This window comes from Streptomyces sp. NPDC055632 (genome assembly GCF_053618675.1).
In genome coordinates this window covers 1-57671 of the sequence record NZ_JBSHHY010000002.1, presented here as the reverse complement: position 1 = coordinate 57671, position 57671 = coordinate 1, and the positions used below count along the sequence as shown (strand labels likewise).

Genomic DNA, 57671 nt, shown 5'->3' with positions numbered 1-57671 from the left:
GCGGAGCTGATCGCCAACGGCATGTCGGTCGACGAGATCGGCAAGTCGCTGGGCGCGGACTCCCTCTCGTACATCTCCCTGGAGGGGATGATCGAGGCGACCACGATCCAGAAGCCGAACCTCTGCCGCGCCTGCTTCGACGGCGAGTACCCGATGGAGCTTCCGGACCCCGAGCTGCTCGGCAAGCAGCTCCTGGAGACCGAGTTGGCCGCCGGCCCGGCCGCCACCGCGGCCTCCGACGCGCTCCGTCGTCCGTAAGACCCGCCGCAACCGCAGTACGACACGAAAGTTCCCAGCATGTCTGAGTCCCTCAGTGCCGAAGGCGGCGCGAGCTACGCGTCCGCGGGCGTCGACATCGAGGCGGGCGACCGCGCCGTCGAGCTGATGAAGGAGTGGGTGAAGAAGACGAAGCGCCCCGAGGTCCTCGGCGGCCTCGGCGGCTTCGCCGGCCTCTTCGACGCCTCCGCCCTCAAGCGCTACGAGCGTCCGCTGCTCGCCTCGGCGACCGACGGCGTCGGCACGAAGGTCGACATCGCCCGCCAGATGGGCGTCTACGACACCATCGGCCACGACCTGGTCGCGATGGTCATGGACGACATCGTCGTCTGCGGCGCCGAGCCGCTCTTCATGACCGACTACATCTGCGTGGGCAAGGTCCACCCGGAGCGGGTCGCGGCGATCGTCAAGGGCATCGCCGAGGGCTGCGTCCTGGCCGGCTGCGCCCTGGTCGGCGGCGAGACCGCGGAGCACCCGGGCCTCCTCGGCCCGGACGACTTCGACGTCGCCGGTGCGGGCACGGGCGTCGTGGAGCACGACCGGCTGCTCGGCGCGGACCGCATCCGTACGGGTGACGCGGTCATCGCCATGGCCTCCTCCGGCCTTCACTCCAACGGGTACTCGCTCGTGCGGCACGTGGTCTTCGACCGCGCCGGCATGACCCTCGGACAGCGGGTCGACGAGCTCGGCCGGACGCTGGGCGAGGAGCTCCTGGAGCCCACGAAGATCTACTCGCTCGACTGCCTGGCCCTCACCCGGACCACGGACGTCCACGCCTTCAGCCACATCACGGGCGGCGGCCTGGCGGCCAACCTGGCCCGGGTGATCCCGGACGGCCTGCACGCCACCGTCGACCGGTCGACCTGGGCCCCGGGCGCGATCTTCGACCTGGTCGGCAAGGCCGGACAGGTGGAGCGCCTGGAGCTGGAGAAGACCCTGAACATGGGCGTCGGCATGATGGCCGTCGTGCCGGCCGAGTCCGTGGACGTGGCCCTGGCCACCCTGGCGGACCGCGGGGTCGAGTCCTGGGTCGCGGGCGAGATCACCGAGCGCGGCGACCGCGCCACCGGCGCCGAGCTGGTCGGGGACTACGCGAACTGACCCGCAGGACGTACGCATCGGGGGTGCCCTCAGGGGCGCCCCCGATCGCCGTTCTCCGCCGCGCCCCGCACCCGTGAACGGGCGGCTCCGCGGACAGCACAGAAACCCGGCCGGGTGTACCGGACCGGGTTTCGGTGGTTCAGAAGGTCAAGCGCGACGCGAGGAGGACGAAGAGGGACCGGACTGGTCGTCCTCGTCCTCGTCGTCGTTGTAGAGATCCGCGTACTGGGCGTACGGGTCGTCTTCCTCGTCGTCGTCCTCGAACGGCTCGCCATTCGGCGGCTGGCTCGAAGTCGAAGCGCCCAGCTCATTGGCCAGACGCGTCAGGTCCGTTCCGCCGCTGCTGTACTTCAGCTGGCGGGCGACCTTGGTCTGCTTGGCCTTTGCCCGGCCGCGCCCCATGGCTCGACCCCCTCGGTGACGGGGCTCGATGGCCCCAGAGTCTTGACACGCGTTCATGATTCGGAGCGGGCTCTCGAAGGAGAGACCGGCCCGTAGGGCTTCAACGGTACCTGTTTCCGTGGGTCTACGGTACGCCGCGCGCATCACATACCCCGGTACAGAACCTTCGAGGCGCCCTTTCCTCGCTGGTCAGTCGCGATTTTAACCTCTTCCGGGGGCACGACCCGCCGATAAGGGTGAGGGAAGTCTCCCCGGCACCCTTCCGGAGGCGGGCCGCCCCCCCCCGGCCCGGCTCAGCCGCGCCGCGCCTCCGCCATGCGCTGCTCGGCGATCCGGTCGGCCGCCGCGGCCGGCGGAATCCCGTCTTCCTTCGCACGTGCGAAGATCGCGAGCGTGGTGTCGAAGATCTTCGTCGCCTTCGCCTTGCACCGGTCGAAGTCGAAGCCGTGCAGCTCGTCCGCGACCTGGATCACGCCGCCGGCGTTGACCACGTAGTCGGGCGCGTAGAGGATCCCGCGCTCCTCCAGGTCCTTCTCGACGCCGAGGTGGGCGAGCTGGTTGTTGGCCGCGCCGCAGACGATCTTCGCGGTGAGGACCGGCACGGTGTCGTCGTTCAAGGCGCCGCCGAGCGCGCAGGGCGCGTAGACGTCCAGGCCCTCGACGCGGATCAGCGCGTCGGTGTCGGCGACCACCTTCACCTGCGGGTGCCTGTCGGTGATCCGGCGCACCGACTCCTCGCGCACGTCGGTGACGTACACCTCGGCGCCGTCCTCCAGGAGGTGCTCGACGAGGTAGTGGCCGACCTTGCCGACGCCCGCGACGCCGACCTTGCGGCCGCGCAGCGTGGGGTCGCCCCACAGGGTCTGCGCGGAGGCGCGCATGCCCTGGAAGACGCCGAAGGCGGTGAGCACGGAGGAGTCGCCGGCGCCGCCGTTCTCGGGGGAGCGGCCGGTGGTCCACTCGTTCTCGCGGGCGACGACGTCCATGTCGGCGACGTAGGTGCCGACGTCGCAGGCCGTGACGTACCGGCCGCCGAGGGAGGCGACGAAGCGCCCGTAGGCGAGGAGGAGCTCCTCCGTCTTGATCTGCTCCGGGTCGCCGATGATGACGGCCTTGCCGCCGCCGTGGTCGAGACCGGCCAGGGCGTTCTTGTACGACATGCCGCGCGCCAGGTTGAGCGCGTCGGCGATCGCCTCGGCCTCGGTGGCGTACGGGTAGAAGCGGGTGCCGCCGAGGGCCGGGCCCAGGGCGGTGTTGTGGAGGGCGATGACGGCCTTGAGGCCGGTCGCGTGGTCCTGGCAGAGCACGACTTGCTCGTGGCCACCCTGTTCCGAACGGAAGAGGGTGTGCAGCACGTCTGCGGGATCGACAGGAACGCCGGTCACATCGGTCACGGTGGTGACTCCCAAGTACGAAGCGGCGGTTTTCGGCCCTCCCTGCGGGTGGGGGAGGGACCGGTTCGGCAAGAGGGTAAGCGCTACCTGGGCGTAGATCAGCCTCAGTGCGCAGGATCACCCCCTCGGGGAGTACCTCCGTGGAAGGATCGCGACATGTCGGTCGCCTCCTCGGTCCTCGTCCCCTACGCGTCCTACCTGCGGGTGTACGAGCCGCTGGCCGCGTTCCCCGAGCCGGAGCGGTCCCACTGGGCCCGATACGCGCGGCGGCCCCGCACCCCCGGGGCGCAGGAGGAGCTGCGCCGGTCGCTCGCGGACCTGCTGCCGACGCCCCCGGTGCCGGTGCCGGTCCACGAGAGCGGCGAGGCCTTCGTCGCCCGTCTGGACGGGGCGGTGGTGATCTGTCCGTGGCGGACCCGGCTGCGCGGCTGGCTGGCCCTGGAGGAGCTGGTGGCGGAGGGGTACCCGGGGCCGGTGCTCGACGCGATGCTGCCGCCGGTGGTGCGCGCCCAGGTGGCGGCGGACCACGAGCGCTGGCTGGCGCGGAACCCGGACGCGCGCCCGTGGATCCGTACGGCGGTGTGGCAGGTGCCGGTGCGCTGGTTCGCGCTCTTCGGCGACGAGGACCGGCAGTACGAGCCGGGCGTCCCGGAGGAGGGGGACGAGGCGGGCCGGGCGCCGGTGCTGCGGTACCGGACGACGATGGCCCAGGCGCGGCGCCGGCTCGCCCGGGCCCTGCGGGCGCTGCGGGAGTCGATCGACGACGGTCCCATGACGGAGGGTCTGATCGACCTTGGGCGCTGGCTGGAGGAGTTCCATCCGCGCGCCCTGGTGGAGCTGGACTTCGGCGGCCTGGTGCACGCGGTGCCGGAGGAGTGGCTGGCGGAGGAGCGGTCGGCGGCCCGGCTGGCGGAGGGGCTCGCCGCGCTGCGGGCGGGGGACGGCGAGGCGGCGAGCGAGGCCTACGGGCGGCTCGCGGAGCGGTGGCGGGCGATCAGGGACCTGCGGTTCGCGAACTGACGCGATCTTGGGGGTCGGAGGGAGCCCTCTTGTTGGGGGGGAGCCCTCTTGAGGGGAGCCGGCCGTCGGCAGGAGGGAGCCGGCTGTTGACGGAGGTGTCCCCGGCCGTCGACGGGCGTCCGGCCGTCGGTAATCGGCAACCGTGGCCGGTCCGGAGCGGTCCGGGCGTCGAGAACCGGTAACCGTGGCCGGAAGCCCCCGTGTGCGAACTGACATCAGTCGGGCATCTTCGTCAGGTCGGTATCGACAAGACATGTCCGACCGGTGTAAATGATCTTCGAGGCCTCTGGAGCCGACGGCTCCGGGGTTCCTCCGCGCCCCCCTCCCCGGTCCACGGGTCCTTCGGCTCCCGTCCGGCGGGGGACGTTGGTCCCGATCCGGGCCTTTGGCTCAAGCGTGACGGACAGCACTTAACGCACCCTTGCGCCGATCACCCATCCTCGTGCCAAAATAGGACAAGGAGTCCGGGGAGGGTTCCTTCCGCCCAACTTTGGGCGGAACGCTCAGCATTGCACTCTATGGGGGGTCTGAGGACTCCTGATCGCTCTGTGACTGATCGTCACAGACGCGTGACTGTCCGTTATGGCATGGTCCATCGACTTCCGCCGCTGATGAACACCTGCGAGGGCAATTCCATCGGTTTGGCCGACGTGGCTGGACGGATGGTGTAGTTGTAGTGCCGAGGACAAGCCGTTCGTCCTATAACCGACTCGGCCCGCTTCTGCCATTTCGGGCAACGCGGGTCAAGGTGCAGAATTTAGAGGAAAGAACCGAGATTGGTTCGGTTCTCCCGAGGAGGCCGCTCATGACCGCTCGCACCCCTGATGCCGAGCCGCTGCTGACCCCTGCCGAGGTCGCCACGATGTTCCGTGTGGACCCGAAGACGGTGACCCGTTGGGCCAAGGCGGGCAAGCTCACGTCCATCCGCACCCTGGGTGGGCACCGCCGGTACCGCGAGGCCGAGGTCCGCGCGCTGCTGGCGGGCATTCCGCAGCAGCGCAGCGAGGCCTGAGGTCGCGTGACACCCCGCAGTACCCCGTAACACCGGGCCCTGTCGGATCCCCCAATCCGTCGGCCCACCCCTAGCTCTGCCGGCGAACACCTGCCCCAACAGGTCTTCGTCACATGATCGCGCTGGACTCCGCCGGGTCCAGCGCGATTTTTTGTGTCCGGTCCCGGTCGGCGGACGGTCGTGCAATTGCACCGATTAAATCGGACCGGTGTAGGGAGGGTGTAAGTGAAGGGGTTTCTGAAACTCTTTCAGTGACACCCGTCACACGCGCCAACCCTTGCCAAGGTCAAGCCTGCCACTCCGGGGAGGATGTCCGACCCGCCGTCGGTCACGGGTCGGTGGGACCTTCGTCCTCCGTCGCCGATGCCCGTTCCTCGGCCTCGGAAGCCTCCGGGACCTCCATGGCGAGCCGCAGGAGGCGGTGGCAGACCACGCAGTGGCGCGTGAGGTGCCCGTACCGCGACGCGGCCGCCAGATGGGCGCGCAGCAGTGCTCGTGTGTCGTGCCGTGCTGCGGACGCCGCGGCCATGCGCGACCACCTCCAGTCGGGCCCCCGATTCCCTGAAGTCCGGAGTACCGGCGGGCACGGGCCCCCGTCAAGACACGGGAACACAACGAAGGCCCGCATCTCACGATGCGGGCCTTCGACTTGAGGCGATCCTGACGGGACTTGAACCCGCGACCTCCACCTTGACAGGGTGGCGAGCTAACCAACTGCTCCACAGGACCTTGCTCGCAGCCCTCGTTCAAGCGGCTGCGAGAGAGACTGTACAGCAGGTCAGCGGGTCCGGTCGAACTCACCGACCGCGAGGACCCGGCTACCGGTCCGCGCGGGTCCGGCGGCGGGTCACCGACCGGTCCGCGCGGGTCCGGCGGCGGGTCACCGACCGGTCCGCGCGGGTCCGGCTACGGGACCATCGCGTCGATCGCCTTCACGATCCGCTTGTCCGAGACCGGGTGCGCCGTCCCCAGGGCGTGCGCGAAGTAGCTCACCCGCAGCTCCTCGATCATCCAGCGGATGTCGGTGACCTCGGCCGGCACCGGCCGCCCCTTCGGGAGCTGTTCGAGCAGCCAGGCGTACTCGTCCTGCATCTCCTGGACCTTCTCCATCCGGGTGGTGTCCCGCTGGACCCCGGTGGGCATCTGCTGGAGCCGCCGGTCCACCGCCACCAGGTAGCGCATCAGGTCCGGGAGCCGCTTCAGACCCGTACGGGTGACGAAGCCGGCCGGCATCAGCCAGTTCAGCTGCGCCCGCACGTCCTGGAGGTTCGGAAGGAGCGCCGGACTGCTCGTGGACTTCAGGCGCCGCTCGCAGGCCTGCCAGGCCGCCAGGATCTGCTGGACCTGGCCCACCGTCCGCACCGTCGTGTCCACCAGGTCCGCGCGGACCTTGTCGTACAGCTTCCGGAAGGACTCCTCGTCCCAGGCCGGGCCGCCGTGGTCCGCGATCAGCTTGTCGGCGGCGGCGGTCGCGCAGTCGTCGAAGAGGGCCTGGATCGAACCGTGCGGGTTCGAGGACAGGGCCAGCTTCTGCTGGTTGGTCAGCTTGTCCGAGGCGAACTTCGCCGGGTTCACCGGGATGTTCAGCATGATCAGCTTCCGGGTGCCCCGCCACATCGCGAGGGCCTGCTCGGCCTCCGTGTCGAAGAGCCGCACGGCCACGCCGTCGCCCTCGTCCACGAGCGCCGGGTACGCCTTGACCGGCTGGCCCGCCCGTCTGGTCTCGAAGACCTTCGTGAGCGTGCCGATCGTCCAGTCCTTCAGACCCGAGCGCTCCAGGGAGGGGCCGGAGCCGTCCGGGCCGCCCGTGGCCGCCGCGGCGGCCTTGGAGAGGGCCTGTCGGGCCTTCGGGCGCAGCGTGAGCCGCAGCGTCTCCAGGTCCTTGGCCTCGGCCAGCTTCCGGCGCCGCTCGTCGACGATCCGGAAGGTCACCTTGAGGTGCTCGGGCACCTTCGCCCAGTCGAAGTCCTCGGCCGTCAGCGGCACTCCGACCATCCGCTGGAGCTCGCGCGCCAGCGCCGTCGTCAGCGGCTCCTGCACGGGCACGACCGCGTCGAGGAAGCGGGTCGCGAAGTTGGGCGCCGGGACGTAGTGGCGGCGGATCGGCTTCGGCAGGGAGCGGATCAGCTCCGTGACGACCTCCGCCCGCAGGCCCGGGATCTGCCACTCGAAGCCCTCGTCCGTCACCTGGTTGAGCACCTGGAGCGGTACGTGGACGGTCACGCCGTCCGCGTCCGCGCCCGGCTCGAACTGGTACGTCACCCGGAACTTGAGCGGGCCCTGCCGCCACGAGTCCGGGTAGTCGTCCTTGGTGACCGCCCCCGCCTTCTCGTTGATGAGCATCTCGCGCTCGAAGTCGAGGAACTCCGGCTCCTCGTGGCGTTTGTGCTTCCACCAGGAGTCGAAGTGCGCGCCGGAGACGACGTGCTCGGGGACCCGCTTGTCGTAGAAGTCGAAGAGCGTCTCGTCGTCGACGAGGATGTCCCGGCGCCGGGCCCGGTGCTCCAGCTCCTCGACCTCGGTGAGCAGCTTGCGGTTGTCGGCGAAGAACTTGTGGTGGGTGCGCCAGTCGCCCTCGACCAGCGCGTTCCGGATGAACAGGTCCCGGGAGACCTCCGGGTCGATCCGCCCGTAGTTCACCTTCCGGTCGGCGACGATCGGGACGCCGTACAGCGTCACCTTCTCGAACGCCATCACGGCCGCCTGGTCCTTCTCCCAGTGCGGCTCGCTGTACGTCTTCTTCACCAGGTGCTGGGCGAGCGGCTCGATCCACTCGGGCTCGATCCGGGCGTTCACCCGGGCCCAGAGGCGAGAGGTCTCCACCAGCTCGGCGGACATGACGAAGCGCGGGGGCTTCTTGAAGAGCGCGGAGCCGGGGAAGATCGCGAACTTGGCGCTGCGGGCGCCGAGGTAGTCGTTCTTCGCCCCGTCCTTGACGTCCTTCAGACCGATGTGGGACAGGAGTCCCGCCAGGAGGGACACGTGCACGGACTGCTCCGGCGCGTCCTCCTCGTTCAGGTGGATCCCCATCTGCTTGGCGACCGTCCGCAGCTGGGCGTAGATGTCCTGCCACTCGCGGATCCGCAGGAAGTTCAGGTACTCCTGCTTGCACATCCGGCGGAAGGAGCTGGAACCCCGCTCCTTCTGCTGCTCGCGCACGTACCGCCACAGGTTCAGGTAGGCGAGGAAGTCGCTCGTCTCGTCCTTGAACCGGGCGTGCTGCTGGTCGGCCTGCGCCTGCTTCTCCGCCGGCCGCTCGCGCGGGTCCTGGATGGAGAGCGCCGCCGCGATCACCATGACCTCGCGGACGCAGCCGTTCCGGTCCGCCTCCAGGACCATCCGGGCGAGCCGGGGGTCCACGGGGAGCTGGGACAGCTTCCGGCCCTGCGGGGTGAGCCGCTTCTTCGGGTCCTTCTCGGCCGGGTCGATCGCGCCCAGCTCCTGGAGGAGCTGCACGCCGTCCCGGATGTTGCGGTGGTCCGGCGGGTCGATGAAGGGGAACTTCTCGATGTCGCCGAGGCCGGCGGCGGTCATCTGGAGGATGACGGAGGCCAGGTTCGTCCGGAGGATCTCGGCGTCCGTGAACTCGGGACGGGACAGGAAGTCGTCCTCCGAGTACAGCCGGACGCAGATGCCGTCGGACGTACGGCCGCAGCGGCCCTTGCGCTGGTTGGCGCTGGCCTGGCTGACGGGCTCGATCGGCAGCCGCTGCACCTTGGTCCGGTGCGAGTAGCGCGAGATGCGGGCGGTGCCCGGGTCGATCACGTACTTGATGCCGGGGACGGTCAGGGACGTCTCGGCGACGTTGGTGGCGAGGACGATCCGGCGGCCGGGGTGGGCCTGGAAGACGCGGTGCTGTTCGGCGTGCGACAGGCGCGCGTAGAGGGGGAGGACCTCGGTGTTGCGCAGCTTCCGCTTGAGGAGGGCGTCCGCCGTGTCGCGGATCTCGCGCTCGCCGGAGAGGAAGACCAGGATGTCGCCGGGGCCCTCGCCCTGGAGCTCGTCGACGGCGTCGCAGATCGCGGTGATCTGGTCGCGGTCGGACTCCTCGGAGTCCTCTTCGAGGAGCGGCCGGTAACGGACCTCGACGGGGTACGTGCGCCCGCTGACCTCGACGATCGGGGCGTCGCCGAAGTGGCGGGAGAAGCGCTCCGGGTCGATGGTCGCGGAGGTGATCACGACCTTGAGGTCGGGGCGCTTCGGGAGCAGCTGGGCCAGGTAGCCGAGCAGGAAGTCGATGTTGAGGGACCGCTCGTGGGCCTCGTCGATGATGATCGTGTCGTACGCGCGCAGCTCGCGGTCCGTCTGGATCTCCGCGAGCAGGATGCCGTCCGTCATCAGCTTCACGAAGGTCGCCTCGGGGTTCACCTGGTCGGTGAAGCGGACCTTCCAGCCGACGGCCTCCCCGAGGGGGGTCTTCAGCTCCTCGGCGACCCGCTCGGCGACCGTGCGGGCGGCGATCCGGCGGGGCTGGGTGTGCCCGATCATGCCCCGGACGCCCCGGCCCAGCTCCATGCAGATCTTCGGGATCTGGGTGGTCTTTCCGGAGCCCGTCTCACCGGCGACGATCACGACCTGGTGGTCGCGTATCGCCTCCAGGATCTCGTCCTTCTTCTGCGAGACGGGGAGCTGTTCGGGATAGGTGACGGCGGGCACGCGCGCGGCGCGCGCGTCGACGCGTTCCTTGGCCTTGGCCGCCTCTGCGGCGATCTCGTCCAGGACGGCCGCGCGGGCCTCGGGCTTACGGATGCGGCGGGCGCCTTCGAGACGGCGGCCGAGCCGGTGGGAGTCCCGCAGCGAGACCCCGGCCAGGACGGACTGGAGGGCGGCGAAGGAAGTAGACATACGGAATCCAGGATCGCACCTGCGGACGAGAAGCGGCGAACCGATTTACGGAGGGGCGGGGCGCGGCCGCCGGCCGGGAGGGAGGAGGAGGGAGGTGCGTACTATTTCGGGCACGCCGACCGAACCGGAGAGGTTTCGCATGTTCCGCACCACCCGCGCGCCGGCGGCGTTCGCCGCGCTCCTGGGGCTGGTGCTGGGGCTCCTGGTGGGGGGCGTCCAGGGAGAGCGGACCGTTTCCGCCGGTCCTGCCGTGGCTTCTGCTCTTGCCGGTCCCGTGGCTTCCGTGTTCTCCGCTCCCGCCGGTCCCGTGGCTTCCGTGGCCTCTGCTCCCGCCGGTCCCGTGATCTCCGTGATCTCCGCTCCCGGGGCCGCCGTGCCCGGCTGTGATCCGGGCCGGTCCGTCGTCGCGGGCGCCGACGGTCCCGTCGTACCGCCGCGCGCGCACGGCTTCGCGGAGCTGCTGCCCGCCCTCGCCGCCGACCGGGTGCCGGGCGGGTTCCGGTGCGCGGTCGCGGACGGCCGGGAACCGGCGCCGGGGCGGGAGCCGCCCGACCTCGTACCGCCGTCGCCGGTGGAGCTGTCGGTCCTGAGGGTGTAGACGGACGGCCCTCCTCCGCCGTCCTTGTCTTCCTTCCCCACTCCTCACTCCTCAGGAGCGCTTCCGCATGTCCGCATCCCCCTCCTCCAAGGCCGCCTCCAGGGCTTCCGCCAAGTCCAGGCCGGTCGCGATCGTCGCCGGGGTGGCGGCCGCCGCCGTACTGCTCGGCGTCGTCTCGTACACCGCGACCAAGCCCGCGTCCCCCGGCGCCTCCGGTTCGTCCGCCGTCGCGGAGGTCTCCGCCGACCCGGCCGCCGGCGTCTACCCCGAGCTGGAGGCGTACGCGCGCCGCGACGCATCCGACGGGCTCGCCCTGGGCCGGGCCGACGCGCCCGTGGTGCTCATCGAGTACGCCGACTTCAAGTGCGGCTACTGCGGGAAGTTCGCCCGGGACACCGAGCCGGTCCTGGTGGAGAAGTACGTGAAGGACGGGACCCTGCGCATCGAGTGGCGGAACTTCCCGATCTTCGGCGAGGAGTCCGAGGCCGTCGCCCGCGCCTCCTGGGCGGCCGGGCAGCAGGGCCGGTTCTGGGAGTTCCACAGGGCCGCCTACGCGGAGGGTGCCAAGGAGAAGGGCTTCGGGAAGGACCGGCTCGCCGCCCTTGCGAAGGAGGCGGGCGTCCCCGACGCGGCCCGGTTCGCGAAGGACTCCGAGGGGGCGGCGGCCCGCGCGGCCGTCGGCAGGGACCAGGAGCAGGGCTACTCGCTCGGCGCCACCTCCACTCCGTCCTTCCTCGTCAACGGGCGCCCGATCGCGGGCGCGCAGCCCCTGGAGACCTTCACGGAGGCGATCGAGGCGGCGGCCAGGACGGCCAAGACGGCGAAGAAGAAGCAGACTGCGAAGCCCTCCGCGCCCGGGACCCCGTCCGCGCCCGGGACCCCGTCCGGGGCCGGAGCCGATTCCGGAGCCGATTCCGGGGCCGGGCGGTGACCTCCGGCATCGGCTACTTCGCCGCCTTCCTCGGGGGGCTGCTCGCCCTGCTCAGCCCCTGCAGCGCCCTGCTCCTGCCGGCCTTCTTCGCGTATTCCATCGACACGCGCGCGAAGCTGGTCGCCAGGACCGGCATCCTCTACGCGGGCCTGGCGACCACCCTCGTCCCGCTCGGCGCGGCCGGCTCCTTCGCGGGCCGGTTCTTCTACGACCACCGGGACCTGCTCGTCACGGTCGGCGGCTGGCTGATCATCGGGCTCGGCGTCCTCCAGATCCTCGGCCTGGGCTTCGCCTCCCGCCGGATCGCGGAGGCGAGCGGCCGCATCAGGCCCACGTCGGCGGTCTCCGTCTACGCGCTCGGCCTGGTCTACGGCCTCGCGGGCTTCTGCGCGGGCCCGATCCTCGGCAGCGTCCTGACGGTGGCGGCGCTGAGCGGCAGCCCGGCGTACGGGGGTCTGCTCCTCGCGGTGTACGCGCTCGGGATGGCGGTGCCGCTGTTCGTCCTGGCGCTGCTCTGGGAGCGGTACGACCTGGGCCGGCGGCGCTGGCTGCGCGGGCGGCCCCTCCGGGCCGGCCGGTTCACGCTCCACTCGACCTCGGTGCTCTCGGGCCTCTTCTTCGTGGCCCTGGGCACGCTGTTCCTGGTCTTCGACGGGACGACCGCGCTGCCGGGCCCGCTGTCGGTGGACGACTCGTTCGCCGTGGAGGAGCGGGTGGCCGCACTCGGCCGGGCGGTGCCGGACTGGGCGCTGCTCGTCGCGCTCGTGGCCGTGGCGCCGCTGCTCGCGCTGCGGGGCCGGCGGAGGAGCCGTACGGAGGAGCGCGAGGAGGCGTGACGCGTACGGGGGAGGGGCGCGGGCCCCTTCCCCGTACCGCCGTCCCTCGTTCCGCCGTCGTGTTCTTCTTCGTGTCCCTCTTCGTGTCTTCGCGAACCTTCCGGGACACGACGAAGGCCCCGTTCTCTCGAACGGGGCCTTCTGTTTGTGGCTGGGGCCGGGGTCGAACCGGCGACCTATCGCTTTTCAGGCGATCGCTCGTACCAACTGAGCTACCCAGCCACGAGACCGTTTCCGGTCTCAGCGATCCTGACGGGACTTGAACCCGCGACCTCCACCTTGACAGGGTGGCGAGCTAACCAACTGCTCCACAGGACCTTGCTCTGTGCGAAACAAGTCTCGCACACGTTTGAAACGTGCCCCCAACGGGATTCGAACCCGTGCTACCGCCTTGAAAGGGCGGCGTCCTGGGCCACTAGACGATGAGGGCTAGGGGCTCACCTGGGCGCTTCATCAGCGCGTCGGGGACGTGAGAAGCATATGGGATGTCGGCCGCTATCGCCAAAACGGTTTCCACCCGGGGGAGAATGGGCGGGTGCTGGAGATGACGCGCGAGGAGTTCGAGGAGCTCGTCGCCGAAGCCCTGGACCGGATCCCGCCGGAGCTGACGCGGCTGATGGACAACGTCGCCGTGTTCGTGGAGGACGAGCCGCCCTCCGACGATCCCGAGCTGCTCGGGCTCTACGAGGGGACGCCGCTGACCGAGCGCGGCGAGTGGTACGCCGGGGTCCTGCCGGACCGGATCACGATCTACCGGGGGCCGACGCTGCGGATGTGCGAGTCGCGCGAGGACGTGGTCGCGGAGACCGAGATCACGGTGGTGCACGAGATCGCCCACCACTTCGGCATCGACGACGAACGGCTGCACGCGCTGGGCTACGGCTGACGGGTACGGCGGAGGGGGCGGCCTTCCGGGTGGACGAGTGCGGCCGGAAGGCGCGGCCCTCCGAGGGGACGAATACGGCCGGAGGGGGCGGCCTTCCGTGCGGGGGAGCGGCCCCGCGAGTGGGGGCGTGGGCTCCGTTTCCCTTGGGCGGGGGCCCGTGTCCCTTGTGGGGGCAGGGGAGTTGGGCAGTGCGACGCGTTCCGTTCCTGCCTGTTGTGCCCTGGAGGTGCCCCCCGTGCGCCATTTGCCCACCCCGGTGAGATGGATCGCCACCGCGCTGACCGTCGCGGCCTGCGCCGGTCTGAGCGGCTGTATGAGCGTGAGCGACGACGGGGCGAAGCCGGGGCCCGGCGCGTCCGGCGGGAAGCGGGGCGTGGCGGCGGAGTCCGACGGCGGCGGGGGGCTTCCGGACGGCGGCGGCGGTTCCTGGGGCGGCCGGTCGGACGGGAGCGGGCCGGACGTGACCGGATCGGGCAAGGAGACGCCGGTGCCGAGCGGCTCGCCGTCCGGCAGCGCGCATCCCACGGAGGGCGCGGTCCCGCCGGGCGTCGGCCCGTCCGGCGGCACGGCGAAGCCGCAGCCGTCCGGCGGCGGCCACGAGACGGCGGGTGGCGGTACGGGCAGCGGCGGCGGGGCCGGCGGGAGCGGGGACGGGAGCGCGGGCGGCGGGAACGGCGGAGCCGGCGGCGGGACCGGAGGGCCGGGCGGCGACGGGGGCACGCCCGCCCCGGAGCCGACGCCGCCCGTCGACCCCACGCCCGAGCCGCCGGCCCCGACCCCGGAGCCGACGCCCGAGCCGACCTCGGCGCCGACCGATCCGCCGGTGCCGGGCCCCGACGTCCAGCTGGGCGCCATGCGGGCCGCAGGGGCGGAGGAGGGCGTCGGCGCGTCCCCGGAACCGGTGGCGTCCCCGCAGGTGGGACCGGTGTGACGGAGTCCGATTTGCCATAGGTGGGGGAGGGTGCGTATGGTGGTAGATCGTTTGATCCCATTGCCCGGCGCCGACACAGAAGAGCGCCGTGTGGCGCGTACTCTCCCTAGCCGTGGCTGGACCGCATTGAGGCGGTCGAATTGCGAAAACACGGAGTTGACGGGCGCGTGCCGAGACTCCGGAAGGTTTCGCATTTCGCATGTCCATTTTCAGTTCTGACCACGCCGTCATGCCCGAGAACGACGAGATCGTCGAGGCCGCGGAGGCCACCGAGACCGTCGCGATCGAGGCCGAGGCCCAGGCCCTGATCGAGGCCGACACCCTCGCCGAGGCCGAGGCCGAGCTCCAGGCCGACGACTCCGCCGAGGAGTCCGAGGAGCCCGCCGAGCCCACGATCACCTTCGCGGACCTCGGTCTGCCGGAGGGCGTCGTGCGCAAGCTCGCGCAGAACGGCGTGACCACCCCCTTCCCGATCCAGGCGGCGACCATCCCGGACGCCCTGGCCGGCAAGGACATCCTCGGCCGCGGCCGCACCGGCTCCGGCAAGACCCTCTCCTTCGGTCTGCCGCTCCTCGCCACCCTGGCGGGCGGCCACACCGACAAGAAGAAGCCCCGCGGCGTCATCCTCACCCCGACCCGTGAGCTCGCGATGCAGGTCGCGGACGCCCTCCAGCCCTACGGCGACGTGCTCGGCCTCAAGATGAAGGTCGTCTGCGGCGGTACGTCCATGGGCAACCAGATCTACGCCCTGGAGCGCGGCGTCGACATCCTCGTCGCCACCCCGGGCCGTCTCCGCGACATCATCAACCGCGGCGCCTGCTCCCTCGAGGCCGTCCAGATCGCCGTCCTCGACGAGGCCGACCAGATGGCCGACCTGGGCTTCCTGCCCGAGGTCACCGAGCTGCTCGACCAGGTCCCCGAGGGCGGCCAGCGCCTCCTCTTCTCCGCCACCCTGGAGAACGAGATCGACAGCCTGGTCAAGCGCTACCTGGTGAACCCGGTCACGCACGAGGTGGACCCGTCGGCCGGTGCCGTCACCACCATGACCCACCACGTCCTCGTCGTGAAGCCGAAGGACAAGGCCCCGGTCACCGCCGCGATCGCCGCCCGCAAGGGCCGCACGATCATCTTCGTCCGCACCCAGCTCGGTGCCGACCGCATCGCCGAGCAGCTCCGCGAGTCGGGCGTGAAGGCCGACGCGCTGCACGGCGGCATGACCCAGGGCGCCCGTACGCGGACCCTGGCCGACTTCAAGGACGGCTACGTCAACGCGCTCGTCGCGACCGACGTCGCCGCCCGCGGCATCCACGTCGACGGCATCGACCTGGTCCTGAACGTGGACCCGGCCGGCGACCACAAGGACTACCTGCACCGCTCGGGCCGCACCGCCCGTGCCGGCCGCTCCGGCGTCGTGGTCTCCCTGGCCCTGCCGCACCAGCGCCGCCAGATCTTCCGCCTGATGGAGGACGCGGGCGTCGACGCCTCGCGCCACATCGTCGGCGGGGCCGGCGCCTTCGACCCGGAGGTCGCCGAGATCACCGGCGCCCGTTCGCTGACCGAGGTCCAGGCCGACTCCGCGAACAACTCCGCCAAGCAGGCCGAGCGCGAGGTCGTCGACCTCACCAAGCAGCTGGAGCGCCTCCAGCGCCGCGCCGTCGAACTCCGCGAGGAGGCCGACCGCCTGGTGGCCCGCGCCGCCCGCGAGCGCGGTGAGGACCCGGAGGCGGCCGTGGCCGAGGTGACCGAGGCCGCCGAGGCCGAGGTCGCCGCGGCGGCCGTCGAGGCCGAGCGCGCCGCGCGTGCCGAGGAGCAGCAGCGCCGCGAGGAGCGTCCGTCCTTCCGCGACGAGCGGGGCAACTTCGAGCGCCGCGACCGCGGTGGCGACCGTGGCGGTGACCGCGGTGGGTTCCGTCGCGACGACCGCGGTGGTGACCGTGGCGGTTTCCGTCGCGACGACCGTCCGTCCGGTGGTTTCCGTCGTGACGACCGTCCGTCGGGTGGCTTCAACCGCGACGACCGTGGCGGCCGTTCCTTCGAGCGTCGTGACAACGACCGTCCGTCCGGCGGTTTCCGTCGTGACGACCGCCCCTCCGGCGGCTTCAACCGCGACGACCGCGGCGGCCGTTCCTTCGACCGTCGTGACGACCGCCCCTCCGGCGGCCACCGCGGCAGCGACCGTCCGTTCAACCGTGACCGCCGCGACGACCGTCCGGCCGGCGGCTTCCGCTCGGGCGGCGACCGCCCGTACGGCCGCCGTGATGACCACCGCGGCTCCGGCCCGGCCGGCGGTTCCTTCCGCCGCGACGACAAGCCGCGCTGGAAGCGCAACGGCTGACACGGCCGTCACGGCCGTCACGGCTGACACGGCCGATCTCGCGCGGGGCCTCTCGTAGGACTTCTCGTGCAGGACCCTGGAACGGGGCCCGTACGAGCACTTCGGTGCTGGTGCGGGCCCCGTTTCCCTATGTGCGGACCCGGTGCCACCGCCACCGTCCGAGCCCTCCGGCCGGCCCGCGGCGCGACCGGTGTCGGATACCCGATCGGCTCCGGGGATCTCTCGGGCTATGCTGCACGGGTGTCTTTGTCCACGGGCCGTTAGCTCAATTGGTCAGAGCAGCGGACTTTTAATCCGTTGGTTGTGGGTTCGAGTCCCACACGGCCTACCGACAGCAGGGCAGGAGGAACCTCCTGACCTGTGATGGAGCGCCCCGACCGGTTTCGACCGGTCGGGGCGCTCTGTCGTTCGGGGGCGAGCGCGTGAGCGGATGGTGAGCCGGAGACGGACCGAGGGACAGATGTCAGTTTCCTCAGCTACCAGCGTGAGGCGGCATCCGGCCAGAGCGCCATGTCGAACTCCTCGTCGACCTTGTCCTCCTCGTACCAGCCGGAGCGGGCCAGCCACGTCTCCAGCCACTCGGCCAGACTGCACGCGTCGATGAACCAGGCACCGGTGAGGTCCTGGCCAGTCATCGCGTTCGGCTCGAAGAGCAGGACCGTTCCGTCCTCGCTGAGACAGTCGACGGCGGCGATCATGGCGCAGCCCCAGTCGAGGATCGGCACGACTCCCTTGGGCCAGGACCACCAGGTGTCCGCATCGGCCGGCGGTACGCGGTCCAGGTAGCCGTCGACCACGGTGTCCTCTTCAGCGTCCGTCGTCCGGAGGAGAGGGAAGAGCGTGTACTCAGGGCCGAAGCCTCCATCCCCTGCCCGCCGATAAAGCGCGGCAAGAAGAGGATGCAGAGGAAACCCGAGACGTTCCTCGGCCGTGGCGAGGGTGTCGGCGGTGAGGGGAGGCCGGTGCCGCTTGCTCGCCGTAGCCCTTGCCGAGACACGGTTGATCAGATCGTCGTACTCGTTCATGCCAGGCATCTTCATCGGTACCTCTGACAGCCGGTACCAGTACGGAAGATCGCTTTCGTGTCCTGAACCAACCCTCCCGCCTTGTCGGACGAGGTACACGTGTATTTCGTCGGATTCGTCACCAACCTCGATGAGGACGGCGTAGAGAGGAAGTTCAGTGACGGTTCGCGTGGTTCCCGGCGCGTCCTGGCGCGGTCGGCGAACGAATGCCGCACAGGAACCGTGGGCCCGGCAACTCCCTCACGCGCACGCAGTGTCCTCGGTACCGTGCTGATGACGAACTCTGCACGGACAGACCGGCGCACCCCGCACGGACGTCCGACGGTTGGGGAGGTGTCCTGATGCTGGAGGAAGCCGAGGAGATCGGCCGGCGCGTTCGCAGGGCGAGGCTGCGGCTCGGGATGCCGCAGGCCGACCTGGCGACGGCCCTGGGCAAGTCGCAGGGCTGGGTGTCGAAGATGGAACGGGGCCTGATCGAGCTGGACCGGGTCGGGCTGCTCAACCAGGTGGCCGCCGAGCTGCATGTCCATCCGAACGACCTGATCGGGCGCCCGTACAGCAGCTCTCCGGACGACAACCAGTGGCAGGTCGCCGCCTCCTCGATCCTGCGCGAGCTGCGCCGCTACGACCTCGCCCCCGTCTTCGACGGCACGCCGCGGCCGGCGCCGCAGTTGTGGCGGGAGGTGACGCGGCTGCACCGGCTGCGGGACACCGCCTCCAACGTGGCGATCCTCCGCATCCTGCCCGACCTGTTCCGCGAGGCGCGGGCCCTGGCGGAGGTGTCGGAGGGGCACGGGCGGGAGGAGGCGTACGCGATCTACGCGGTGTGCTGCAAGTTCGCCCACACCGCCGCCCACTCCCTCGGCCACCCCGAGCTGGTGGCGATGGCCTGCGAGCGGGCCGCGTGGTCGGCGCGGCTTTCCGGGGACCCGGTGCTGCCGGCGGTCGCGGACTGGATGCGGGTCTGGGACATGTGGGCCACGGCCGACTGGGCGGACGCGCTGACGCTCTCGGACAAGGCGATCGGGTCGGTGCAGCAGGCGTACGAGCAGGGCGATCCGCTGGCCGTACGGGCCTGGGGGACCCTCCAGCTCCGGGCGGCGGTCTCGGCCGCCCGTGCCGGACGCGCCTCGGAGGCGGAGGACCGGATCGGGTACGCGAAGGACGCCGCCGAGCGGATGGACACGTATGCCGGGGCACCGGTGTACGACCGGCACTCGCTGACGTTCTCCGCCGGGAACGTGCAGATCCACGCGATCAGCGTCGCCCTGGAGATGGGCGAGCAGGGCAAGGCCCTTGAGATCAACCGGCGCACCAGCCCCGAGCTGGTAGGGGCGCTGCCTCACTCCCGCCAGGGCCATCACCACATGGACATCGCGCGGGCGTGGCTGTGGGACGGCAACCGGGACAAGGCCCTCGGCGAGCTGGAGAGGGCCGAGCGGATCGCGCCCCAGCTCGTACGGAACCACCCCATCGCCCGTTCGACGCTGCGCGGCATCGTCTACGCCGAGCGGTCCGCCACGCGCGAGAAGCTGCGGCGCATGTCCGACCGCTTCCACCTGGACGGATAAGGGCGGACGGAGGGCGGACAGGGGTCGTATTCCTCCGGCTCATATTCAGGGGTTCTCCCGTCCCTACCTTCGGAGCATGACCGGACGACTTCTTCCCCATCTCCCCTCGCAGGGAGCCGAGTTAGGGACAGCGGCTCCCTTCCTTCCCCAGCTCGGAGACCTCGCCGCCGACACCGCCCGGGACGGCCGTGTCGGCGTCGTCGTCGCGCTGCCGGGTGAGGGCTCCGCCACGACCTACCACCTGCGGCCGCCCGGCGGAGGGCCCGCCTGGACCGCGCCGACGGACGGCACGACGCTGCGCCCGGTACCGGCGCGAGCCACCCACGCGACGCTGATGCCCGGCCGGGACGCGATCTACGACCCGCGCGCCCGCCAGGGCTCGGTGCCCGTCGAGTTCCACTTCGAGGACGGCTCGACCTGCGAGGCGGCCCTCGTCCTCACCTCGGTGGAGCTGGAGCGGCTGTACGCGCAGACCAGCCGCCTCCTCGACGCGCACGAGAACGCGCTGGGCGGCACCTCGTGAGCGGGACCCATCGCCGCCAGGCGCGGTCTGCCACCCCCGTACGGAGTGACCGGTTCGCGCTCGCGTTCCTGGCCCTCGCCGGTCTGGTGGGGCCGGCCTGGGCCCTTCGCGACCAGGCCGTCCAGCTCGTCGGCGACATGAGTCACCGGCCCGTCGCCGCGGCTCCGGACGTGAGCCTGCCCCACCTCGCCCCTGGTCGCTGAGACGCGCCTTCGGCCACTGAGACCGCTCCGGCGCCCGAGCCACCTCCCCGTGCCCGGCCGCCGGAGCCTTCCCCGCCGCCCTCCCGTCCGGGGCGGCGCGCAGGAAACCGCCCCGCTCCCGTGCGGCCCCGTGGCTTCGGCTGCCGGGGGCGGGGCGGCTCGTACCTCTCGCACGGTCCTGGAACATCCACGCGTGATTCCTCAGGGAGGGTTCGTGGACATCCCGTACATCGTCGTCGACCAGCTCGACCCCGATCAGCAGCAGATCTGGAAGACGTACTTCGGCGACGCCGACCGCCCCCGCTACGTCGAGGAGGGCATCTGGCGCCGTACCCAGGAGAAGGCCACCGCCGGCCAGTCCGGCTGGGCGGACTCCGGGGACGCCCGGCGGCGGATCATCCACTACCGGTACCGGTACGGTCTGGTGCCGACGACCGCCGCCCCGGCGATCGGCCTGACCGACCTGTACCTCTACCACTCCGCGTCCGCACCGGCCGGGGAGATCGCCACCCACCACGACGCCCTGCGGGCCTCGCTCGCCGTCGGCGGCTGGAAGACGGCGCCGGGCGGTGCCTTCTGGACGCGGCGGGACCTGCGGTGCCGGATCACCGAGCACGACGTCCACCCGCAGGACGCCGCCGCCGGACGCGCGCTCCCGGGCGGCTACCGGACGCTCGACGTACGGATCACCTCCGCCGCGTACGCGCCCCCGCCCTCGGTGCGGCAGCTCCCCTGGAACGTGCTGTCCACCGGGATCCGGGTCAAGGACCGGCCGGGGACGGCCACGCGGATACCGGACCTGTCCGTGCTCGCGGACCTGCGGCCGTTCCAGGTGGAGATCGGCTGCGGCACGTCGGTCGAGGCCGGCATCCCGCCCCTGCACCGGCTCCACGAGATCTACCGGGTCACCGACCGGCAGGGCCACGAGCCGCGCGAGCACCGCTTCACCCTCTCCCCGACCGCGGACACCCTGCTGCACGAGGTGCTGACCGAGCCGGAGGAGAAGACGGCGGAGTTCGTGGAGATGTTCCGCGCCTGCTTCCTGGCCGAGCCGACCCCGGCCCTGTGGGCGCTGAGGGAACTGAAGGACGCCGGTCACCTCGTCGGGCCGGTCATCACCAACAACTTCGACGTCCTGGCCGCCCGCGCCGGACTCGACGAGTGCTTCATGCGCCGCTACGACCAGGCCGTGCCCGACGTGGAGTGGGTCGACGGCGCCAAGGCCCTCCTGGTGGTCGGCCTGCACGCCGACCGGCGCAGGGTCCAGGCCCGTGCCCGCGAGCGCGGCATGCAGGTCGTCTACCTGGACCCGGAGGGGTTCTGGCACGACGGCGCGTTCCTGCCGTACCCGCTGGAAGGGCCGCGGGACGGTGACCTGGTGTGCCGGGCGACCGCCGCCGAGGCGCTGCCCGCGCTCGTCAACCTCCTGAAGCAGCAGACCGGTTGATTCACCTGCACGAAGAGGGTCGCGCCGGGTGCGGGCGCTAGCGTGACGCACCCGGCCGGCCCGGACTCCCCGGGCGGGCGAGAACAGGGAAAGGAGCGTCGGCCCCATGCGCGTATCCGTCATCGGCTGCGGCCACCTGGGCATCCCGCACGCCGCTGCCATGGCCGAGATCGGCCACGAGGTCATCGGCGTGGACCTGGACCAGGCGAGGATCGACCGTCTCAACGCCGGTGAGAGCCCCATCTACGAGGAGGGGCTGCCTGAACTCCTCGCCGCCCACACCGCCTCTGGGCGGTTGCGCTTCACCACAAGCCTGGCCGAGGCCGCCGAGTTCGCCGACGTCCACTTCCTCGCCGTGGGCACCCCGATCGACGCCGACGGACGGAGCTACGACACCGGCCAGGTCTTCGGCGCCGCCCGCGCCCTCGCCCCGCACCTGACCCGCCCGACCGTCATCATCGGCAAGTCGACGGTCACCGTCGGCACCACCCGCGACCTGGCCGCCCTCCTGGCCCGGCTCTCCCCGGCCGGCGAGGAGGTGGAGGTCGTCTGGAACCCCGAGTTCCTGCGCGAGGGCCACGCCATCGACGACACCCTGCGGCCCGACCGGATCGTCGTCGGCGTCCCTTCGCCCCGTGCGGAGGATGCCGTACGCGAGGTCTACGCCCCGCTCCTGGCGAACGGCATCCCGCTGTTCGTCACCGCCCCCGCCACCGCCGAACTCATCAAGGGCGCCGCCAACGCCTACCTCGGCATGAAGATCTCCTTCATCAACGGCGTCGCCGACATGTGCGCCGCGGCCGGAGCCGACGTCCAGCAGCTCACCGAGGCCATCGGCCTCGACCCGCGCATCGGCCGCGGCGGCCTGAACGCCGGCCCCGGCTACGGCGGCGGCTGCCTCCCCAAGGACGTCCGCGCCTTCACCGCCTCCGCCCGCACCCTCGGCGCCACCGAGGCCGCGACCCTCCTGCGGGCCGCCGAAGAGGTCAACGAGTCCCGCCCCACCGCCGCCCTGAAGCTCATCGAGCAGACCCTCGGACGGCCGGTCGACGGCGTCCGCGTCACCGTCTGGGGCGCCTCCTTCAAGGCCGGCACCGACGACGTCCGCGAATCGCCCGCCCTGGCGGTGGCCGCCCTGATGCACCAGCGCGGCGCCACCGTCACCGTCCACGACCCCCACGCCGTGCACACCGCGCTGCGCCGCAACCCCGAACTCGACTACGCCGACACCCTCGACGACTCCGTCCGGGACGCCGAGCTGATCGTCCTGGCCACCGAGTGGCCCCACTTCCGCGAGGCCGACCCCAAGGCCCTCGCCCCCCTGGTCGCGGACCCGGTCCTCGTCGACCTCCGCAACCTCATCGACGCCGACGCCTGGCGCATGGCCGGATGGACCGTACGCCAGCTCGGACGCCCCGCCCAGCAGTAACCGCCCTATCGACCATCGACCGGAGGTCCGCCGTGGACACCCTGTGGGACGACATCGAGAAGCTCTCCGCCGTCTGCCGAGCGGCCGGCGCCCACCTGCCCGACGAGGAACTCAAGAGCCTCCAGGTCGGCAAGGTCGCCGAGGAGGCCGGCGAGGCCATGCACGCCCTCCACGGCCTGAAGGGCCTCACCACCTGCGGCGACGCCCACGCCTGGCCCGAGGTCCAGAACGACCTCGTCGGCGCCGTCATCGCCGCCCTCCTGGCCATGCACTACATCGACCCCACGGGCGCCCGCGCCACCTTCGACGAGATCTTCCACCGGCGGACGCGCAGGGGACGGGAGGCGGCTGCGGCCTGACAACCCGACCGCATCACGTCGGTGGCCGAGCCGTACGAGGGCTCGGCCACCGGCACGTGTTCCTGGAACAGACGGAGGTGGCAGCGGCAGGGCCACTCTCCATTCCCCTTAATTTCATTGAACGGTCACCTAGGCGGCCATACGTGGCTAAAGTCGTCGCCCTGACAGCTCCTGCTCCCCGCTGTACAGGGGTGTCGGCTCACGGCCGGAGCAGGGCGATGCGCGCGGGGGAACGCGCGATTCCTAGCAAGGGGGAACCCGCAGGTGGCCCAGAACCAGAGACCTCAGCCGACGGCGGAGGACAAGAAGAACACCCGAATAGGCTGCGGCATCATGCTGGCCGCGCTTCTTGTGGTTGGCGGATGCAGTGCCCTGATCAATGACGACAACGACTCGTCGTCCGCTTCTTCTTCGACCTCGTCATCCGCGTACGACGACAAGGCGACGACCCTCGAGGTCGGCGACTTCGTCGGCATGGACCTCCAGACAGCGCAGGACTCGGCGCAGGCCGGCGGCATCTATCACCTGGACTCGACAGACGCGAGCGGCCTGGGCCGCCAGCAGCTTCTGGACCGCAACTGGACGGTCTGCGCTCAGGCGCCTGCGGCCGGCACGACCATAAGCGCCGACGCCACGCTGACGTTCGACACCGTCAAGTCCAGTGAGGGCGAGACCTGCGACGACCCCACAGGGATCGGCAGCAGCGAGGAACCCGTCACGGATGACTCCTCCACTACTTCCGGCGCAGAGGACCCTGGCATCTGGGACGGCTCCGACGAGGCGAGTTCCCCCACCGGTACCGACACCGGAGACACCTCCAGCGACGACTCGTCCGGTAGCGGTTCCAGTTCATCAACAGGCGGCACATCCTCACCGGAGAACGACTCCGGCTCTTCCGCGGCCCCGGATGACTCGCCGCAGGCCCCTGCAGGCGCCACCGCCCAATGCAACGACGGTACGTACAGCTACTCCGCGCACCGACGAGGTACCTGCTCGCATCACGGCGGCGTCGCCATCTGGCTTGCCAGCGTTCCTTCATAGGGAAGGAAGCTGACGCGATCGGAGCGCTCCCCATGAGCTGATCTGACAGCTCTTGATCAGAACGCAGTTGAGCTCATAAAGCGAATGCCGCCGTTACGCTGGGGAGCGCTTCGAGCTTGTCTACGGTCGCATCCTCGTTCGTGGCATAGATGGCGGTAATGACCCAGCCTGGCGGGCGGCGGCAGGTCTACCGAGTGATCGTCCGTGAAGACGCACTGTTCGGCCGGGACGCCAATGAGATCGAGGGTGACTCGGTAGATCTCCGGGTCGGTTTAGCCAGCCCTACCAGCTTGGCCACGGCGTGGACATCGAACAGGTCCCAGATGCCGACGTGTTCGTACGAGTCGAATATGCCGGGGCCGAAGCTATTAGACAACAACAGGGGCCGGTGACCAGCGGGACGCACGGCTGGAGCAAGCGCGACCATCCAGCGAGCCACAGACCCTTGATTCAGCCGTCTCATCAGGCTCACCGGAGAGCGGTGTCGGACCGGCCGAATTTTGGAGCTTAGGCATAGGAGTTATGGTTGCGAACCTTGACGATCGCTACAAAAAAAGGATGAAAATAGCAATCGCGGTAATAAGCAAAAACGGCCCCGCTACTGCTTTGCGGAGCTCTCGTTCGCCTTTACCGGGAAACATGGGATCGTCGCCTGCGTCAGTGAAAAGCACGGAAGAGGCCTCCTTTCCTGAGAGAATATCAGACGCATCGCGTACTAGGGCAACGGCCTGCTTTACGTCGCCATGGCTCTTAATCATCTCGTTCATTTTTGAAAGCATCTGAGGGGAAGTGACGGCAAGCTGTCGGACTTGGCGCTTCAGCTCCTTGTCTACTTTGTCGTTATTGATGATTGTCTGGAATACGTTTCCATTGTTCTCGTGGATGTATTGGTCAATGGCTGGAATTCTCGCCATGATTTACCTTCCCGCAGCTAGTGTTGCTTTCCAGTGAAGGTTCACCTTTGAAGCTAAGCTGAAAACTGGAGACGCACTCTCCTCCTGACTTTGATTGCCCCAAAGGGCCGGCCAGGATGAGTGCCACTAGGACTGCAGCTACGGCCGAGATCGCTGCTACCCCGAGGCGAGCGAAGGGGTTAAAGGACTGGGCGACTGTCTTGAGGAGGGTTGGCCATTTATGCGTGACCCACAAAACGAAAGCCACGCCTATCAATGCGAAGAGGAGGATTCGTTCGCGAACGAAGACTCCGACGTGGTCGTCCGAAGAAAGCCTTACGGCCTGAGAGGCGAACCAGCCGACGGCTGGCCAAACTTCCGGAAATGCTTCGCTGATGGCGTTGACACCCACAGCCCCTATGGCTAACGCGAGTAGTAATCCAAGGACTGTCTGCGCGACTGAAAGAAGCGCGCCTGTGTCAAGTCTCGGAGATTTCACCGCTTGCGCTTACTTCCGTAATGATTGACCTGGGTTACATTCCCGTCGTTGCGGCCAATTACTTGGCGAGCATTATTTGCGTTTATCGTCAATCCATCCGAAGGGGAATCCGGCGCTTGATGGGATTCTCCCTTTCCTCCTTGGTTAGGCGCGTCTGAGCTTCCTGCGGCCGGAAGTGAATCGGTGGAGTTTGCTTCGATGGCGCGAGAGCGGCTCCTGCGAACGCCGACGACTCCAATCGCCGCTGCGCTGATTGTGGCGGCTGCGGCAATTAGTGCGACAATGATTTCGGGCATGAATTTCCCCCTGAAGTTCACTGCACTTCCCCGGATTTAAGGTGCCCTTTCGCGGTCTAGTCGCGAGCCCATGCTTGAGGAAGTATTTTTCCCTGAAACCCTCAGATTTTTACATATGGTGTTTGGGTTGTCAGGGAAACGTTCAAGGTGGTGACAGGTTGGCTAGAAATGGTTGAACGGATGTATCAATTTTGTCGCAGATGCGCCACTTGTGTGAGCAGGTGAGTGGCAGGTGCAGTGTTCCCCATCGTCATAGGAGGGCAGGAGTTTCCGTCCGCGCCCGCCCGTCAGGGGGCACACCAGAGGGGTTGCAGGGCGACGACCACACCGCCAACCGAGATACACAGGCCACCTGTCACGACCTCCGGGCCTTCGTGGACTGGTTGCACCGACCGCACCAGGTTGGTCAGCTCAATGGTTGAGCTCTCCGCACGCTGGATCCCTCTGGTGATGACCTCATAAGACCGAAGTCGACTGTGGAGCGTCGTACCGGCCGTGCGTGAGCGATGCGTGAGCGGACGCTCCGGCACAGCCCGGTTTCGCTCGGATCGCGCGGCACCGGACAACCCGTCCGACCAGGCCGTTCCGGACGGAGCGACATCGGTCGACACCATCCACTCGGCCCTGACCAGGACTTTTATCCGTTGGTTGTGGGTTCGAGTCCCACACGGCCTACCGAAGGCGGGGAGGGGTCCCCCCGGCCCGCCGAGAAGCGCCCCGTCCGGTTCCGACCGGCGGGGCGCTTCGGCGTTCCCGGGTCTCCGGGCGAGTGGGTCTTCGGCCACTGGGCCTCCGGTCGGTGGGGCCTCCGGTCAGTGGGTCTCCGGACGACGGGTCTCCGGGGCACGGGTCTCCGGGCGGCGGTAGACGCAGACGTTCGCGCCGTGGGGGCTGGTGGTGGTGGAGACCGGTTCGAGGGTGCGCAGGACGCCGTCCGTGGGGAAGATCGACTTTCCGCCGCCGAGGAGCACCGGCATGACGACCAGGCGGAGTTCGTCGGCCAGGTCCTCGGCCAGGAGCGTACGGACGAGGGTGGGGCTGCCCAGGACGAGGAGGTCGCCGCCGGGGGCCTCGTGGAGTTCGCGGAGGCGGTCCACGGCCTTGTCGCCGTGGACGAGCCGGGTGTTGTGCCAGCCGAGGTCGGCCTCGCCGAGGGTGTCCGAGACGACGTACTTCGGAAGCGCGTTCAACCGGTCGGCGAAGGGGTCGCCGGCCCGCTCCGGCCAGGCGGCCGCCATCGTCCGCCAGGTGCGGCGGCCGAAGAGCAGCGCGTCCGCCCGCTCCGTGGCCTCGGCGAACGCGCCGCCCACCACCTCCGGGTCGAAGAAGGGGTGCGACCAGCCGCCGTGGGCGAAACCGCCGTCGGTGTCCTCCTCCGGGCCACCCGGTGCCTGGACGACGCCGTCGAGGCTGATGAACTCGCTGATCACGATGCGCATGGGGGCTTCCTCTTCCTGGGGGCGCCGGGCGTGCCCGGGGTGCCCGGTGCACCCGGTGTACCCGGGGCGCCCGGGCTCCTGTGGTCGGGTTCCTGTTCTTCGGGAGTTCCGGATTCTCTGGGAGTTCCGGGTTCTCTGGGGGCCCGGGGCTCCCATGCCCTCCGGGTACCCCTGTGTCTTCCCTGATTCCCCGGGCTTTTCGGGTTCCTTCTCCGTCGTGGGGTAGGAAAGCCGCGGGGCACGGGAGGGAAGGCGGTCCGGCGGTCGTCTGCGGACGTCGCTCCCGGAGGGCCTTGCGCCGAACGGCTTCGTCCGGGGCGCGTGGCGCGGAGGCGTGGGGAAGGGTGGAGACGGAACGTGGAGGTGGGGACGGTGACGGCGAGCGGAACCGGTGGTCCGACGAAAGCGGCCCGACGGCTGGCGCGCTGTGCGCTGTTCGTGGCGGTGGCCGCGGTCCTGGTGATGCTGACGGCGCTGGGCGGCGGCGGGGCCCTGATCCTGGTGAGCGGGCTCGTGGGGCTCGCCCTGTCGGCCGTGGGCATCTGGTGGTTCCTCGCCCACCGGGGGCCGCTGAGGGCGCTCGGCGCACTGCTCGCGGTCGCCGCGCCCGCCGCCGTCCTCACCCTGTACATCGTCGGGGGCGTCTGGCTCAACGCCCTCGTGGCCCTCGCGCTCTGGGGCGTGGCGCTGTTCTGCGCCCGGTCCGCCCTGCGCCGACCGGAGCAGGAGGGGGCCGGGGCGATGCGGGGCGAGCCCGCGGTCCGGCCCCGGAAGCCCGTCCTGATCATGAACCCGAAGTCCGGCGGCGGAAAGGTCGAGCAGTTCGGGCTCGTCGAGCGGGCCGAGAGGCTGGGCGCCCGGGTGATCCTTCTCGACCCGTCCGCCGACACCGACGTCACCGAACTCGCCGAGCGGGCCGTGGCCGAGGGCGCCGACCTGCTCGGCGTGGCCGGCGGCGACGGCACGCAGGCGCTGGTCGCCGCCGTGGCCGTCGAGCACGACCTGCCGTTCCTCGTCATCTCGGCCGGCACCCGCAACCACTTCGCCCTGGACCTCGGCCTCGACCGCGCCGACCCGTCGACCTGCCTGAACGCCCTGACCGACGGCGAGGAGCTCCGCGTCGACCTCGGTACGGTCTCCGGCCGCGCCTTCGTCAACACCGTCTCCTTCGGGGTGTACGCGGACGTGGTCCAGCACCCCGAGTACCGCGACGCGAAGGCCGGCACCGCCCTCGACGCCCTGCCCGACCTGCTCCAGGGCGGCGAGGGCGACCGCGTCGACGCGGTCGTCGACGGCACCCTGGTCGACGCTCAGCAGGCGCTCCTGGTCAGCAACAACCCGTACGCCACGCCCGATCCGCTCAGTGCCGACCCCGCCCGAAGACCCCGTCTCGACGGGGGCGAGCTCGGCGTGATCGGTGTCCGGGTGGAGGGGGCGATGCAGGCCGCCGAGCTGGCGGTACGGGGGACCCAGGCGGCCGCCCTGAACGTCCTGACGGCCCGTAGGGTCGAGGTCACCTGCGACAGCGGAGACGGCCCCATCTCCGTCGCCGTCGACGGCGAGGCCCTGACCCTGCCCACCCCGGTCGTCTGCACCCTCCGCCCGCGCGCCCTGCGGGTGCTCGTGCCCCGCGACCGGCCGGGCACCGTGCCCCCGCGACCGCCCCTCGACTGGCGGCGCATCACCGAACTCGCCTTCCACACCCACCCGCACCACCGACCTCAGAGGAGCGGCGCATGACCCACGACACGCCCACCATGACCGCCGAGGCGGTCCTGCACGATCTCCGCGCCGTCGACGGCGCCGTGTACGCCGCGGTGGCCGCCACGCCCACGCCCACCCTGGACACGGCCCTCCGCCGGCTCTCCAGGACGGCCGACCACTCCAAGATCTCCCTCTCCGTCGCGGCCGTGCTCGGCCTCTTCCCGGGCCGTCCGCGCCGGGCCGCGCTGGCCGGGGTCGGGGCGATCGCGGTGGCCTCGGCCACGGCGAACCTGCTGGGCAAGCGGCTCGTCCGCAGACCGAGGCCGGACCGGGAGGCGGCCCGGGTGGTGGCGGGCCGGCACGTCCCCATGCCCGACTCGGCCTCGTTCCCCTCGGGGCACACCGCGTCGGCGGTCGCCTTCGCCACGGCCGTGGGAGTGGTGCTGCCCGCCGCCGCCGTGCCCCTCGGGATCCTGGCGTCGACGGTGGGGTACTCCCGGGTCCACACCGGCGTGCACTATCCGGGCGACGTCGCCGCGGGCGCCGTCCTCGGCGTCGCCAGCGCCGCCGTCTCCCTGACGGTCGGCGCCTCCCTCGCCCGCCGGCGGGGATAGCGACCGGGGGGACGAGGCCGGGGACGAGGCCGGGGACCGGGAGGCACCGGGGAGCCGGCCGGGAGGTCCCGGAGGTCCCGGAGGCCGGGAGCCGCCGGGGAGCCTGCCGGAAGGTCCCGGGAGCCTGGAGGCACCGGGAGGACGAGCAGCGCAGGGCGGTCGGGAGATACCGGGGGCCGGACGAGTACACGGGCGGCCGGGAGGGTCAGTAGCCCGCCCGTGCCAGTTCCTCCTCCGTGAGGCCGAGCGTCGCGAGGCGTTCCGGGTCCGCCAGGATGTGCAGCTCGACGATCCGGTCCCCGGCGACCGTGAACACCATGAGCGCGGTCGGGCGCCCGTCGACGACGGAGAGGACCGCGGGATCGCCGTTGGCCACGACCCACAGCGTCGCCTTCCGGAACCTGGAGTACGCGAGGGCCTGTGCGACGACGGTCTCGGCGCCCCGGACCAGCTTGGAGACCGCGGGCGCGAGCCGGCCGCCGTCCGCGCGCAGCACCACGTCCGGGTCGAGGACCGCGAGCAGGCCCTCGAAGTCGCCGCCGTTCGCGGCGGTGAGGAAGGCGTCGGCGACCTCCCGCCGCCGGCGCGCGTCCGGGGCGGGGCCCGGGGAGGCGTCCCGGACCCGGCGGCGGGCGCGGCTGGCGAGCTGGCGGGTCGCGGCCGGGCTGCGGTCCACGACCTCCGCGATCTCGTCGAAGGAGACGGCGAACATGTCGTGCAGCACGAACGCGAGCCGTTCGGCCGGCGACAGGGCCTCCAGGACGACGAGGAGGGCGAGGCCGACGGACTCGCCGAGTTCGGCCGCGCGCTCCGGGTCGGCGGCCTCGGCGGCGCCGGCGGCTTCCCCGACCCGGACCACGGGGTCGGGGACGTAGTACTCCAGCGGGGACTCGCGACGCGAGCCGCGCGAGCGCAGCATGTCCAGGCAGACGCGGCCGACGACCGTGGTCAGCCAGGCGCTGAGGTTCCGCACCCCGCCGATGTCGGCGCGGCTGAGCTTGAGCCAGGCCTCCTGGACGGCGTCCTCGGCCTCGCTCAGCGAGCCCAGCATCCGGTACGCCACCGCCCGCAGGTGTCCCCGGTCGGCGTCGAAGCGCCGGGCCAGGAGTTCCTCGTCGCCGTGCGCGTCCACGTTCACGCCTCCGTCACCCTCCCTCTCCACGTCCGCGCCCACGCCCGTGCCCGCGTTCCTGTCCGTGTTCAACGGTCGGTCTCCCCCCTCGCGTACCGTCATGCCTCCATGACGGATCGGACCCCGCTCCCATGACGAGAAGAAGCGGGTCAGGGGCCCGGTGGGTGAGATCCCCGGCCTCCCGTGCCGAACGCCCGGGAATCCCCGGCCGAAGGCCACGAGCACCGTGGTTCCCCACTTCAGCGTGGCGCCCTGCGGACCTAATTTGATCACCATGACGACGACACCGCAGGTCAACCCGGTACTTCGCACCCCGCCGGCCTCTCCCGCCGCCGCTGCCGCGTACTTCTCCGCGAGCCTCGCCTTCCACGCCGACGTCTCCGACGTGGCCTCGGTCCTCGCCGCCTCCGTGGCCGGGGGTGCCGACCCCGGCTTCGTCCTGGTCGACACGCGGTCCACGGCCGCCTGGGACCAGGGGCACGTGCCCGGGGCCGTCCACCTGCCGACCGCGCTCGTTCCCGAGCGGGCCGAGGAGCTGCTCGACCGGTCCGTGCCGGTCGTCACGTACTGCTGGGGCCCCGGCTGCAACGGCGCCACCCGCGCCGCGCTCGCCCTCGCGGAGCGGGGCTTCCAGGTCAAGGAGATGCTCGGCGGCTTCGAGTACTGGGTGCGGGAGGGCTTCGCGTACGAGACCTGGGAGGGGCCCGCGGAGAAGGCCGCGGACCCCCTGACGGCCCCGGTCGGCACCGACGACTGCGGCTGCTGACGGAAACCGATTTCGGGATTGCCCCGGTCATGCCGTAGAGTCATGTTTACCGACGCGGGGTGGAGCAGCTCGGTAGCTCGCTGGGCTCATAACCCAGAGGTCGCAGGTTCAAATCCTGTCCCCGCTACTCAGTAGCACGAAGGCCCGGATCCTCTTGGATCCGGGCCTTCGTCGTTCTCCGCCCGAACGCGCGGCGCTTCCGGTTGACCTTGACGCAACGTCAAGATCTAGCGTTCTCGGCATGGAGTGGTCGATCCAGGAGATCGCCAAGAAGGCAGGCACCACCAGCCGCACCCTCCGGCACTACGGGGAGCGCGGACTGCTGGAGCCGAGCCGGATCGGCGCGAACGGTTACCGGTACTACGACGAGGCGGCGCTCGTGCGCTTGCAGCGGATCCTGCTGCTGCGCGAGCTGGGGCTCTCGCTGCCCGCCATCGCCGAGGTCCTCGCGGGCCAGCGGGACACGTCCGCCGCCCTGCGCACCCACCTCGCCCTCCTGGAGCAGGAGCGCGAGCGCATCGGACGCCGGATCGCGTCGGTGCGGACCACCCTCCACAAGACCGAGAACGGAGAGGAACTCATGGCGGACGAGATGTTCGACGGCTTCGACCACACGCGGTACGAGGAGGAGGTCACCCACCGCTGGGGCCGCGAGGCGTACGAGCAGGGCGACCGGTGGTGGCGCTCGCTGGACGAGGAGCAGAGACGGGCCTTCGTCGAGGAGCAGGCCGGCATCGCCCGCGACTTCGGGAAGGCGGCGCGGGACGGCCTGGCCGCCGACAGCGACGAGGTGCAGGCCATCGCGCGGCGCCAGATCGCGTGGCTGTCGACCACGACGACGCCGACCAAGGAGTACGTGATCGGCCTCGGCCGGATGTACGTCGACGACCCCCGCTTCACCAAGAACTACGACAAGTACGGCGAGGGCACCGCGGTCCTCGTCCGGGACGCGATGGCGGTCTACGCCGAGCGGAACATGTGACCGGAGGGGCTTCCCGGCGGCCACGGCGGCCACGGCGGCCACGGAAGCCCCGGCGGCCCCGGAAGCCCCGGCGGCCCCGGTGGCTTTCGCGCCCGGCCCGTGCCCAGGACCGCACCCAGACACGCACCCGGGCCCGCCCCCCGGTCCGCCCCCCGGTCCGCGTCCCGGTCCGCGTCCCGGCCCGCCGTACGCCGGTCGGCCGTGCGGAGTCGCCGTCCGCCGGGGCGGCGGCCACCCTGGAGGGGAGCGGTGCGGGGCCGCGGCCGGGCGGACCGGGCAGGAGAGAACAGGTGGGGCACCCCCTAGGAGCGGCGGGAGGCGGGCGGCGGGGCGGTGAGGGCCGTCCCGGGTACCGGGGCGCCCGGCGGTTCATCCGTGCGCTGCCGCCGCTGATCATCGTGGGCGGCATCCTCTTCGACGTGGCGACGCCCGCCCCGTACACCGCCTCCCCGATGCTCGCCGCCGCCCCGCTGGTCGCCGCGCCCTTCTTCTCCCTGCTCGTCACCCTCCTCACCGGCATCGCCGCCGTCCTCTCCTCGGTCGGCCTCTACCTCTTCAGCGACGACGTCACCCGTGCCCCGGCCGTCGCCGAGACCCTGACCGTGTTCACGGTCTCCGTGCTCGCCCTCCTCATCAACCGGGTGGTGCGCCGCAGCGGCGAACGGCTCGCCTCGGCGCGGGTCATCGCGGAGACCGCGCAGAAGGCGGTGCTGCCGACGCCCGCCGAGCGGATCGGCGGGCTGCGGTGCGCGGCCCGTTACGAGGCGGCGCAGGCAGACGCGTTCATCGGCGGCGACCTGTTCGCCGTGCAGGACACCCCGCACGGGGTGCGGCTCGTGGTCGGGGACGTGCGGGGCAAGGGCATGGACGCGGTCGAGGCCGTCGCCGTCGTCATCGGGGCCTTCCGGGAGGCGGCCGAGCAGGAACGGACCCTGGAGGGCGTGGCGCAGCGGCTCGAACGGGCGCTGGACCGGGAGGGCACCCGCCGGGACAGCCTCGACGCCGTCGAGGGGTTCACCACCGCCGTCCTGGCCGAGATCCCGCGCTCCGACGGCAGCGGCACCTTCGACGGTTTCGTACGGGTCGTCAACCGCGGGCATCCTTCCCCGCTGATGCTGCACGGGGACGGGCGGGTCGAGCCGGTCGACCCGAGCCGGCCGGCGCTGCCCCTCGGCATGGGGGACCTCGCGTCGTGGCCGGACCGGGCCGAGGCGCGGCCGTACCCGCCGGGCACGACGCTGCTCTTCTACACCGACGGCCTCTCGGAGGCGCGGAACGCGCAGGGCGTCTTCTACGACCCGGCGGAGCGGCTGGCCGGACGGATCTTCCCCGGGCCCGAGGAGATGCTCGACGCGCTCGTGGACGACGTACGGCTCCACACGGGCGGCGGGGCGACGGACGACATGGCGCTGCTCGCGCTGAACCGCCCTACGGCGGGGCAGCCGGAGCGGCGCCGGACGATGCCGGTGGTGCCGCCGGGCGGCCCCCGGCACTGACCCGCCGGGCAGGCCCCCGGCGGCCCGTCACCAGGGGTAGTCGAGAGGTCTCCCTGCGATAACAATTGATGCACCGTCAGATTGCGGAGGTTTTGCCGTTCGGGAGACCTGCCTTGCTGAAGAGGGATCAACCGGGGCAAATACCTACCGATCGAATGAACGATCACGGGGGACAGCTTGGAATCGGGACCCCCTGTCTATTAACGTTCGATAACGCAGCGCGGTCGTCCCAGCCGTCGTAAGAGACGGCACCGTGCGCACGCGCCGAATCCCGAAAGGGAACCGGGGAACCACCATTTGGGGTGAATCGAGCCCTTCGCACTCGTGCGACCGGGCCCGTAGGAGACCTTCCTGCTCCGAACCCGTCAGCTAACCCGGTAGGCGAGAAGGAAGGAAAGGAGCGCGCCTCCGTGGCGTCCAACACCCCTGCCCCCGAAGCCCCCTTCGATGCCTTCGGCGGCGGTGCGGCTCCCTCCGCTCCGAACACCGAGTGGAACCCCACCGAGGACTCCCTCCGCGCCCAGAACCGCTCCGGCGGCCGGCACCGGGTCGTCAAGCAGCGCTCCAACTTCGCCCGTTCCTCCACCGTCCTCGGCGTCGGCGTCATCGCGGCCGTCGGCGCGGGCGGCCTCGCCACCGCGCAGGAGAAGCCGCCGGTGGCGATATCGCTCCCGGACCTTCCCGACCTCAACCTGCCCGACGCCCACGACCTCCCCGGCGTCGGCGCGCTCCTGCCCGGCGCGGAGGAGCGGGAGACGGTCCCCACGGACCGCGCCAACCCGAACCCGCTGACCTCCGCCGCGTACACCACCGAGGCCGACGAGCGGGCCGCGCGGACCGGGCAGGTCACGCGGGCGAGCCTGTCGACGGCGGACGCCCCGGGCGCCGCCGACGCGGGCGAGGCCCTGCGCGCCCGCATCCTCCAGCAGGCCGAGCAGCAGCAGGCCTCCGCCGACGCCGCCGAGAAGGCCGCCGCCGAGAAGGCCGCGGCGGAGAAGGCCGCGTCCGAGGCGCGGGCCAAGGCCGACGCGGCGGAGAAGGCGGCCGCCGAGGCCAAGGCGAAGGCCGAGGCGGAGGCCAAGGCCAAGGCGGAGGCGGAAGCCAGGGCGAAGGCCGAGGCCGAGCGCCTCGCCAAGCTCGCCGCCAGCTACTCGATGCCCCTCTCCTCGTACTCCCTCACCGCCACCTACATGCAGTCCGGCTCGATGTGGTCCTCCGGCTACCACACCGGCCTCGACTTCGCGGCCCCCACCGGCACCCCGCTCAAGGCGGTCCACGGCGCCACGGTCAAGTCGGCGGGCTGGTCCGGCTCCTACGGCTACCGGATCGTCCTGGAGCTGGAGGACGGCACCGAGGTCTGGTACTGCCACCTCTCCTCCATGACGGTCAGCGCCGGCCAGACCGTCGGCACCGGCGAGACGATCGGCCGCGTCGGCGCCACCGGCAACGTCTCCGGCGCCCACCTCCACCTGGAGATCCACCCCGGCGGCGGCGACGGCGTCGACCCGGCGGCGTGGCTGCGCTCCAAGGGCCTGACGGTCTGACCTCCCCGGGGCCTTCCCGTGGCCCTTCCGGGACCCGCGCGGAAACCGCGCGGGAACCATGCGGAATAGGCCCGGCGGCGGAGACCGTTGATCACCCCATGACCTCTCTCCGTACGCTGGGCACGTCCGACCTGCACGTCTTCCCGCTCGCCCTCGGCGGCAACGTCTTCGGCTGGACCGCCGACGAGGCGCAGTCCTTCGCCGTCCTCGACGCCTACACCGCCGCCGGCGGCAACTTCGTCGACTCCGCCGACGTCTACTCGGCCTGGGCCGAGGGCAACGAGGGCGGCGAGTCCGAGACCGTCATCGGCCGCTGGCTCGCCTCCCGGGGCAACCGCGACGACGTCGTCGTCGCCACCAAGGCCGGCGCCCACCCCCGGTTCAAGGGGCTCTCCGCCCCCACGATCAAGGCCGCCGCCGAGGAGTCCCTGCGCCGCCTCGGCACCGACCGCATCGACCTGTACTACACCCACTTCGACGACGAGTCCGTCCCCGTCGAGGAGATCGTCACCGCCCTCGACCAGTTGGTGCGGGAGGGCAAGGTACGGGCCGTCGCCGCCTCCAACATCTCCCCGGAGCGGCTCAGGGCCTCCCTCGACTTCGCCGAGGCCGAGGGCCTCGCCCGCTACGTGGCCCTCCAGCCGCACTACAACCTGGTCTCCCGCGACACCTACGAGGGCCCGCTCCTGGAGACCGCCGAGCGGGCGGGGCTCGCCGCCGTCCCGTACTACGGCCTCGCCTCCGGCTTCCTCACCGGCAAGTACCGCCCCGGCACCGCCGTCGACAGCGCCCGCGCCGCCGGGGCCGGCAAGCACCTCGACACCGAGCGGGGCCGGGCCGTGCTCTCCGCGCTCGACGCGGTCGCCGGGGCGCACGGCGCCGAGCCCGCCACCGTCGCCCTCGCCTGGCTCGCCTCCCGGCCGACGGTCGTCGCGCCGATCGCCTCGGCCCGTACGGTCGAGCAGCTCCCGGCCCTGGTCGCCTCCGCCGACCTGGAGCTCACGGAGGAGGAGCTGAAGCTCCTGACCGAGGCGTCGGCGATCCAGGGCTGACCGCGAGCCTGGGCCCGCTCCCCCGGAAGAAGCCCTAACCGCGGTACGGGTTGTAGCCGCCGTAGTCCAGGTACTGCGGCGGCGTCCACGCCCGGCCCGTCGCCCGGGCCGCGTACGTCAGCGCGGGCGAGGCGACCGCCCTGCGCTGCCACAGGTGGTGAAGGAGTTCCTGCTCGCGGGCCGCGAAGTCGGGCCCGGCGGTGCCGCGCCGGGCCCGGTCCCGCAGGAACGCCAGGGTCGTCGCGAAGGTCTCGTACTCGCCGACGGTCCGCGCGCCCCGCTTGCCGTACGTCCGGGCGGCGTAGGAGCGGGCGAGTTCGCGGGCCCGCATGGAGGAGAGCGCGAGCGGCTCGTCGGGGGAGAGCCAGCCGGCCGCCGCGTACGCCGGGAGCTCGCCGGAGACCGTGCGCAGCTCCCGCTGCCGGCTCCACACCGCGAGCCAGGTCAGCAGGCCGAAGGCGGGCATCATGAGCGCCCCGTACACCGCGTAGAAGGCCCAGGGGCCGCCGAAGGTGGCCGAGCCGTTCCAGGCGGCGTGCATGCCCATGGCGAGCAGCAGTCCGGCGAGCGGAAGCAGCACCTTCCGCAGCCGCTTCCCGCGCGGGGCGAGCGCGGCGAAGCCGAAGCCGAGGCCGGTGAGCACGGTGAACAGCGGGTGCGCGAACGGCGACATCACGACCCGTACGAAGAAGGCCCCGGCGGTCACCATGCCGATGCCGGTGGCGCCTACCTCCTGGTCCTCGCCGAAGGCGTTGCCGAGGTAGAGGATGTTCTCGGTGAAGGCGAAGCCGGTCGCGGTGAAGCCGGCGAACACCACCCCGTCGACGAGCCCGCCGAAGTGCCGGCGGCGGAAGAGGAAGAGCAGCAGGATCGCGGCGGCCTTGGCGCTCTCCTCCACCACCGGGGCGATCACGGTGGCGCCGAGGTGGTCGGCGGAGTCCGGGTCGGCGGTGGCCGTGGCGATCCAGCGGACCGCGAAGGAGTTCGCCAGGATCGCGACGAGCGCGGCGGCGAAGGCGCCCCACGCGAAGGCGAAGAGCAGGTTCTTCCACGGCCCCGGATCGACCCGGTCGAGCCAGCGGAACGCCGCCATGAGCAGCGGTACGGGGAGCACGGCGAGGGCCAGGCCGACGAGGAAGCCCTGCGTGCCCGTCTGCTCGCGGACCATCGCCAGGATGACCAGGGCGCAGATCGCGAGCACGGTGACCAGGCATATCGCCCGGACCAGCCGGCTGCGCCAGAAGGCCCGGCGCGGCCGGTAGCGCCATTGGGACCGGTCGGCGGCGGCGGGGAAGGCCGGTTCTTCGGTGTCCCGGTGGGGGACGGGAACGGCTTCGGACCCGGGTCCGTGCCCGGGTCCGGCTGCGGCGGGTGCGGGGTTCGACACGTGAGCGACCCTAACGACCGGCACGGACAGGGGCGACGCACTTACGAGCCGCCCGCGTTCCTCTCACTTCCTCCGGAAGAGGAGGTCGTGCACGACGTGCCCCTTGTCGAGCCCCTGGCCCTCGAAGCGGGTGAGGGGCCGGAAGCCGGGGCGGGGCGCGTAGCCGCCGTCGGACTGCGTGTTCTCGAAGTCCGGGTGCGCGGTGAGCACCTCCAGCATCTGCTCGGCGTACTCCTCCCAGTCGGTGGCGCAGTGGAGCACGGCACCGGGCTTGAGGCGGGTCGCGAGGAGGGCGAGGAACTCGGGCTGGATCAGCCGCCGCTTGTGGTGGCGGGCCTTGGGCCACGGGTCCGGGAAGTACACCCGGCAGCCGTCGAGGGAGTCGCCGGCCAGCATCTCGCGGAGCAGGATGATCGCGTCGCCGTTGGCCACGCGGACGTTGGTGAGGCCGTTCCGGTCGGCGAGCCCGAGCAGGTTGCCCTGGCCGGGGGTGTGCACGTCCACGGCGAGGATGCCGGTGCCGGGGTCGGCGGCCGCCATCTGCGCGGTCGCCTCGCCCATTCCGAAGCCGATCTCCAGGACGACCGGGAGCCCGTCGAACATCTCCTCCAGGTCCAGGACCCGCTTGCCGTCGATGTCGAGGCCCCAGTCGGGCCACCGCTTCAGCATCGCCTCGGCCTGCCCGGCGGTCACCCGGCTGCGGCGCGGCTGGAAGCTCCGGATCCGCCGCTCGTGGTGCGAGCCGGCGGGATCGGGCAGGGGCCCCTCTCCGGGAGCGAACATCCGACTGCCCCGCCGCGCGACGGGCTGGGGGGCGGGGTCGGCGACGGGACGCGGGCTGTTCTCAGGCTGCTCAGACACAATGCGCACGATTCTACGGGTGGGGGCGGGCACGCGCGGGTCGCACGCGTGCGCGTGGACGTGCACGGGCGGACCACGGCCTCGCACGGTCACCGGCGTGTACGGACCACCGGCTGCCGTACGTACGGACCACCGGCTGCCGTACGTACGAAGCCCCGGCTGCCGTACGTACGGACGGACGCGTCCGGGTACGTACGACGCGTCCGGCGGCTACAGGAGCGCCAGCGCCCGCCCCGCCACCTCCCGCCCGATCGGCAGCGACGCCGTCGCCGCGGGCGAGGGCGCGTTCAGGACGTGGACCGTGCGCGCCGCCTCGCGGATCAGGAAGTCGTCGACGAGCGTCCCGTCCCGCAGCACCGCCTGCGCCCGCACCCCCGGCGCGGCCCGGCGCAGGTCGGACTCCTCCACCACCGGCAGGAGCCGCCGCACCGCCTCCGTGAAGGCCCGCTTCGACAGCGAGCGGTGCAGCTCGCCCGCCCCGTACCGCCAGTGCTCCCGGGCGATGGCCCACGCGCCGGGCCAGGCCAGGGTGGCGCCCAGTTCGCGCGGGCGGACGACCGACCAGCCGTACCCCTCGCGGGCGAGGGCCGGCACCGCGTTCGGCCCGATGTGGACCCCGCCGTCGATGCCCCGCGTCAGGTGCACCCCGAGGAACGGGAACGCCGGGTCCGGCACCGGATAGACCAGGCCCCGCACCAGCGACGGGTCCGCCAGCTCGTAGTACTCCCCCCGGAAGGGGACGATCCGCATCCCCGGGTCGTCGCCCGCGAGCCGCGCGACCCGGTCGCAGTACAGCCCGGCGCAGTTCACCAGGACCCGCGCTCGGACCACCCGTCCGTCGGCCGTCCGCACGGCGACCCCCCAGGGCCGCCGGTCGATCACGGCCGCCTCCGCGCCGTACAGGATCCGCGCCCCGGACGCCTCGGCGAGCCGCTCCGCCACCGCCCCGTAGTCGCAGATCCCGGTCGTGCCGACGTGGATCGCGGCGAGCCCCCGCACCCGCGGCTCGTACTCGCTGATCTGCGCCGGGCCCAGCTCCCGCACCGGGATGCCGTTCTCCCGGCCGCGCTGCACGAGCGCGTGCAGCCGGGGCAGCTCCTCGCGCGCGGTGGCGACGACGAGCTTCCCCGTCACCTCGTACGGAATGCCCCACTCCGCGCAGAACTTGACCATCTCGGCCGCACCCTCGACCGCGAACCGCGCCTTGAGGGACCCCGGCCGGTAGTAGATGCCGCTGTGGATCACCCCGCTGTTGCGCCCGGTCTGGTGGCGCGCGAGGGCGTGCTCCTTCTCCAGGACCGTGACCCGGGTGCCGGGGGCGGCGCGCGTCAGCGCGTACGCCGTCGACAGACCGACGATCCCGCCGCCGATCACCAGCACGTCACAGTCGAACACCGGCCCCACCTCCCACCCCCGATACTGCACTGGCCCACTGACAACGCCGTGAAACCTCGCGCGGCCTCATGAGACGCGGTTCACCCGGAGGCGGGTGTTCATGCGGGGCCGGGGGCCGTCCGGGGCGGGCCTCACGCCGGGGTGACGAGCAGCGGCCGGGCCCGCTCCCGCAGCTCGATGACGCGCGGCTCGTCCCCGTACGGTTCGAGCCGGTGCAGCAGGTCCCGCACGTACTCCGTCGTCCGCGCCGACGAGATCCGCCCGGCCACCTCCACCGCGCGCGTACCGGCCGCGCAGGCCGCGTCCAGGTTGCCGGACTCCAGTTCGGCGACGGCGGACACGACGAGCCGCAGCCCGTGCGAGCGGACGAACTCCTCCGTCGGCCGGGACAGCGCCTGCTCGGTGAAGCGCCGCACCTCGCGCGGCATCCGCAGGTCGCGGTAGCACTCGGCGGCGTCCGCGCAGAACCGGTCGTACGAGTAGAAGCCCAGCCAGGTCGGGTCGGAGTCGCCCGCCCGGGACCGCTCCAGCCAGCCCTCGGCGGACTTGAGCGCGGCCGCGGCGGCGGCCCCGTCCCCGGCCTTCGCGTGCGCGCGTGCCTCGACGAGCCGGAAGAAGGACATGGTGCGGGCGGTGGCGAGCCCCCGGTTGCGCTCCAGGGCGGCCTGGGCGAGGTCCACGCCCTCGTCGGCGAAGCCCCGGTAGGTGGCCTGGAGGGACATGGACGCCAGGACGTACCCGCCGAGGGGCACGTCGGCGGCGGCCCGGGCGAGCCGCAGGGCCTGGATGTAGTAGCGCTGGGCGGCCTCCTGCTGCCCGGTGTCGAAGGCCATCCAGCCGGCGAGCCGGGTGAGTTCGGCGGTCGCGCCGAACAGGGCCCGGCCGACCTCGTCCGAGTACGAGCCGAGCAGCAGCGGGGCCGCGTCCACGCGTAAGCACTCGGGGACCATGGACGACCGCCAGTCCCCGCCGCCGTACTTGGAGTCCCAGCGGCGCGCGTCCTCGGCCGCCTCGCGGAGTTTGGCGACGTCGCTGTGGCCCACGCGCGCGTGCTCCGGCGCGGGTGCCGTCGGGGGGCCGCCCGCCGGGCGCGGGAGCTCCCGCTCCACCGACGGGTCGGCCGGGGTTATCAGCCAGCGGGACGCGGGCGTGGCGTACGCGCTCACCGCGAACGACCCGGCGAGCGACTGCCAGATGCCGCCTCCGCCGGCCCGCCGCCCGGCGAGGTCGAGCCGGTACAGGTCGGTGGCCGAGCGGACCGCCTCGCCCACGTCGCGCGGGAAGGCGAGCCCCACCTCGGGCGCCGGGTCGGCGTCGGCGAGCCCGATCTCGTGCAGCGGCACGGGACGGCCGAGCTTCTGCCCGATCGCGGCCGCGATCAGGTGCGGGGCGGCGCCCTGCGGCACCATGCCCTTGGACACCCAGCGGGCGACCGAGGTCTTGTCGTAGCGGAGCGTCAGCCCCCGCTGCGCACCGAGGTCGTTGACGCGCCGGGCGAGCCCGGCGTTGCTGATTCCCGCGAGGGCGAGAACCGTGCCGAGCTTTTCGTTCGGCCCGCGTTGCTCCCTGGACATGACGCCACCCCTCGACAGCACAGACGGCCGCCACGACGCCGGGCATAGGCGTGCGGCATTCGTAAGCACAGCGTAGTTCGCCGCATCCCTACCGTTAAGGGGCGGTGTTCCGTATGGCGAGATTGTTGTGTGACCAATCGGTGCGGACGCCCGTCGGGGCGTTCCGTGCTCCGGCCGTGTGGCCGTGCGCCCGGCCGTGCGCTCTCGTCCGGCCGACGGGGGAGCGCTTCCATCGGTAGCGCGTGGGTCGGCCCATTCGGCCGGGGTCGGAGTCCCGGACCAGTGGGCTGGGGGACACCGCCGCCCCATTCCCCGCGGGCGGCGGACGGCGCCGGGAGGCGGAAGCGCCTCCCGGCCAGCCGGCGACCCGTGGAGAACGGGCCGCTCCTCTTGGTGCCCGCACGCCTTCCAAACCTCCGGGCGCGGTCGAAATTCGGCCGAATGTCATCGGTGTCCAACTGGCCCATGCCAGGGGCGCATTCGGCTTTCGCGCGCGTGCGCCCGGACACCGCCCCGTGCGCCGTTGTCATGGCAGCATGTCTCCCACCGAAACGGACGTGGAGGCGCCGATGCGATGGCTGGTGGGCTGGAGCAGCGTCGCCGCGAGCTTCGCAACGACCGGGGGAGCACGGACGGGAGCGGCGAACGGCGCGTACGGCACGGGCCCGGCGGCCCACGGCACGTACGACGCGTACGGCTCCGGCACGGCGACGGCCCACGGCACGTACGGCTCCGGAATGACCGATCGGAACTCCTACGGCACGGACCGGGACCCCTACGGAACCGATCGGAACTCCTACGGCACGGACCGGGCGACGGCGGCCGAGGGGCGCACGGTGCAGCCGGTGGGCGCACAACTCCTCTGGGGCGGCCCCGACCCGCTCTGGGCGGTCGGCGACTGGCGCCCCGACGAGGTCCGGGTCGTGGCCGTCGACGACCACACCCACATCGCCGTCCTCGGCTGCTGCGCCGCGGGCGACGACGAACTGCGCAGGGGACTGCTCACCGCGCGCGGGGGCGCCCTGCGCCACCTCACGGCCTGGCCGGGAAGCTACACCGCCGTCGTCAAGGCCGGTCGCCGCGTCACCGTCACGGGTGACCTCGCGGGAGCCCGCCCGGTGTTCCACACCCCCTGGCAGGGCGGCACCGCGTACGCCACCGCCGCCCTGCCGCTCGCCGACCTCGTCGAGGCCCAGCTCGACATCGGCCACCTGGCCGCCCTGCTCGCCTGCCCCGAGACCCCGGAGGCGCTGCGCGACTCCACCCCCTACGAGGGCGTCCGCCGGGTGCCGCCCGGCCACGCGCTGATCCTGCGGGAGGGCTCGCGCGAGATCACCGGGTACGAACAGGTCGCCTCGCTCGCGGTCGCGACCCCCGAGTCCGACCCCCGGCAGGCCGTCGAAGGGGTCAGGGACGCCCTGGTCGAGGCCGTCCGCGCCCGGCTCACCGCGCCCCGGCACGCGCCCGAGGCCCCGCTCCCCGACCCCGGCCCGGTCCCCGGCATGGGCCCCGCAGACCGGCGCGCCGCCCGGGGCGCGGGCCCGGCGCCCGGCATCGGCGCCGACCTGTCCGGCGGCAGCGCCTCCGGCACGCTCGCCCTCCTGGCGGCCGGACTCCCGGGAGTGCCGGGCACGATCACCGGCCACGGCACGGGCGCGGGGGAGCGGCTGCTCGCCGTCACCTTCAACGACCTGGCCACGCGCGCGGGTGCGGACCGCGAGGACGAGCTGAAGCGGGCCCGGGAGCTGGCCGCCGACCCGCGCCTGCACCACGTGGTCGTCGCGGCCGGCGAGGAGGCGCTCCCGTACGCCTCCCTGGACGGGCCGCTCACCGACGAGCCGGGGCCCGCGCTCGTCACGGCCGAACGGCACCGGCGGCGGCTCGCGGGCGGCAGCGCCGACCACTTCACCGGCATGGGCGCCAAGCAGGTCCTGGACGCGCACCCGGCGCGCCTCGCCGACCTCCTGATGGACCGCAGACGCCGCTCCCTGGTGCGTCCCGTCACCGCGCTCGCCAAGGCCTCGGGTCCTTCGGCGGGCGCGTTCCTGGTGCCGCTGACCGTGTACCGGGCGGCCCGGAAGCTGGCCCGCACCCCGTACCGCACGGGCCTGGAGACGGCGGCCCGCCGGGTCCTGGAGGCGAACCGCACCGCCCCCGACGGCTTCGGCCCCCTGGAGGCCTCCCTCTCCGCCCTCGCCTGGTCGCGGCCGGGCCCGGCGGCGCGCTGGCTGACGGGGGAGGCGCTGGCCGAAGTATCGGTTCGCCTGAACCGGGCGGCGACCCTCCCGTCCTCCGTCCAGCGCCCCGGCGAGGCACGCGCGCGTGCGGCCCTCGTTCGGGCCGCCGCCGACCACCGGGTCCTGGAGCAGGCCGCCGAGATCCGCGGCCAGCGGCTGCACGCCCCCTTCCTCGACAACCAGGTCGTACGGGCCTGCCGCGCCCTCCCCGAATCGCTCCGGGTCCAGCCGGACGCCCGCGCCGGCGTCCTGCGCACGGTCCTGACCGGCACCGGCATCCACGACCTGCCGCCCGGCTGGGGCGCCCCCCACCCGGCCGTCCCGGCCGCCGCCGCCCGCGCGGGCCTGCGCGCCGCGCTCCCCCGGCTCCTGGCCCTCTTCGACGCGCCGCTCCTCGCGGACGCGGGCCTGATCGAGGCCCGCGTCGTCCGCGAGGCCCTGCGCGCCGCCGCCGACGGCGAACCCGTCCCCCTCGACGGCCTCGCCGACCTCGTCTCCACCGAACTCTGGCTCCGCCGCCTCCTCGCCCGCCGGGGCTCCTGCTGGACCAGCACCACGGAACCGCGGGCCCACCGCGCGGTCCAGGGCCCCCTGATCCCGGCGTCGAGGTCGCTCCCGGCGTGAGGCCCCGCGAGGCGCGAGAACGCCCCCATGACGACGGTGGAGCGGCTCCTCGGACTGCGCAGTTACACCTCCTGATCGACCGCGAGGCCGGCGAAGCCGTCGTGTGCTCCGGGCCGGCGGGGGACGACTACGACCACAAGTCGGTCCACAGACCGGGGACGCCCGTCCCGATCCCGGCGCCCCTGGGCCTCACCCTGGACACGGCCGCGTTCTGACGCCCGCCCCTCTCCGGGCCGAGCCCGGGTAAACCCCGAGGCGCACCCCCGGCCCGGCCGCCACAATGAACCGGTGCGGTATCTCATCCTCGGCACCACCGAGGCCCTTCGTCCCGACGGCACCCCCCTGCCCCTCGGCGGTGCCCGGCTGCGCGCGCTCCTCGCCGCGCTCGCACTGCGCGGCGGACGGCCCGCCCCCGTCGGCGAGCTCGCCGACGACGTGTACGGGGACGACCCGCCGCAGGACGCGCCCGCCGCCCTCCAGGCCCTGGTCGGCCGCCTCCGCCGGATCCTCGGCAGGGAGGCCGTCGCCTCCACCCCCGGCCCCGGCTACCGGCTCGTCGCCGGACCCGACGACATCGACCTGTACGTCTTCGAGCGCCGGGCCGCGGAGGCGGGCGCCCGCCTCGACGCCGGCGACCCCGACACCGCCGCCGCCCTCCTCAGGGAAGCCCTCGGCCTCTTCCGCGGACCCGCCCTCGCCGACCTGCCCGACCCGGCGGGCGTCCGGCCCGAGGCCCAGCGGCTCGCCGCCCTGCGCCGCCGCGTCGAGGCGGACCTGCGCCGGGGCGCCACCGACGGACTCGTACCGGAACTGACCGAACTCACCACCACGTACCCGTACGACGAGACCTTCCACGCCCACCTCGTCCGCGCCCTGCGGGCCGAGGGCCGCCACGCCGACGCCCTCGCCGCCCACGAGACCGCCCGCCGCACCCTCGCGGACGCCCTCGGCACCGACCCCGGCCCCGAACTCACCGCCCTCCACCGCGAACTCCTCACGGGCCAGGCCCCACCCCGCCCCACACCCGCCCCCGTTCCCTCCGAGAGTCCCGCCGGCAACATCCGCCCCCGCCTCACCTCCTTCGTCGGCCGCGAGCCCGAACTCGACGCGCTCCGCGCCGACCTGGCCGGCTCCCGGCTCGTCACGCTCACCGGACCCGGCGGAAGCGGCAAGACGCGGCTCGCCGAGGAGGCCGCGCTGCGGGCCGGGGGACCCGCCGCCTGGATCGCCGAACTCGCCCCGCTCGACGACCCCGAGGCCGTCCCCGGCGCCGTCCTCTCCGCGCTCCGCCTCCGCGAGACCACCCTGATCGCCCGCGACGGCGCGCCCCTCCAGAACGACCCCACCGCCCACCTCGTGGAACAGCTCGCCGACCGCCCGCTCCTCCTCGTCCTCGACAACTGCGAGCACGTGATCGACGCGGCCGCCGCCCTCGCCGAGACCCTCCTCACCCACTGCCCCCGGCTCCGCGTCCTCGCCACCAGCCGCGAACCCCTCGGCGTCCCCGGCGAGGCGGTCCGCCCCGTCGAACCCCTCCCGCCCGACCCCGCCCACCGCCTCTTCGTCGAGCGCGCCCGCGCCGTACGCCCCTCCTTCGACCTCACCGGAGACGGCGGCGCGGCCGTCGACGAGATCTGCCGCCGCCTCGACGGCCTCCCGCTCGCCATCGAACTCGCCGCCGCCCGCCTCCGCCTCCTCACCCCCCGCCAGATCGCGGACCGCCTCGACGACCGCTTCCGCCTCCTGACCTCCGGCTCCCGCACCGTCCTGCCCCGCCAGCAGACCCTGCGCGCGGTCGTCGACTGGTCCTGGGACCTCCTCGAACCGGACGAGCGGACCCTGCTCCGCCAGGTCTCGGTCTTCGCCGGCGGCTGGGACCTCGCCGCCGCCGAGGCCCTCTCCCCGCGCGCCGCCGACACCCTGGGCGCCCTGGTCGACAAGTCCCTCGTCGTCGCCGCCCCCGCCGAGGACGGCGAGATGCGCTACCGCCTCCTGGAGACCATCCACGAGTACGCGGTCGAGCGCGCCGCCGAGACCCCCGGCCTGCTCGCCGCCGCCGAAGCCGCCCACACCGCCCGCTTCACCGCCCTCGCCGAGGCCGCCGAGCCCCAGCTGCGCTCCGGCGGGCAGCTCCCCTGGATCGACCGGCTCGAACGCGACCTCGACAACGTCCGCGCCGCCCTCCACCGCACCCTCGTCACCGCCCCCGACGAGCCCGCCGCCCTCCGGCTCGTCTTCGCCATGGGCTGGTTCTGGTGGCTGCGCAACCACCGCACCGAGGGCCTGGCCTGGACCGAGCGCGCCCTCGCCCTCGGCGAGGACCCCGACGACCCGGCCGACCCGCGGTACTGGCCGCGGATGCGCCTGCGGATGCTGTACTTCTTCCTCGCGATCGAGAACCACACCGTCTCGGAGCTCCGCGACGACCCCGAGGCCTTCGGCCTGGTCCAGCGGGTGCGGTCCGCGTTCGGGGACGAGCCGGGACCCGAGGCCGCCCGCTTCCCCGGCCTCCTCTGGCCGTTCACCGCCGCCTTCACCGAGGAACCGGTCGAGCTGCGGGCCCTGCTCGACACCGCCCTCGCCAACTGCCGCCGCCACGGCGGCGACTGGGAGGTCGGCGTCACCCTCATGTTCCGCACGCACATGGTCGTCGACATGCCCGGCAGCCTCTCCGACGTGGACGAGGACCTGGCCGAGCTCCGCCTCATCGCCCGCCGGGTCGGCGACCGCTGGATGGGGGCGCAGATCGCCAGCGCGGCGGCCGAGGCCAACATGATGCGCGGCCGGTACGAGGAGGCCCGCGCGGACTACGAGGAGGCGCTCCGCCTCGCCCGCGAGGTGGGCGCCCACGCCGAGTTCCCCTTCCTCATCGCCCGCCTCGCCGAGATCTCCTACCGCTCCGGCGACATGGAGACCGCCGAGGAGGGGCTCGACGAGGCCGCGGCGGAGGCCGAGCGCCACCACGTCAAGGACGCCCGGCCCTTCGTCGTCTTCCTGCGCGCCGCCATCGCCCTCCACCGGGGCGACATCGGGGCGGCCCGCGCCCACGCGGAGGAGGCGGGCCGGCTGGTCGAGGACGGGAACCCACCGCCGCACTTCACGGCCGCCGTCCTCGGACTCGCCGCCCGCGTCGAGGCGTACGAGGGCGGGGGCGCCGCGGCCGTCGCCTCCGCCGTCGCCGCGCTGCACGCCGCGCGGGACGCCCAGTGCGCGGACCTCATCGCCGCGACGCTCGGCCAGGGGCTCGCGGTCGCCCTGTCCCGGGCGGACGAACCCGCCCCCGCCGTCACGGTCCTGGCCGCCGTCGACGGCTGGCGCCGCGAACTGCCCCGCTCGGTCCCGGAGCTGGAGGAGGCCGGTTCGGTGACGGCCCGCTCGCTCGCCGCCCTCGGAGCGCCGGGCCTGGCCGCCGCCCGGCAGGCGGGCGAGGGCCTGGACGTCGACGGGGTCCTGTGCCTCGTGAAGGACTCCCTGAAGGACTTCCCTAAGAACTTCCCCAAGGACTTCCCGAAGGACTTCTCGGAGGGTGTCAGGAGCAGCTGATCCGGGACTGCGCCCAGTCGGCGATCGCGGTCCGTCCCAGCGGGCCGGTCTCCTCGACCACGAGCCGGATCCTGGAACGGCCGGTGATGTCGACGTGCACCGGGACCGGCGGGTCGCCCGCCTCGATCACGCCGGACCGCCAGAGCCGCTGCCCGTCCCCGTAGACGGAGAAGCGGACGCCGCCGAGGCCGAACAGGGCGCTCAGGTCGTCGACGCCGACCATCGCGTCGTAACGCGTGCACCGCCGGTTGAGGTCGATGACCAGCGAGGACGGCGCGTGGACGCTCACCCCCCGCGCGTACCGGGTGCCGCCGACGGAGAGGCCGCCGCGCTGCCACATGAAGCCGCTCTCCGCCATGGACACCTCGGGCTTGGTGCCGTCACCGAAGAGCCCGTAGTCCAGCTCGTCGACGGGGTAGACGACCGGCGGCGCGGGCGGGGGCGCGGGTCGCTCGGGGCCGGTCGTCGGCTTCGGGGTCGGCCTGGGCGCCGGTTTCGGAGCGGGCTTCGACGTCGGCTTCGGGCTCGCGGGCGGATCGGCCGGGGGAGCGGGCTTCGGGGTCGGTGCCGGGGAGGACGACGTGGGAGGTGCCGACGTGGGCTCCGGCTTCGGAGCGGGCTTCTCCGGAGCGGACGCGGGCGCGGACGTCGGCGCGGGCGCCGGGGCCCCGGCCTCGGCGGGCGGAGCCGGGGGTACGGGCTCCGCCACCGGCTCCGCCGGCGGTGCGGGCTCCTGCGGCACCACCGGGGTGACGACCGGCTGCGAGGACTTGGGCGCGGCCACGGGCTCCGGGTCCCCGGCCATGGCCCAGACGAGTCCGGCGGCGGCGGCGACCGCCATGGCCGCCGCGATCCCGGCCTTGGCGGGGGTGCCGAGCCCCTCGGCGGCGGCACCGCCCGAGGCGGCGCCCCCCGAGGACCCGGAGGCGGCCGCCGCCGCACCGGCCCCGGCAGCGGCGGCGGTGCCGCCCGCGACGGCACCGGCCGCCTTGAGCGAGTACCCGGCGGCGAACCAGCCGATGACGGCGACCGGCAGCAGCGCGGGGATCCCGGCGTTCACGTGCGCCAGCTCACCGGCGGCGAGCCGGCACTTGGCGCACTCCTCCAGGTGCTTGCGCAGCCCGCGCTCGGCCCGCATCCGCAGCCCGCCGCGCGCGTAGGCGCCGAGCCGGTCCGCGTACCGGGCGCAGTCGCCGCCCGCCGTCAGGGACTGGCTGACGTGGGCCTGGAGATAGGCCTGCTTGAGCCCTTCACGGGCCCGGCTGGCGAGCACGGCCGTGGCGTTGGCGGTCAGCCCGAAGAGCGGGGCGACCTCGCTCGGCGACTCCTCCTCGACGGTGGTGTGCCACAGCACGGCCTGCCACCGTTCGGGCAGCGAGCGGAAGGCCTGCATGGCGAGCGACTGCTCGGCCTCGTGCATGGCCAGGACGTCCGCGCCGAGGTCCAGCGTGTCCTGGTCGGAGACCTCGGAGGAGCGGGCGGCCTCCGCCGCGAACACCGCGAAGTCCTCGACGAGTTGCTCGCGCTTCTGGGTCCTGGCCCAGTTCGCCGCGACCCGCCGGACGGTGGTCATGAGGTAGGCGCGCACCGCCTGCTCGGGCCCGGCCCCGCCCCGTACGGCCTGGAGGGTGCGGGCGAACACCTCGGCGGTGAGGTCGTCGGCGGTGTGCGCGTCGCGACAGCAGGTCCTGGCGTACCGGCGCACGGCCTCGGAGTGGCGGCGGAACAGCTCCTCGTACGCCGAGTCGTCGCCGTCCCGCATGAGCTGGACGAGGTCGGCGTCGGAGGGCGGCAGGTCGAGCGGCGGCGGAAGGATCCCGCCGGCCTCGCCGTCACCGTCACCGTCGCCCTCGGCATCGCGCCCGGCCGCCGCCTCCGCGAAACCGGCCCCGCCGAACCCGGCCCCGTCGAACTCGCTTCCACCGGAATCGGATGCACCTGGCCCGGTCTCGCCTGACCCGGCTCCGTCGGCCGCCTCCGCGACGGCCCCGGTCCCGTCCCCGGCGCCCGCCCCGGCGGGTTTCCCCTCGCGCTGCTGCGGGACGCTCGCGCCGAGCGGCTCGACGCACCCGGGGGGACCCGGAGGAGCAGCGGAACCCGGTGGCCCGGCCGGAGACGTACCGGTCGCACCGGCCGCACCGGGGCGACCCGCCGGTCCGCCCTGGCTCGGCACCTGCCGGGCGGGCAGACCCCCGGCCTCTGCGGTGCCGCTGTTCCCCAGCGGCTCGTCCCGACCCTCACCGCTCATCGCGGAAGCCCCCGTACGCATGCTCAGAACCGAACACCGGCCAAGCCTGCCACAGGGCGCGGACGCGTCGAAGCGCCTCGTCCACATACCACTCGTCCGGGGCGACTTCCCGTATCCGGGCGTAACCGCTCACACGTTCGTGTCATGCTCGTGGGTCCGCCCGGACCACGGATCGCGCCGCGGATCGCGCCGTCGGCGAAAGGGGGATCCCCCTCGCGAAGGCGAGGGAACCGAGTCCCTACCGGGAGCGCAGACCCTCCAGGAGGATGTCCAGGAGCCGCGCCGAGGCCGCCGCCTGCTGCACCGCGTCCGGCAGGGCCGGCGCGGCGGTGGCGATGACGAGGAGGACGTCCGCCACGGTCACGTCCTTCCGCAGCTCACCCGCCTCCCGCGCCCGGTCGACCAGGCGCCCGACGACCTCCAGGAGCTCCGCGGCCCCCGCGTCGTCCCGCTCCTCGGCCGGCACGCCGCGCGGCGCGACCACCCGCGCGTCCACCTGCCCGTCGCCCCGCTGGTACGGCACCCGGGCCGCGTCGTCCGCGTCACCGGCGACGCCCGGCAGCACGGAGTCGTCCACGCGCACCCGCAGCACCTGCGGCGGCAGGAGCCGCCCCGCGCCCGAGGCCACCGAGGTCCGCAGGAACCGGGAGAGCGCCGACCACGGCTCCTCCTCCTGGCCGAGCGCGGCCCGCGCCTGCTCGGTCAGCCGCGCGGTCTCCTCCTCGGCTATCCGGCGCACCAGCACGTCCTTGCTGGGGAAGCGCCGGTAGACGGTGCCGACCCCCACGCGCGCGCGACGCGCCACGTCCTCCATCGGAGCCCCGTAGCCGAGCTCGCCGAACACCTCGCGCGCGGCCCGCAGCACGTGCTCCAGATTGCGCTGGGCGTCCACCCGCAGCGGCGCGGCCCTGCCGCCCACCACCGGTGCGCCGTTGCGCCCGTCGGCGACGGACCCGGCGCGCGCGTCGTCGACGGCCACCGCCCCGGCGCCCGGCTGCCAGCGTGAATCCTGCATCTGCATAAGCGTTCCCCCGCTCATGATGTCTCCCCCCGGAGACTCCCCGCCCTGATACGGGGCTTCCGGCCGACGAGCGCTTCGGTCCACGCGCTCCCATCCGACACCCCGACGAAGTACGAACATAGTTGAGTCGGGGTCAATTCAGAAGGGGGTGTTCCGCACGGTGCGCCCCCCGATCGGATCAAGGCCCGGATCGCTCCCGTTTCCCACCCCCGGCCGAACCCGCCCGGACCGACGTGACCTGGGCGGATCCCGACGCCCTCGCCGCGCGCGCCACCCCGCGCCTCCGTACCCCTCCGGTCACACAATTCGTCGAGCCTGTGGACAAACAACGGCCGGGGGGTGCGTCATGGGACGGTGACCGAACCTGCGCGCATTCTCGTGGTCGGCGGTGGATACGTCGGCATGTACACCGCGCTGCGCCTCCAGCGGCAGCTCAGGGCGGAACTCCGATCCGGAGCCGCCGAGATCGTCGTGGTCACCCCCGAGCCGTACATGACGTACCAGCCGTTCCTGCCCGAGGCCGCGGCCGGCTCCATCTCCCCGCGCCACGTCGTCGTACCGCTGCGCCGCCTCCTCGACCGCTGCCGGATCCTCATCGGCGAGGTCCTGTCCGTCGACCACGCCGAGCGGACCGCGACCCTCTCCACCCTCGCCACGGACGAGGAGGGCACGGGCCCGGTCGAGCTCGTCTACGACGAGCTGGTCATCGCGCCCGGCTCCGTCTCCCGCACCCTCCCGGTCCCCGGCCTGGCCGAGCACGGCATCGGCTTCAAGACCGTCGAGGAGGCCATCGGCCTGCGCAACCACGTCATCGAGCAGATGGACATCGCCTCCTCCACCCGCGACCCCGCGATCCGCGACGCCGCCCTCACCTTCGTCTTCGTCGGCGGCGGCTACGCGGGCGTGGAGGCCCTCGCCGAGCTGGAGGACATGGCCCGCTACACCGCGCGGTACTACCACAACATCAAGCCCGAGGACCTGCGCTGGGTCCTCGTCGAGGCCTCCGACCGGATCCTCCCCGAGGTCGGCGAGAAGATGGGCCGGTACGCCGTCCGCGAGCTGCGCGGCCGGAACGTCGACGTGCGCCTGGAGACCCGGCTCGACTCCTGCGAGGACCGGGTCGCCGTGCTCAGCGACGGCACCCGGCTGCCCACCCGCACCGTCGTCTGGACCGCCGGCGTCCGACCCGCCCCCCTCCTCGCCGCCACCGACCTGCCGCTGAACGAGCGCGGCCGGATCCGCTGCACCGCCCGGCTCTCCGTCGAGGGGGCCGAGCACGCCTGGGCCGCCGGCGACGCCGCCGCCGTCCCCGACGTGTCCCCGGGGGAGCCGGGCAGGGAGTGCGCCCCCAACGCCCAGCACGCCGTCCGCCAGGCCCGGGTCCTCGCCGAGAACATCGCCGCCTCCCTGCGCGGACAGCCGCTCAAGGAGTACGCGCACGCGTACGCGGGCTCGGTCGCCTCCCTCGGCCTCCACAAGGGCGTCGCCCACGTCTACGGACGCAGACTCAAGGGATACCCGGCGTGGTTCATGCACCGGGCCTACCATCTGAGCCGGGTCCCCACCTTCAACCGGAAGGCCCGGGTCCTGGCCGAATGGACCTTGTCCGGCCTGTTCAAACGGGAGATCGTCTCCCTCGGATCGCTGGAACACCCCCGCGCCGAGTTCGAACTCGCCGCCGCCCCGCCGCCCGCCGACGACGACAAGCCGTCGTCCTGACATCACTGTCAGTGCACTTGTCCACACTGGACGTGTGACCATAGGTGGGCTCACACCTGCACAGCGTGACTCTGCACGGCACCGACACCACGAGGCATACAGATCCGTGAACTTCACCCGTTGGAGCGCCCGGCTCCCCGGCACACAGCGCCGCACGGCGCGGGGGACCGAAGGCTCCGTGCCCGCCGCCCGCGGTGAGCACGGGCAGCCGCTGGAGCGTCCGGCCGACGTCGACGAGGACGTCCCCTCCCTGGAGGACTTCTCCGTACGGGAGCTCCTCGGCCGCCTCCCCGGCCTGGTCGCGCTCGTGTACGGCCCGGAGCACCGCATCGCGTACGTCAACGACGCGTACGCCGCCGCCTTCGGTCCCCGCGTCCCCGGCGCCACCGTCGCCGAGACCTGCCCGGAGGCCGAGGACCTGGGCCTGCGGCCCCTCATGGACCAGGTCCTGCGCAGCGGCAAGCCCCGTACGGTCAAGTCCCGCCGAACCCGGGACGGCGGCTCGTACACGGTCACCTGCCTGCCCGTCGACAGCCCCCGCCTCGACGGCGGCGCCGTCCTCGTCCACGCCGCGGACGTCACCGACCACGCCGAGGCCGCCGAGCGGCTGCGCGCCAGCGAGCGCAAGCACCGCGAGACCGCCGTCACCCTCCAGCGGTCCCTGCTCCCGCAGGACCTGGAGCAGCCCGACGACCTGCGGATCGCCGCCACCTACCAGCCCGGCGGCACCGATGCGGCCGTCGGCGGCGACTGGTACGACGTGATCACCCTCGGCGCCGGCCGCACCGCGCTCGTCATCGGCGACGTGATGGGCCGGGGCGTCCGCGCCGCCGCCGTCATGGGCCAGCTCCGCACCGCCGTCCGGGCGTACGCGCGCCTGGACCTGCCCCCGCACGAGGTCCTCCAGCTCCTCGACGGCCTCGCCGCCGAGATCGACGCCAGCCAGATCGCCACCTGCGTGTACGCGGTCCACGACCCCAACGAGGGCAAGCTGGTGTACGCCTCCGCGGGCCACCTCCCGATCCTCGTACGGGACGAGGACGGCACCGTCCGCCAGGCCGACGACCCCACGGGCCCGCCGCTCGGCACCGGCGGCTGGCTGCACGCCTCGGGCTCCATCGCCCTGCCGCCCGGCTCCACCGCCGTCCTCTACACCGACGGCCTGGTGGAGCGGCGCCGCGAGGACATCGACGAGGGCGTCGCCGCGCTGGCCCGCGCCCTCTCCGGCGCGAGCGGCACCCCGCAGGTGGTCTGCGACCGGCTCCTGCGCTCCCTCGGGGTGACCGCCGATCACGACGACGACGTCGCCGTCCTGGTCGTCCAGCACCCCTCCCGGGCGGGCTCGGACGCGGAGCTGTTCCACAACGCGGCCCTGGAGCTCCTCGGCGGGGTCGAGGCCGCTCCCCGCGCGCGTGCCTTCGCCTCCGGGGTCCTCTCCAGCTGGCGCTTCCCGGTCGAACTGCGCGACCTGGGGGTCCTGGCCACCAGCGAGCTGGTGGGGAACTCCCTCCAGCACGGCACCCCGCCCATGCGCCTGCGGCTCCGCCGCACCGACCGGCGCCTGATCATCGAGGTCACGGACGGGGACGACCACCTGCCGCGCCGCCGCAGGGCGGAGACGGAGGACGAGGCGGGTCGCGGGATCTCGATCATCGCGACGATCGCCTCGTCCTGGGGGAGCCGCCGCACACCGGGCGGCGGCAAAGCGGTCTGGTGCGAGTTCGCCCTGAAGGACTAGGACGCCCTCACCGGTACGTTCCTCTCGCCCGGCTCGTGCCGGACGACGACCTTCGACGGCCTGAGGGCCAGCGAGGGCTGGTTCTGCTCGGGGGTGAGCTGCTTGCCGAGCCGGACGGCGAGGAAGGTGATCCCGAGCGAGAAGAGCACGAAGGTCACGATGTACGGACCGTGCAGCGCGGCCCCCATGGGCCCGCCCACGGCCGGACCGACGGCCAGCGCGAGCTGCTTCACCAGGGCGAAGGCCGAGTTGTACTGCCCGACCATCGACTCCGGCGCCAGATCGGCCACCAGCGGGGCCACGGTCGGCGACAGCATCGCCTCGCCGAGCCCGAAGAGGGCGTACGTGGAGACGAAGGCCGCCGTGGCCATGGTCTGGCTGCCGTGCCCGAGGCCCGCGTACCCGGCGATGATCCACGCCAGGGTCCAGATCAGGCCCACGGCCGCGATGACCCGGGTCCGCCTGCGGCGCTCGACGAACTTGAGCACCAGGAACTGGGCCAGCACGATCACCGCCGTGTTGGCGGCGAGCGCGAGCCCCAGCGCCGACGGCTGGATGCCGGCGGCCTCGGTGCCGTACGCGGCGAGGCCCGACTCGAACTGTCCGTAGCAGGCGAAGAAGAGGACGAAGCCGAGGACGCAGAGCTGCACCATCGCCTTGTGCCCGAGCAGCGCGCGGACACCGCCGCCCTTGCCGGCGTCGGACGGGCGGGCGTCCTGGAGCGCGGGGGAGCCCGGCATCCGGACGGTCCCGACGATCCCGGCGAGCACCAGGAACATCGCGGCCTCGATCGAGAACAGCAGGATGAAGCTGCCCGGCCGGCTGGTGTCGACGAGCTGGCCGCCGATCAGGCCGCCGACGCCGAGACCCAGGTTCTGCAGGAAGAACTGCATGGCGAACGCCCGGGTGCGCCCGACGGGCGTCGAGCACCAGACGATCATCGTGGCGAGGGCCGGCTGGAGGACGGCCGTACCGGCGCCGAGCAGCGCCGCCGCCCCCACGGCCGCCGGCACGCTGGAGGCGAAGCCCATCCCCACCGCGCCCACGGCGGCGACGACCGAGGCCACGAGCAGCACGGGCACGGGCCCGCGCCGGTCGATGGCCCGCCCGCTGAAGGGCAGCACCACGAGCGCGGCCATGGCGAAGACGGCCAGGACGATGCCCGCCGTCGCCGCGCCCAGATCCCGCACCTGTGCCACGTACACATAGAGGTACGGCACGGTGAAGCCGAGTCCGAACGCGCTCAGCGCGCTGCCTGCCTGAATCCGGCGCATCTCCGCGCCCCTCGCCTTGGTCACACTCACCCACTTCGGTCGCGGGTTCAGGCCTGTAGCCCTGAACCCTGAAGACTTAAAAGCTAAAGTTAACGTCTCAACTGTACACATGGAAGGACTTCAACGCCAACGGGGCCCGTGGGATACTCGCCCCATGCCCGAAAACCCCGAGCGGTCCGGTCCGCAGGCCCTCCAGGAGCCGAGCCTCGACGAGCAGATCGCCGCCTACCAGCGCGAGTTCCGCGACCTCGACCCCCAGGTCGAGAAGGTCGTCTCCGCCCTCGGCCGGCTGAACCGGCGGATGAACGTGGCGTACGGACGCCAGCTCGCCGACCTCGGCATCAGCAACGCCGAGTGGGAGGTCCTCAAGACCTTGGTCCTCTCCGGAGAGCCCTACCGGCTCGGCCCCGGCGAGCTGGCCAAGCGCCTCGGCCTCACCCCGGCCGCGATGACCCACCGCATCGACCGCATGGCGGGAGAGGGCCTGGTCACCCGCGACCGCGACGAGAACAACCGGGTCCGCGTGATCGTGGAGCTCACGGACGAGGGCCGTACGAAGTGGCTGGAGGCCATGCGCATGGCCACGGCCTTCGAGGAGGACCTCCTCCAGGACCTCAGCACGGAGGAGAAGGGCGTCCTCGGCGACGTCCTCATCCGCCTCCTCCGCCGCGTGGAACACACCCAGCCCGACGCCGGCGGCCGCCTGACGGACCTCGACTGAGGTCGACGGGACGGCGCGGAGGAGGGGGGTTGACACGCCCCTCCCGGATGCGTAGTGTTCTCCGAGTTGTCACGGAGCCGGAACGGTTCTGCGACAGCCACTCCCGCCGCTGATGCGGCACCTCTACTCAGCACGATCTCCCTCTCGGGAAGAATTTCGGCATGCCGAAATTCATTTCGAAAGACTCGATTATGAGTCGCCGGGGAAATCCGCTAGAGTTTGAGACGTCGGAACGGCCCAACAGCCGGAAAGACAACTCCCGCTGACCGGGAATCAGACGCCGAAAGGATCTGATAGAGTCGGAACCGCCGGAAGGGCCCGGAGCGAAAGCGAATGGGACCGGAAAGCACCGGGGAAATCGGATCGGAAAGATCTGATAGAGTCGGAAACGCAAGACCGAAGGGAAAAGCCCGGAGGAAAGCCCGGAAGGGTGAGTACGAAGGAAGCGTCCGTTCCTTGAGAACTCAACAGCGTGCCAAAAATCAACGCCAGATTAGTTGATACCCCGTCCATCTTCGGATGGCGAGGTTCCTTTGAAAGTCCTGTCGGCCCTGGTGGCGGGCAGGCAACATACACAGCGAGGACGCTGTGGACAGCCGGCCTCATTCCGGCCTGGCTGTCCCGCTCAACGCGAGTGTGCGACCGGATATCCGGTAAACATTCACGGAGAGTTTGATCCTGGCTCAGGACGAACGCTGGCGGCGTGCTTAACACATGCAAGTCGAACGATGAAGCCCTTCGGGGTGG

The 57671-nt window shown here is 72.4% G+C and carries 44 protein-coding genes, 6 tRNA genes, 1 rRNA gene and 1 riboswitch (1 of these 52 running past the window's edge); of the genes, 32 read left to right on the top strand and 19 right to left on the bottom strand.

Annotation, left to right across the window (positions count from 1 at the left end; genetic code table 11):
* Together purF and purM are read left to right on the top strand one after the other, a co-directional pair.
* On the top strand, positions 1–258 hold the 3' end of the coding sequence (purF, locus tag ACWGSR_RS02780; RefSeq protein ID WP_366373069.1) for an amidophosphoribosyltransferase. It extends 1269 nt beyond the left edge of the window; the window shows 258 of its 1527 coding nt (coding positions 1270–1527); its start codon lies beyond the left edge, outside the window; its stop codon occupies positions 256–258.
* Between the two features lie 39 nt (positions 259–297).
* Positions 298–1377, top strand: a complete 1080-nt coding sequence (gene purM / locus ACWGSR_RS02775) for a phosphoribosylformylglycinamidine cyclo-ligase (protein WP_453563150.1) — start codon at positions 298–300, stop codon at positions 1375–1377.
* Between the two features lie 147 nt (positions 1378–1524).
* Here purM and ACWGSR_RS02770 read toward each other — a convergent pair whose 3' ends face one another.
* On the bottom strand, positions 1525–1779 hold the full coding sequence (locus tag ACWGSR_RS02770) for a DUF3073 domain-containing protein (RefSeq protein ID WP_383323102.1): 255 nt from the start codon (positions 1777–1779) through the stop codon (positions 1525–1527).
* 293 nt (positions 1780–2072) lie between these two features.
* Positions 2073–3173: a Leu/Phe/Val dehydrogenase gene (locus ACWGSR_RS02765; RefSeq protein ID WP_453563148.1), complete on the bottom strand. Its 1101-nt coding sequence runs from the start codon at positions 3171–3173 to the stop codon at positions 2073–2075.
* Between the two features lie 156 nt (positions 3174–3329).
* Here ACWGSR_RS02765 and ACWGSR_RS02760 point away from each other — a divergent pair, with 156 nt between their 5' ends.
* Both ACWGSR_RS02760 and bldC read left to right on the top strand, forming a co-directional pair.
* Positions 3330–4193, top strand: coding sequence for a hypothetical protein (locus ACWGSR_RS02760; protein ID WP_453563147.1), 864 nt, complete (start codon positions 3330–3332; stop codon positions 4191–4193).
* Between the two features lie 805 nt (positions 4194–4998).
* Positions 4999–5205 carry a developmental transcriptional regulator BldC gene (gene bldC / locus ACWGSR_RS02755; RefSeq protein WP_003949541.1) on the top strand — a complete coding sequence of 69 codons (207 nt, stop codon included), beginning with the start codon at positions 4999–5001 and terminating at the stop codon, positions 5203–5205.
* Between the two features lie 328 nt (positions 5206–5533).
* On the opposite strand, the gene ACWGSR_RS02750 is transcribed toward bldC, so the two are convergent.
* The 3 genes from ACWGSR_RS02750 to hrpA form a co-directional block, all read right to left on the bottom strand.
* Positions 5534–5734: a DUF6274 family protein gene (locus ACWGSR_RS02750; RefSeq protein ID WP_376231054.1), complete on the bottom strand. Its 201-nt coding sequence runs from the start codon at positions 5732–5734 to the stop codon at positions 5534–5536.
* Positions 5735–5860: 126 nt separating this feature from the next.
* Positions 5861–5934: transfer RNA gene (locus tag ACWGSR_RS02745), tRNA-Asp, on the bottom strand.
* A gap of 177 nt (positions 5935–6111) precedes the next feature.
* Entirely contained in the window at positions 6112–10050 is a 3939-nt protein-coding gene (gene hrpA / locus ACWGSR_RS02740) for an ATP-dependent RNA helicase HrpA (RefSeq protein ID WP_453563145.1), read from the bottom strand.
* 316 nt (positions 10051–10366) lie between these two features.
* Here hrpA and ACWGSR_RS02735 point away from each other — a divergent pair, with 316 nt between their 5' ends.
* The 3 genes from ACWGSR_RS02735 to ACWGSR_RS02725 all read left to right on the top strand — a co-directional run bounded on the left by ACWGSR_RS02735 (position 10367) and on the right by ACWGSR_RS02725 (position 12415).
* Positions 10367–10648: a hypothetical protein gene (locus ACWGSR_RS02735; protein WP_453563143.1), complete on the top strand. Its 282-nt coding sequence runs from the start codon at positions 10367–10369 to the stop codon at positions 10646–10648.
* A gap of 67 nt (positions 10649–10715) precedes the next feature.
* Positions 10716–11579, top strand: a complete 864-nt coding sequence (locus tag ACWGSR_RS02730; protein ID WP_453563142.1) for a DsbA family protein — start codon at positions 10716–10718, stop codon at positions 11577–11579.
* Positions 11576–12415 carry a cytochrome c biogenesis CcdA family protein gene (locus ACWGSR_RS02725; protein ID WP_453563140.1) on the top strand — a complete coding sequence of 280 codons (840 nt, stop codon included), beginning with the start codon at positions 11576–11578 and terminating at the stop codon, positions 12413–12415. Before ACWGSR_RS02730 ends, ACWGSR_RS02725 begins: the two co-directional genes overlap by 4 nt.
* A gap of 148 nt (positions 12416–12563) precedes the next feature.
* On the opposite strand, the gene ACWGSR_RS02720 is transcribed toward ACWGSR_RS02725, so the two are convergent.
* The 3 genes from ACWGSR_RS02720 to ACWGSR_RS02710 all read right to left on the bottom strand — a co-directional run bounded on the left by ACWGSR_RS02720 (position 12564) and on the right by ACWGSR_RS02710 (position 12845).
* Positions 12564–12637: transfer RNA gene (locus ACWGSR_RS02720), tRNA-Phe, on the bottom strand.
* A gap of 22 nt (positions 12638–12659) precedes the next feature.
* A tRNA-Asp gene (locus tag ACWGSR_RS02715) sits at positions 12660–12733 on the bottom strand.
* 39 nt (positions 12734–12772) lie between these two features.
* Positions 12773–12845: transfer RNA gene (locus ACWGSR_RS02710), tRNA-Glu, on the bottom strand.
* A 105-nt stretch (positions 12846–12950) separates the two neighbouring features.
* Here ACWGSR_RS02710 and ACWGSR_RS02705 point away from each other — a divergent pair.
* The 4 genes from ACWGSR_RS02705 (at position 12951) to ACWGSR_RS02690 (ending at position 16895) form a co-directional block, all read left to right on the top strand.
* Complete coding sequence (locus ACWGSR_RS02705; protein ID WP_053648331.1) at positions 12951–13301, top strand: metallopeptidase family protein; 351 nt, start codon at positions 12951–12953, stop codon at positions 13299–13301.
* Positions 13302–13536: 235 nt separating this feature from the next.
* A complete protein-coding gene (locus tag ACWGSR_RS02700) occupies positions 13537–14232 on the top strand; it encodes a hypothetical protein (RefSeq protein WP_376231059.1) in 696 nt (231 codons plus the stop codon).
* 199 nt (positions 14233–14431) lie between these two features.
* A complete protein-coding gene (locus tag ACWGSR_RS02695) occupies positions 14432–16567 on the top strand; it encodes a DEAD/DEAH box helicase (protein WP_453563138.1) in 2136 nt (711 codons plus the stop codon).
* A 254-nt stretch (positions 16568–16821) separates the two neighbouring features.
* Positions 16822–16895: transfer RNA gene (locus ACWGSR_RS02690), tRNA-Lys, on the top strand.
* A gap of 148 nt (positions 16896–17043) precedes the next feature.
* Here the strand turns inward: ACWGSR_RS02690 and ACWGSR_RS02685 are convergent.
* Positions 17044–17592 carry an SMI1/KNR4 family protein gene (locus ACWGSR_RS02685; RefSeq protein WP_453563136.1) on the bottom strand — a complete coding sequence of 183 codons (549 nt, stop codon included), beginning with the start codon at positions 17590–17592 and terminating at the stop codon, positions 17044–17046.
* Between the two features lie 341 nt (positions 17593–17933).
* Between ACWGSR_RS02685 and ACWGSR_RS02680 the strand changes: the two genes are divergently transcribed.
* The 7 genes from ACWGSR_RS02680 to ACWGSR_RS02650 all read left to right on the top strand — a co-directional run bounded on the left by ACWGSR_RS02680 (position 17934) and on the right by ACWGSR_RS02650 (position 24165).
* Complete coding sequence (locus ACWGSR_RS02680; protein WP_391095253.1) at positions 17934–19163, top strand: helix-turn-helix domain-containing protein; 1230 nt, start codon at positions 17934–17936, stop codon at positions 19161–19163.
* Positions 19164–19239: 76 nt separating this feature from the next.
* The gene (locus tag ACWGSR_RS02675) at positions 19240–19686 is read left to right on the top strand and encodes a hypothetical protein (protein ID WP_453563134.1); all 447 of its coding nucleotides are present in this window, start codon (positions 19240–19242) and stop codon (positions 19684–19686) included.
* Positions 19683–19889, top strand: a complete 207-nt coding sequence (locus tag ACWGSR_RS02670) for a hypothetical protein (RefSeq protein WP_453563133.1) — start codon at positions 19683–19685, stop codon at positions 19887–19889. The genes ACWGSR_RS02675 and ACWGSR_RS02670 overlap by 4 nt, the downstream gene beginning before the upstream one ends.
* 214 nt (positions 19890–20103) lie before the next feature.
* On the top strand, positions 20104–21336 hold the full coding sequence (locus ACWGSR_RS02665; protein ID WP_453563131.1) for a hypothetical protein: 1233 nt from the start codon (positions 20104–20106) through the stop codon (positions 21334–21336).
* A 106-nt stretch (positions 21337–21442) separates the two neighbouring features.
* Entirely contained in the window at positions 21443–22765 is a 1323-nt protein-coding gene (locus ACWGSR_RS02660) for a UDP-glucose dehydrogenase family protein (protein ID WP_453563130.1), read from the top strand.
* A 32-nt stretch (positions 22766–22797) separates the two neighbouring features.
* Positions 22798–23124, top strand: coding sequence for a MazG-like family protein (locus tag ACWGSR_RS02655; protein WP_453563128.1), 327 nt, complete (start codon positions 22798–22800; stop codon positions 23122–23124).
* 264 nt (positions 23125–23388) lie between these two features.
* The gene (locus ACWGSR_RS02650; protein WP_453563127.1) at positions 23389–24165 is read left to right on the top strand and encodes a DUF3761 domain-containing protein; all 777 of its coding nucleotides are present in this window, start codon (positions 23389–23391) and stop codon (positions 24163–24165) included.
* Positions 24166–24710: 545 nt separating this feature from the next.
* Here ACWGSR_RS02650 and ACWGSR_RS02645 read toward each other — a convergent pair.
* A complete protein-coding gene (locus ACWGSR_RS02645) occupies positions 24711–25079 on the bottom strand; it encodes a hypothetical protein (RefSeq protein ID WP_453563125.1) in 369 nt (122 codons plus the stop codon).
* 1586 nt (positions 25080–26665) lie between these two features.
* On the bottom strand, positions 26666–27292 hold the full coding sequence (locus ACWGSR_RS02640) for a dihydrofolate reductase family protein (protein WP_453563124.1): 627 nt from the start codon (positions 27290–27292) through the stop codon (positions 26666–26668).
* A gap of 372 nt (positions 27293–27664) precedes the next feature.
* Between ACWGSR_RS02640 and ACWGSR_RS02635 the strand changes: the two genes are divergently transcribed.
* Both ACWGSR_RS02635 and ACWGSR_RS02630 read left to right on the top strand, forming a co-directional pair.
* Positions 27665–29032, top strand: coding sequence for a diacylglycerol/lipid kinase family protein (locus tag ACWGSR_RS02635; RefSeq protein WP_453563122.1), 1368 nt, complete (start codon positions 27665–27667; stop codon positions 29030–29032).
* Entirely contained in the window at positions 29029–29610 is a 582-nt protein-coding gene (locus tag ACWGSR_RS02630; RefSeq protein ID WP_366373054.1) for a phosphatase PAP2 family protein, read from the top strand. Before ACWGSR_RS02635 ends, ACWGSR_RS02630 begins: the two co-directional genes overlap by 4 nt.
* Positions 29611–29815: 205 nt before the next feature.
* On the opposite strand, the gene sigJ is transcribed toward ACWGSR_RS02630, so the two are convergent.
* Entirely contained in the window at positions 29816–30772 is a 957-nt protein-coding gene (sigJ, locus tag ACWGSR_RS02625) for an RNA polymerase sigma factor SigJ (RefSeq protein ID WP_453563630.1), read from the bottom strand.
* Between the two features lie 244 nt (positions 30773–31016).
* On the opposite strand from sigJ, the gene ACWGSR_RS02620 reads away from it, so the two are divergent.
* The 6 genes from ACWGSR_RS02620 (at position 31017) to ACWGSR_RS02595 (ending at position 36582) form a co-directional block, all read left to right on the top strand.
* A complete protein-coding gene (locus ACWGSR_RS02620; RefSeq protein WP_453563120.1) occupies positions 31017–31508 on the top strand; it encodes a rhodanese-like domain-containing protein in 492 nt (163 codons plus the stop codon).
* Between the two features lie 53 nt (positions 31509–31561).
* A tRNA-Met gene (locus ACWGSR_RS02615) sits at positions 31562–31635 on the top strand.
* Between the two features lie 114 nt (positions 31636–31749).
* Complete coding sequence (locus ACWGSR_RS02610; protein WP_453563119.1) at positions 31750–32490, top strand: MerR family transcriptional regulator; 741 nt, start codon at positions 31750–31752, stop codon at positions 32488–32490.
* Between the two features lie 290 nt (positions 32491–32780).
* Complete coding sequence (locus tag ACWGSR_RS02605; RefSeq protein ID WP_376231065.1) at positions 32781–33986, top strand: PP2C family protein-serine/threonine phosphatase; 1206 nt, start codon at positions 32781–32783, stop codon at positions 33984–33986.
* 252 nt (positions 33987–34238) lie between these two features.
* A riboswitch (cyclic di-AMP (ydaO/yuaA leader) is annotated at positions 34239–34385 on the top strand.
* A gap of 11 nt (positions 34386–34396) precedes the next feature.
* Positions 34397–35530 (top strand): M23 family metallopeptidase, encoded by a 1134-nt coding sequence (locus ACWGSR_RS02600; RefSeq protein ID WP_376231066.1) that lies wholly within the window; start codon positions 34397–34399, stop codon positions 35528–35530.
* Between the two features lie 98 nt (positions 35531–35628).
* Complete coding sequence (locus ACWGSR_RS02595) at positions 35629–36582, top strand: aldo/keto reductase (protein ID WP_376231067.1); 954 nt, start codon at positions 35629–35631, stop codon at positions 36580–36582.
* 34 nt (positions 36583–36616) lie between these two features.
* On the opposite strand, the gene ACWGSR_RS02590 is transcribed toward ACWGSR_RS02595, so the two are convergent.
* From ACWGSR_RS02590 to ACWGSR_RS02575, 4 genes are all read right to left on the bottom strand, one after another.
* The gene (locus ACWGSR_RS02590) at positions 36617–37969 is read right to left on the bottom strand and encodes a PrsW family intramembrane metalloprotease (RefSeq protein ID WP_453563117.1); all 1353 of its coding nucleotides are present in this window, start codon (positions 37967–37969) and stop codon (positions 36617–36619) included.
* A 63-nt stretch (positions 37970–38032) separates the two neighbouring features.
* A complete protein-coding gene (gene trmB / locus ACWGSR_RS02585; RefSeq protein ID WP_376231069.1) occupies positions 38033–38830 on the bottom strand; it encodes a tRNA (guanosine(46)-N7)-methyltransferase TrmB in 798 nt (265 codons plus the stop codon).
* 210 nt (positions 38831–39040) lie between these two features.
* A complete protein-coding gene (gene lhgO, locus ACWGSR_RS02580; protein ID WP_125666988.1) occupies positions 39041–40225 on the bottom strand; it encodes an L-2-hydroxyglutarate oxidase in 1185 nt (394 codons plus the stop codon).
* A gap of 131 nt (positions 40226–40356) precedes the next feature.
* Positions 40357–41799 (bottom strand): MFS transporter, encoded by a 1443-nt coding sequence (locus ACWGSR_RS02575; RefSeq protein WP_376231070.1) that lies wholly within the window; start codon positions 41797–41799, stop codon positions 40357–40359.
* A 569-nt stretch (positions 41800–42368) separates the two neighbouring features.
* Between ACWGSR_RS02575 and ACWGSR_RS02570 the strand changes: the two genes are divergently transcribed.
* Together ACWGSR_RS02570 and ACWGSR_RS02565 are read left to right on the top strand one after the other, a co-directional pair.
* Positions 42369–44660, top strand: coding sequence for an asparagine synthase-related protein (locus tag ACWGSR_RS02570; RefSeq protein ID WP_376231084.1), 2292 nt, complete (start codon positions 42369–42371; stop codon positions 44658–44660).
* 288 nt (positions 44661–44948) lie between these two features.
* The gene (locus ACWGSR_RS02565) at positions 44949–48203 is read left to right on the top strand and encodes an ATP-binding protein (protein ID WP_453563115.1); all 3255 of its coding nucleotides are present in this window, start codon (positions 44949–44951) and stop codon (positions 48201–48203) included.
* Here ACWGSR_RS02565 and ACWGSR_RS02560 read toward each other — a convergent pair.
* Together ACWGSR_RS02560 and ACWGSR_RS02555 are read right to left on the bottom strand one after the other, a co-directional pair.
* Positions 48190–50451 carry a sigma-70 family RNA polymerase sigma factor gene (locus ACWGSR_RS02560; protein WP_453563113.1) on the bottom strand — a complete coding sequence of 754 codons (2262 nt, stop codon included), beginning with the start codon at positions 50449–50451 and terminating at the stop codon, positions 48190–48192. The two genes, ACWGSR_RS02565 and ACWGSR_RS02560, sit on opposite strands and share 14 nt — an antisense overlap.
* A 238-nt stretch (positions 50452–50689) precedes the next feature.
* Positions 50690–51472: a TetR/AcrR family transcriptional regulator gene (locus ACWGSR_RS02555; protein ID WP_376231085.1), complete on the bottom strand. Its 783-nt coding sequence runs from the start codon at positions 51470–51472 to the stop codon at positions 50690–50692.
* 354 nt (positions 51473–51826) lie between these two features.
* On the opposite strand from ACWGSR_RS02555, the gene ACWGSR_RS02550 reads away from it, so the two are divergent.
* Together ACWGSR_RS02550 and ACWGSR_RS02545 are read left to right on the top strand one after the other, a co-directional pair.
* Entirely contained in the window at positions 51827–53191 is a 1365-nt protein-coding gene (locus tag ACWGSR_RS02550; RefSeq protein WP_376231073.1) for an NAD(P)/FAD-dependent oxidoreductase, read from the top strand.
* A 106-nt stretch (positions 53192–53297) separates the two neighbouring features.
* Complete coding sequence (locus tag ACWGSR_RS02545; RefSeq protein WP_453563111.1) at positions 53298–54929, top strand: ATP-binding SpoIIE family protein phosphatase; 1632 nt, start codon at positions 53298–53300, stop codon at positions 54927–54929.
* Here ACWGSR_RS02545 and ACWGSR_RS02540 read toward each other — a convergent pair.
* A complete protein-coding gene (locus ACWGSR_RS02540) occupies positions 54926–56203 on the bottom strand; it encodes an MFS transporter (RefSeq protein WP_376231075.1) in 1278 nt (425 codons plus the stop codon). The genes ACWGSR_RS02545 and ACWGSR_RS02540 overlap by 4 nt on opposite strands.
* A 154-nt stretch (positions 56204–56357) precedes the next feature.
* On the opposite strand from ACWGSR_RS02540, the gene ACWGSR_RS02535 reads away from it, so the two are divergent.
* The gene (locus ACWGSR_RS02535) at positions 56358–56924 is read left to right on the top strand and encodes a MarR family winged helix-turn-helix transcriptional regulator (RefSeq protein WP_376231076.1); all 567 of its coding nucleotides are present in this window, start codon (positions 56358–56360) and stop codon (positions 56922–56924) included.
* Positions 56925–57584: 660 nt separating this feature from the next.
* Positions 57585–57671: ribosomal RNA gene (locus ACWGSR_RS02530) — 16S ribosomal RNA — on the top strand; the annotation flags it as partial.

Coding starts and splice junctions, on each gene's coding strand:
- purM (WP_453563150.1), top strand. CDS start 298: ATGTCTGAGTCCCTCAGTGCCGAAGGCGGCGCGAGCTACGCGTCCGCG.
- ACWGSR_RS02770 (WP_383323102.1), bottom strand. CDS start 1,779: ATGGGGCGCGGCCGGGCAAAGGCCAAGCAGACCAAGGTCGCCCGCCAG.
- ACWGSR_RS02760 (WP_453563147.1), top strand. CDS start 3,330: ATGTCGGTCGCCTCCTCGGTCCTCGTCCCCTACGCGTCCTACCTGCGG.
- bldC (WP_003949541.1), top strand. CDS start 4,999: ATGACCGCTCGCACCCCTGATGCCGAGCCGCTGCTGACCCCTGCCGAG.
- ACWGSR_RS02750 (WP_376231054.1), bottom strand. CDS start 5,734: ATGGCCGCGGCGTCCGCAGCACGGCACGACACACGAGCACTGCTGCGC.
- hrpA (WP_453563145.1), bottom strand. CDS start 10,050: ATGTCTACTTCCTTCGCCGCCCTCCAGTCCGTCCTGGCCGGGGTCTCG.
- ACWGSR_RS02730 (WP_453563142.1), top strand. CDS start 10,716: ATGTCCGCATCCCCCTCCTCCAAGGCCGCCTCCAGGGCTTCCGCCAAG.
- ACWGSR_RS02695 (WP_453563138.1), top strand. CDS start 14,432: ATGTCCATTTTCAGTTCTGACCACGCCGTCATGCCCGAGAACGACGAG.
- ACWGSR_RS02685 (WP_453563136.1), bottom strand. CDS start 17,592: ATGAACGAGTACGACGATCTGATCAACCGTGTCTCGGCAAGGGCTACG.
- ACWGSR_RS02680 (WP_391095253.1), top strand. CDS start 17,934: ATGCTGGAGGAAGCCGAGGAGATCGGCCGGCGCGTTCGCAGGGCGAGG.
- ACWGSR_RS02675 (WP_453563134.1), top strand. CDS start 19,240: ATGACCGGACGACTTCTTCCCCATCTCCCCTCGCAGGGAGCCGAGTTA.
- ACWGSR_RS02660 (WP_453563130.1), top strand. CDS start 21,443: ATGCGCGTATCCGTCATCGGCTGCGGCCACCTGGGCATCCCGCACGCC.
- ACWGSR_RS02645 (WP_453563125.1), bottom strand. CDS start 25,079: ATGGCGAGAATTCCAGCCATTGACCAATACATCCACGAGAACAATGGA.
- ACWGSR_RS02640 (WP_453563124.1), bottom strand. CDS start 27,292: ATGCGCATCGTGATCAGCGAGTTCATCAGCCTCGACGGCGTCGTCCAG.
- ACWGSR_RS02630 (WP_366373054.1), top strand. CDS start 29,029: ATGACCCACGACACGCCCACCATGACCGCCGAGGCGGTCCTGCACGAT.
- ACWGSR_RS02620 (WP_453563120.1), top strand. CDS start 31,017: ATGACGACGACACCGCAGGTCAACCCGGTACTTCGCACCCCGCCGGCC.
- ACWGSR_RS02610 (WP_453563119.1), top strand. CDS start 31,750: ATGGAGTGGTCGATCCAGGAGATCGCCAAGAAGGCAGGCACCACCAGC.
- ACWGSR_RS02595 (WP_376231067.1), top strand. CDS start 35,629: ATGACCTCTCTCCGTACGCTGGGCACGTCCGACCTGCACGTCTTCCCG.
- ACWGSR_RS02575 (WP_376231070.1), bottom strand. CDS start 41,799: ATGTCCAGGGAGCAACGCGGGCCGAACGAAAAGCTCGGCACGGTTCTC.
- ACWGSR_RS02570 (WP_376231084.1), top strand. CDS start 42,369: ATGCGATGGCTGGTGGGCTGGAGCAGCGTCGCCGCGAGCTTCGCAACG.
- ACWGSR_RS02560 (WP_453563113.1), bottom strand. CDS start 50,451: ATGAGCGGTGAGGGTCGGGACGAGCCGCTGGGGAACAGCGGCACCGCA.
- ACWGSR_RS02555 (WP_376231085.1), bottom strand. CDS start 51,472: ATGCAGATGCAGGATTCACGCTGGCAGCCGGGCGCCGGGGCGGTGGCC.
- ACWGSR_RS02540 (WP_376231075.1), bottom strand. CDS start 56,203: ATGCGCCGGATTCAGGCAGGCAGCGCGCTGAGCGCGTTCGGACTCGGC.
- ACWGSR_RS02535 (WP_376231076.1), top strand. CDS start 56,358: ATGCCCGAAAACCCCGAGCGGTCCGGTCCGCAGGCCCTCCAGGAGCCG.